Annotated in this window: 55 protein-coding genes and 1 tRNA gene (1 of these 56 cut by a window edge); 32 read left to right on the forward strand and 24 right to left on the reverse strand. The window is 58.6% G+C overall.

What is annotated here, in order from left to right; all coding sequences use genetic code 11:
• On the forward strand, positions 1–1,452 hold a 1,452-nt coding region (locus ASD46_RS16675; RefSeq protein WP_060642533.1), incomplete at its 5' end, for a methyl-accepting chemotaxis protein.
• A gap of 253 nt (positions 1,453–1,705) precedes the next feature.
• Here the strand turns inward: ASD46_RS16675 and ASD46_RS16680 are convergent.
• Complete coding sequence (locus ASD46_RS16680; protein ID WP_025594288.1) at positions 1,706–1,945, reverse strand: hypothetical protein; 240 nt, start codon at positions 1,943–1,945, stop codon at positions 1,706–1,708.
• 287 nt (positions 1,946–2,232) lie between these two features.
• A tRNA-Arg gene (locus ASD46_RS16685) sits at positions 2,233–2,309 on the reverse strand.
• 522 nt (positions 2,310–2,831) lie between these two features.
• Between ASD46_RS16685 and ASD46_RS16690 the strand changes: the two genes are divergently transcribed.
• Together ASD46_RS16690 and ASD46_RS16695 are read left to right on the forward strand one after the other, a co-directional pair.
• Positions 2,832–3,338, forward strand: a complete 507-nt coding sequence (locus ASD46_RS16690; protein WP_003513721.1) for a MarR family winged helix-turn-helix transcriptional regulator — start codon at positions 2,832–2,834, stop codon at positions 3,336–3,338.
• Between the two features lie 193 nt (positions 3,339–3,531).
• Positions 3,532–3,810: a hypothetical protein gene (locus tag ASD46_RS16695; protein WP_019565143.1), complete on the forward strand. Its 279-nt coding sequence runs from the start codon at positions 3,532–3,534 to the stop codon at positions 3,808–3,810.
• Between the two features lie 35 nt (positions 3,811–3,845).
• On the opposite strand, the gene ASD46_RS16700 is transcribed toward ASD46_RS16695, so the two are convergent.
• Both ASD46_RS16700 and ASD46_RS16705 read right to left on the reverse strand, forming a co-directional pair.
• Positions 3,846–4,322, reverse strand: coding sequence for a hypothetical protein (locus tag ASD46_RS16700; RefSeq protein ID WP_019565144.1), 477 nt, complete (start codon positions 4,320–4,322; stop codon positions 3,846–3,848).
• A gap of 74 nt (positions 4,323–4,396) precedes the next feature.
• A complete protein-coding gene (locus ASD46_RS16705; RefSeq protein WP_003513718.1) occupies positions 4,397–5,401 on the reverse strand; it encodes a LysR family transcriptional regulator in 1,005 nt (334 codons plus the stop codon).
• Between the two features lie 254 nt (positions 5,402–5,655).
• On the opposite strand from ASD46_RS16705, the gene chvE reads away from it, so the two are divergent.
• The 4 genes from chvE (at position 5,656) to araD1 (ending at position 10,653) form a co-directional block, all read left to right on the forward strand.
• Positions 5,656–6,720, forward strand: coding sequence for a sugar ABC transporter substrate-binding protein ChvE (gene chvE, locus ASD46_RS16715; protein ID WP_003513717.1), 1,065 nt, complete (start codon positions 5,656–5,658; stop codon positions 6,718–6,720).
• A gap of 90 nt (positions 6,721–6,810) precedes the next feature.
• Entirely contained in the window at positions 6,811–8,349 is a 1,539-nt protein-coding gene (gguA, locus tag ASD46_RS16720; RefSeq protein ID WP_025594250.1) for a sugar ABC transporter ATP-binding protein GguA, read from the forward strand.
• Positions 8,346–9,542, forward strand: a complete 1,197-nt coding sequence (gguB, locus tag ASD46_RS16725) for a sugar ABC transporter permease GguB (RefSeq protein WP_003513714.1) — start codon at positions 8,346–8,348, stop codon at positions 9,540–9,542. The genes gguA and gguB overlap by 4 nt, the downstream gene beginning before the upstream one ends.
• A 115-nt stretch (positions 9,543–9,657) precedes the next feature.
• Positions 9,658–10,653, forward strand: coding sequence for a 2-keto-3-deoxy-L-arabinonate dehydratase AraD1 (araD1, locus tag ASD46_RS16730; protein ID WP_013636674.1), 996 nt, complete (start codon positions 9,658–9,660; stop codon positions 10,651–10,653).
• Positions 10,654–10,715: 62 nt separating this feature from the next.
• Here araD1 and ASD46_RS16735 read toward each other — a convergent pair whose 3' ends face one another.
• The 7 genes from ASD46_RS16735 to ASD46_RS16765 form a co-directional block, all read right to left on the reverse strand.
• Positions 10,716–11,348 (reverse strand): histidine phosphatase family protein, encoded by a 633-nt coding sequence (locus tag ASD46_RS16735; protein WP_025594248.1) that lies wholly within the window; start codon positions 11,346–11,348, stop codon positions 10,716–10,718.
• A 24-nt stretch (positions 11,349–11,372) separates the two neighbouring features.
• A complete protein-coding gene (locus ASD46_RS16740; protein ID WP_025594246.1) occupies positions 11,373–11,783 on the reverse strand; it encodes a VOC family protein in 411 nt (136 codons plus the stop codon).
• A gap of 40 nt (positions 11,784–11,823) precedes the next feature.
• Complete coding sequence (locus ASD46_RS16745) at positions 11,824–12,288, reverse strand: GNAT family N-acetyltransferase (protein ID WP_025594245.1); 465 nt, start codon at positions 12,286–12,288, stop codon at positions 11,824–11,826.
• An 82-nt stretch (positions 12,289–12,370) separates the two neighbouring features.
• On the reverse strand, positions 12,371–12,967 hold the full coding sequence (locus ASD46_RS16750) for a class I SAM-dependent methyltransferase (protein ID WP_025594244.1): 597 nt from the start codon (positions 12,965–12,967) through the stop codon (positions 12,371–12,373).
• A 4-nt stretch (positions 12,968–12,971) separates the two neighbouring features.
• Entirely contained in the window at positions 12,972–13,787 is an 816-nt protein-coding gene (locus ASD46_RS16755) for a transglutaminase family protein (protein WP_003513702.1), read from the reverse strand.
• A 21-nt stretch (positions 13,788–13,808) separates the two neighbouring features.
• Positions 13,809–14,750, reverse strand: coding sequence for an alpha-E domain-containing protein (locus ASD46_RS16760; protein ID WP_003513700.1), 942 nt, complete (start codon positions 14,748–14,750; stop codon positions 13,809–13,811).
• A gap of 3 nt (positions 14,751–14,753) precedes the next feature.
• A complete protein-coding gene (locus ASD46_RS16765; RefSeq protein ID WP_003513699.1) occupies positions 14,754–16,163 on the reverse strand; it encodes a circularly permuted type 2 ATP-grasp protein in 1,410 nt (469 codons plus the stop codon).
• A gap of 483 nt (positions 16,164–16,646) precedes the next feature.
• Between ASD46_RS16765 and ASD46_RS16770 the strand changes: the two genes are divergently transcribed.
• The 4 genes from ASD46_RS16770 (at position 16,647) to ASD46_RS16785 (ending at position 19,942) form a co-directional block, all read left to right on the forward strand.
• The gene (locus tag ASD46_RS16770) at positions 16,647–17,543 is read left to right on the forward strand and encodes a DMT family transporter (RefSeq protein WP_003513697.1); all 897 of its coding nucleotides are present in this window, start codon (positions 16,647–16,649) and stop codon (positions 17,541–17,543) included.
• A 78-nt stretch (positions 17,544–17,621) separates the two neighbouring features.
• Positions 17,622–18,239 carry a L,D-transpeptidase gene (locus tag ASD46_RS16775; RefSeq protein ID WP_003513696.1) on the forward strand — a complete coding sequence of 206 codons (618 nt, stop codon included), beginning with the start codon at positions 17,622–17,624 and terminating at the stop codon, positions 18,237–18,239.
• 241 nt (positions 18,240–18,480) lie between these two features.
• Complete coding sequence (locus ASD46_RS16780; protein ID WP_025594242.1) at positions 18,481–18,870, forward strand: DoxX family protein; 390 nt, start codon at positions 18,481–18,483, stop codon at positions 18,868–18,870.
• A 163-nt stretch (positions 18,871–19,033) separates the two neighbouring features.
• Entirely contained in the window at positions 19,034–19,942 is a 909-nt protein-coding gene (locus ASD46_RS16785; protein ID WP_025594240.1) for a DMT family transporter, read from the forward strand.
• A gap of 91 nt (positions 19,943–20,033) precedes the next feature.
• Here ASD46_RS16785 and ASD46_RS16790 read toward each other — a convergent pair whose 3' ends face one another.
• The gene (locus tag ASD46_RS16790; RefSeq protein WP_003513690.1) at positions 20,034–21,512 is read right to left on the reverse strand and encodes a DEAD/DEAH box helicase; all 1,479 of its coding nucleotides are present in this window, start codon (positions 21,510–21,512) and stop codon (positions 20,034–20,036) included.
• 465 nt (positions 21,513–21,977) lie between these two features.
• Here ASD46_RS16790 and ASD46_RS16795 point away from each other — a divergent pair, with 465 nt between their 5' ends.
• Positions 21,978–25,676 carry a response regulator gene (locus tag ASD46_RS16795; protein ID WP_025594238.1) on the forward strand — a complete coding sequence of 1,233 codons (3,699 nt, stop codon included), beginning with the start codon at positions 21,978–21,980 and terminating at the stop codon, positions 25,674–25,676.
• A gap of 33 nt (positions 25,677–25,709) precedes the next feature.
• Here ASD46_RS16795 and mnmD read toward each other — a convergent pair whose 3' ends face one another.
• The gene (gene mnmD, locus ASD46_RS16800) at positions 25,710–26,453 is read right to left on the reverse strand and encodes a tRNA (5-methylaminomethyl-2-thiouridine)(34)-methyltransferase MnmD (RefSeq protein WP_013636666.1); all 744 of its coding nucleotides are present in this window, start codon (positions 26,451–26,453) and stop codon (positions 25,710–25,712) included.
• Between mnmD and ASD46_RS16805 the strand changes: the two genes are divergently transcribed.
• The 9 genes from ASD46_RS16805 to ASD46_RS16845 all read left to right on the forward strand — a co-directional run bounded on the left by ASD46_RS16805 (position 26,452) and on the right by ASD46_RS16845 (position 32,418).
• Complete coding sequence (locus ASD46_RS16805) at positions 26,452–27,678, forward strand: NAD(P)/FAD-dependent oxidoreductase (protein ID WP_236742454.1); 1,227 nt, start codon at positions 26,452–26,454, stop codon at positions 27,676–27,678. The genes mnmD and ASD46_RS16805 overlap by 2 nt on opposite strands.
• Before the next feature lie 93 nt (positions 27,679–27,771).
• Positions 27,772–28,479 (forward strand): DUF1045 domain-containing protein, encoded by a 708-nt coding sequence (locus ASD46_RS16810; protein ID WP_003513684.1) that lies wholly within the window; start codon positions 27,772–27,774, stop codon positions 28,477–28,479.
• Between the two features lie 209 nt (positions 28,480–28,688).
• Positions 28,689–29,612, forward strand: a complete 924-nt coding sequence (puuE, locus tag ASD46_RS16815) for an allantoinase PuuE (protein ID WP_003513682.1) — start codon at positions 28,689–28,691, stop codon at positions 29,610–29,612.
• Positions 29,612–30,109, forward strand: coding sequence for a 2-oxo-4-hydroxy-4-carboxy-5-ureidoimidazoline decarboxylase (uraD, locus tag ASD46_RS16820; RefSeq protein ID WP_003513681.1), 498 nt, complete (start codon positions 29,612–29,614; stop codon positions 30,107–30,109). Before puuE ends, uraD begins: the two co-directional genes overlap by 1 nt.
• A 53-nt stretch (positions 30,110–30,162) precedes the next feature.
• A complete protein-coding gene (locus tag ASD46_RS16825; RefSeq protein ID WP_003513679.1) occupies positions 30,163–30,453 on the forward strand; it encodes a nucleotidyltransferase family protein in 291 nt (96 codons plus the stop codon).
• Positions 30,450–30,812 carry a DUF86 domain-containing protein gene (locus ASD46_RS16830; RefSeq protein ID WP_003513677.1) on the forward strand — a complete coding sequence of 121 codons (363 nt, stop codon included), beginning with the start codon at positions 30,450–30,452 and terminating at the stop codon, positions 30,810–30,812. The genes ASD46_RS16825 and ASD46_RS16830 overlap by 4 nt, the downstream gene beginning before the upstream one ends.
• A 3-nt stretch (positions 30,813–30,815) precedes the next feature.
• Positions 30,816–31,316: an ureidoglycolate lyase gene (locus ASD46_RS16835; protein WP_025594235.1), complete on the forward strand. Its 501-nt coding sequence runs from the start codon at positions 30,816–30,818 to the stop codon at positions 31,314–31,316.
• A complete protein-coding gene (gene uraH, locus ASD46_RS16840; RefSeq protein ID WP_003513673.1) occupies positions 31,313–31,669 on the forward strand; it encodes a hydroxyisourate hydrolase in 357 nt (118 codons plus the stop codon). The genes ASD46_RS16835 and uraH overlap by 4 nt, the downstream gene beginning before the upstream one ends.
• Positions 31,670–31,674: 5 nt before the next feature.
• Complete coding sequence (locus tag ASD46_RS16845; RefSeq protein ID WP_003513672.1) at positions 31,675–32,418, forward strand: metallophosphoesterase family protein; 744 nt, start codon at positions 31,675–31,677, stop codon at positions 32,416–32,418.
• A 3-nt stretch (positions 32,419–32,421) separates the two neighbouring features.
• Here the strand turns inward: ASD46_RS16845 and ASD46_RS16850 are convergent, their stop codons facing one another.
• A complete protein-coding gene (locus tag ASD46_RS16850) occupies positions 32,422–33,699 on the reverse strand; it encodes a D-alanyl-D-alanine carboxypeptidase (protein WP_025594233.1) in 1,278 nt (425 codons plus the stop codon).
• Positions 33,700–33,889: 190 nt separating this feature from the next.
• Here ASD46_RS16850 and ASD46_RS16855 point away from each other — a divergent pair, with 190 nt between their 5' ends.
• The 3 genes from ASD46_RS16855 to ASD46_RS27135 all read left to right on the forward strand — a co-directional run bounded on the left by ASD46_RS16855 (position 33,890) and on the right by ASD46_RS27135 (position 35,088).
• The gene (locus tag ASD46_RS16855) at positions 33,890–34,474 is read left to right on the forward strand and encodes a TetR/AcrR family transcriptional regulator (protein WP_025594231.1); all 585 of its coding nucleotides are present in this window, start codon (positions 33,890–33,892) and stop codon (positions 34,472–34,474) included.
• Positions 34,471–34,815, forward strand: coding sequence for a DMT family transporter (locus ASD46_RS16860; RefSeq protein WP_025594230.1), 345 nt, complete (start codon positions 34,471–34,473; stop codon positions 34,813–34,815). Before ASD46_RS16855 ends, ASD46_RS16860 begins: the two co-directional genes overlap by 4 nt.
• A gap of 96 nt (positions 34,816–34,911) precedes the next feature.
• Entirely contained in the window at positions 34,912–35,088 is a 177-nt protein-coding gene (locus ASD46_RS27135; RefSeq protein WP_162248395.1) for a hypothetical protein, read from the forward strand.
• Positions 35,089–35,093: 5 nt separating this feature from the next.
• Here the strand turns inward: ASD46_RS27135 and ASD46_RS16865 are convergent, their stop codons facing one another.
• On the reverse strand, positions 35,094–36,227 hold the full coding sequence (locus ASD46_RS16865) for an alpha-hydroxy acid oxidase (RefSeq protein ID WP_025594228.1): 1,134 nt from the start codon (positions 36,225–36,227) through the stop codon (positions 35,094–35,096).
• A 148-nt stretch (positions 36,228–36,375) separates the two neighbouring features.
• Here ASD46_RS16865 and ASD46_RS16870 point away from each other — a divergent pair, with 148 nt between their 5' ends.
• Complete coding sequence (locus ASD46_RS16870) at positions 36,376–36,990, forward strand: hypothetical protein (protein WP_236742453.1); 615 nt, start codon at positions 36,376–36,378, stop codon at positions 36,988–36,990.
• Positions 36,991–37,009: 19 nt separating this feature from the next.
• Here ASD46_RS16870 and ASD46_RS16875 read toward each other — a convergent pair whose 3' ends face one another.
• From ASD46_RS16875 to puuD, 3 genes are all read right to left on the reverse strand, one after another.
• Entirely contained in the window at positions 37,010–37,732 is a 723-nt protein-coding gene (locus ASD46_RS16875; RefSeq protein ID WP_029658795.1) for a sulfite exporter TauE/SafE family protein, read from the reverse strand.
• A gap of 210 nt (positions 37,733–37,942) precedes the next feature.
• Positions 37,943–39,253 (reverse strand): guanine deaminase, encoded by a 1,311-nt coding sequence (guaD, locus tag ASD46_RS16880; protein WP_025594223.1) that lies wholly within the window; start codon positions 39,251–39,253, stop codon positions 37,943–37,945.
• On the reverse strand, positions 39,250–40,512 hold the full coding sequence (gene puuD, locus ASD46_RS16885; protein WP_025594222.1) for a urate hydroxylase PuuD: 1,263 nt from the start codon (positions 40,510–40,512) through the stop codon (positions 39,250–39,252). The genes guaD and puuD overlap by 4 nt, the downstream gene beginning before the upstream one ends.
• A gap of 558 nt (positions 40,513–41,070) precedes the next feature.
• Between puuD and ASD46_RS16890 the strand changes: the two genes are divergently transcribed.
• Positions 41,071–41,409, forward strand: a complete 339-nt coding sequence (locus ASD46_RS16890) for a hypothetical protein (protein WP_003513656.1) — start codon at positions 41,071–41,073, stop codon at positions 41,407–41,409.
• Here the strand turns inward: ASD46_RS16890 and ASD46_RS16895 are convergent.
• The 5 genes from ASD46_RS16895 to ASD46_RS16920 all read right to left on the reverse strand — a co-directional run bounded on the left by ASD46_RS16895 (position 41,385) and on the right by ASD46_RS16920 (position 48,314).
• Positions 41,385–42,311 (reverse strand): LysR substrate-binding domain-containing protein, encoded by a 927-nt coding sequence (locus ASD46_RS16895; protein ID WP_003513655.1) that lies wholly within the window; start codon positions 42,309–42,311, stop codon positions 41,385–41,387. The genes ASD46_RS16890 and ASD46_RS16895 overlap by 25 nt on opposite strands.
• A gap of 238 nt (positions 42,312–42,549) precedes the next feature.
• Positions 42,550–43,398 (reverse strand): xanthine dehydrogenase accessory protein XdhC, encoded by an 849-nt coding sequence (gene xdhC / locus ASD46_RS16900; RefSeq protein ID WP_025594220.1) that lies wholly within the window; start codon positions 43,396–43,398, stop codon positions 42,550–42,552.
• Positions 43,399–43,409: 11 nt separating this feature from the next.
• The gene (xdhB, locus tag ASD46_RS16905; protein ID WP_025594218.1) at positions 43,410–45,749 is read right to left on the reverse strand and encodes a xanthine dehydrogenase molybdopterin binding subunit; all 2,340 of its coding nucleotides are present in this window, start codon (positions 45,747–45,749) and stop codon (positions 43,410–43,412) included.
• Between the two features lie 194 nt (positions 45,750–45,943).
• Positions 45,944–47,413: a xanthine dehydrogenase small subunit gene (gene xdhA, locus ASD46_RS16915; RefSeq protein WP_025594216.1), complete on the reverse strand. Its 1,470-nt coding sequence runs from the start codon at positions 47,411–47,413 to the stop codon at positions 45,944–45,946.
• Between the two features lie 124 nt (positions 47,414–47,537).
• On the reverse strand, positions 47,538–48,314 hold the full coding sequence (locus tag ASD46_RS16920) for a 3-hydroxybutyrate dehydrogenase (protein ID WP_025594214.1): 777 nt from the start codon (positions 48,312–48,314) through the stop codon (positions 47,538–47,540).
• Positions 48,315–48,546: 232 nt separating this feature from the next.
• Between ASD46_RS16920 and ASD46_RS16930 the strand changes: the two genes are divergently transcribed.
• The 4 genes from ASD46_RS16930 (at position 48,547) to sbmA (ending at position 53,391) form a co-directional block, all read left to right on the forward strand.
• Entirely contained in the window at positions 48,547–49,608 is a 1,062-nt protein-coding gene (locus ASD46_RS16930) for an LLM class flavin-dependent oxidoreductase (RefSeq protein ID WP_003513642.1), read from the forward strand.
• Positions 49,609–49,662: 54 nt separating this feature from the next.
• Positions 49,663–50,415: a type I methionyl aminopeptidase gene (gene map / locus ASD46_RS16935; RefSeq protein ID WP_003513640.1), complete on the forward strand. Its 753-nt coding sequence runs from the start codon at positions 49,663–49,665 to the stop codon at positions 50,413–50,415.
• A gap of 324 nt (positions 50,416–50,739) precedes the next feature.
• Positions 50,740–51,930 (forward strand): MFS transporter, encoded by a 1,191-nt coding sequence (locus ASD46_RS16940; RefSeq protein ID WP_025594213.1) that lies wholly within the window; start codon positions 50,740–50,742, stop codon positions 51,928–51,930.
• Between the two features lie 192 nt (positions 51,931–52,122).
• On the forward strand, positions 52,123–53,391 hold the full coding sequence (gene sbmA, locus ASD46_RS16945) for a peptide antibiotic transporter SbmA (RefSeq protein ID WP_003513636.1): 1,269 nt from the start codon (positions 52,123–52,125) through the stop codon (positions 53,389–53,391).
• Positions 53,392–53,446: 55 nt separating this feature from the next.
• On the opposite strand, the gene ASD46_RS16950 is transcribed toward sbmA, so the two are convergent.
• Positions 53,447–54,430, reverse strand: coding sequence for a polysaccharide deacetylase family protein (locus tag ASD46_RS16950; protein ID WP_013636647.1), 984 nt, complete (start codon positions 54,428–54,430; stop codon positions 53,447–53,449).
• A gap of 151 nt (positions 54,431–54,581) precedes the next feature.
• Here ASD46_RS16950 and ASD46_RS16955 point away from each other — a divergent pair, with 151 nt between their 5' ends.
• Together ASD46_RS16955 and ASD46_RS16960 are read left to right on the forward strand one after the other, a co-directional pair.
• The gene (locus ASD46_RS16955; protein ID WP_025594211.1) at positions 54,582–55,166 is read left to right on the forward strand and encodes an NnrU family protein; all 585 of its coding nucleotides are present in this window, start codon (positions 54,582–54,584) and stop codon (positions 55,164–55,166) included.
• A 154-nt stretch (positions 55,167–55,320) separates the two neighbouring features.
• Positions 55,321–55,582 carry the 5' portion of a tetratricopeptide repeat protein gene (locus ASD46_RS16960; RefSeq protein WP_013636645.1) on the forward strand. Its footprint extends 410 nt past the window's final position, so only the first 262 of its 672 coding nucleotides appear in the window; the start codon lies at positions 55,321–55,323; its stop codon lies beyond the right edge, outside the window.

The following is a 55,582-nucleotide window of genomic DNA, read 5'->3' on the forward strand; positions in this document are numbered from 1 at the left end:
GACAAGCTTGCCAAGGGTGTTGCAAAAGGCAGCGACGATCTGACGGATCAGACGAATTCCACGATCCTGACCTCGCTTGTTGTGGTTGGCATCAGCTTTGCAGCCGGCATCATTCTCGCACTTCTCGTGGCCTCGCGTGGCATCACAACGCCGATTGCCCGCCTGCGGGAGCGTATGGTGTCGCTGGCAGGCGGCGATACGGCAGCCGAGATCGATGGCATGGACCGCAAGGATGAAGTCGGCCAGATGGCGGTTGCCGTTCAGGTGTTCCGCGAAAGTGCGATCGAGCGCATTCGTCTCGAACAGGAAACCGAAGCCAATCGCAGCCTTTCGGAAAAGGAACGCATCGCGCGCGAGCAGCAGAAGGCCAAGGAAGCTGCCGACGTCAAATTTGCCGTCGACAATCTTGCAACCGGTCTTTCGAAGCTTTCGGATGGCGATGTGTCCTACCGCATCGGCCAGCCGTTCACGGCGACACTCGACGGCGTTCGTAACGACTTCAACATGTCCGCCGAAAAGCTGCAATCGGCATTGACCCGGGTTGCGCAGAATGCCGGTGGCATCGGCGCGGGCGCAAACGAGATCAAATCGGCCGCCGACGATCTGGCCAAGCGTACCGAACAGCAGGCAGCAGCCGTGGAAGAAACCGCTGCCGCTCTGGAAGAGATCACCACGACCGTGAAGGATTCCACCAAGCGCGCGCAGGAGGCAGGCCTGATCGTCAGCCGCGCCAAGGCAGGCGCCGAACAATCCGGCGAAGTGGTACGCCGCGCCGTGGTCGCCATGGAGCAGATCTCCAAATCCGCCAACGAGATCAGCAACATCATCGGCGTGATCGACGAAATCGCCTTCCAGACCAACCTTCTTGCGCTGAATGCCGGCGTGGAAGCTGCGCGTGCGGGCGAGGCGGGCAAGGGCTTTGCCGTTGTCGCGCAGGAAGTGCGCGAACTGGCGCAACGCTCCGCCAATGCGGCCAAGGAGATCAAGGCGCTGATCACCACCTCGAACGATCAGGTGCAGCAGGGCGTTCAGCTGGTGGGCGACACCGGCAAGGCGCTGGCGACGATCGTATCGGAAGTGCAGGAAATCAACCGGCACGTCGTCTCCATCGTGGAATCCGCGCAGGAGCAATCCTCCGGCCTCCAGCAGATCAATACCGCGGTCAACCAGATGGACCAGGACACGCAAAAAAATGCTGCCATGGTGGAAGAGACCAACGCCGCCAGCCACAATCTGGCCAAGGAGGTAGCTTCGCTCAACCAGCTTCTCGCGCAGTTCAAGCTCGCCGATACCGCCTATCAGCAGAAGAGCCAGCCCGCTCCGGTTCGCAATGCCGGCGGCAACGACAGATACGTGGCATCCCCCGTACGCGCGCTTGGCCGCAAGATTGCATCCGCATTCTCCGGTAACGCTGCTGTCGATACGTCAAAGGACGACTGGCAGGAGTTTTGATCGNGCATCCCCCGTACGCGCGCTTGGCCGCAAGATTGCATCCGCATTCTCCGGTAACGCTGCTGTCGATACGTCAAAGGACGACTGGCAGGAGTTTTGATCGCCATACGATTGGCATCATGCCGATCCACGCCCGGACATGACGCAAGGCTTGCGGGCCTGACATCCGGGCCGTGATTTAAAAACATGCCGCGCAGGGTCCGATTGCTTGCGCGGCATGGCTGAAGGAGGCGCGTGCCGCCGCGCCGGTAAATCAGTCTGGCATCAAATCGGAAATCTGCCCATGTGAGACCAGCAGGCGCGGGTTTGTCATGCTGCCGCTTTCCTCGTCGACGGTAACGGCATAAGCCGCAACGCCGATGTGGCGCGATGCCATGGCGCTCGCTATCTTTTCGGCGGACGCCGCATTGGAAGCCTGCCGCATTTCGCCCGGCACAATGCCCCCGCGTCCCTTTTTGAACTGCACTACAATAATCTTTTCAGCGTCTGACATATCTCGTGCACTCTCGTTTGTTCTTTAAATGTTCTAGTTATATAAGAGATTCAACATGGTGTTACGCCCCGTTTTTGGGGCCGCCAAAGTTCTACAGTACTATTGGAAGCATTGGGTGAATTTTGACGCGAACGGGAGAGTTTTACGCATAACAGGTTGAAGTCGTTACGATGGGCCGAGCTTCCCAATTACATGCTTACGAACTCAACATTTTCTAACGCTGAGCGTCCGTTATATTCGGCTCAGTGTTTTCGAGGTCGTTCTTTATTCCGTACTCTGCAATAAAATGGCGCACCCGACAGGATTCGAACCTGTGACCTTTGGAATCGGAATCCAACACTCTATCCAGCTGAGCTACGGGTGCAGCGGTCACGCTTGAATCGCGTGCAGCGGTTGGTTCATACCCCAGCTTTCTTTCCGCATCAATGTCTAAAAATCAAAGATTTACGAAATGGGGCCTGTTTTCCGGTGTGGGGGAGAGCGTGGGTTGCTGCGAGGGCTGCTGTCTGCATGTTTGCGATAGCAGGGCGGTATGTTGTTTGCGGTATTGCGTTTCTTCCTGATAAGACGTTTCCCTTTTAAGTAGTATTTTACGTCTGCATCCAGCGGCTGTCCTGGCACTTTTGTACACAGGCGGGTTGATTGTCGTATTGCCTTTCAAACAAGGCGGGGGAGGCGGTTTTTGACCCTAAAAATCGGTGGGTAAATAATCATACTTTTCTTTTGTGCCCGATGGTGATTACGAGACAGGGGTTGTCGCAATGGGTATTAACTGTCAAATTATTATACAATATTAGTATCATCTACATTTATTTGGGATACAGTTTAGTCCTGTTGTCGGTTATCATTCCGGCAGGGTTAAGGAACGAATCAGGCGGGGGATCGGATGGCTTTGCAATTGGCACATAGCAACGGGCCACGGGCGGAAAAGGCCGAAAGCGGCGGCACGCAGGCGGAACATTTAAACGCTATCGACTATGGATTGTTGACGACCGCGATCGGTTATCATTTGAGGCACTCGCAACTTGCCGTGGCAAACGGCTTTTCCGACGTGCTGGCGGAGATGGGATTGCGGCCGGCCGATTTTTCCGTTCTCGTCATCGTCGGCGGCAATCCGGGCCTCAAGCAGAGCGATGTGGCCGAGGCGCTTGGCATACAGCGTGCCAATTTCGTCGCGATCGTCGATAGCATGGAAAGCAAGGGATTGCTTGTCCGCCGCAGGTCGGAAGAGGACAGGCGCGTTCATTTCCTCGACATGACGGATGAGGGCAGCAGCCTTCTTGAGCGCCTTTCCGATGCATGGCGTGACCGCGAGGAAAAGCTGATCGACCGGATCGGCGGCAAAAAAGCCCGTGACCAGCTGCTGGCCCTGCTTGGACGCCTGCGGGACTGAGCGGTAGCGGTATCGGTCAAGCCGGTCGGCAATCCCCTGCCTCTCCCTTTCACGAGGGTCTGATTGGTAGGGGGTCGATTTGCGTTGCAATTTTCCTGCGAAACGGCCAAGACGCCTTGGACGTGCCAACGCCTTTGGCGCGCGTCATGCCGCAACTGCGCAATGTTCTGGAGAGGCCCGAAACGGGAACGCCATGCTGATTATCGATACGAGCCATCCGCTTTATCGCCGTTTGTGGGTCAGATTGCTCATCGTCGGCTTTTGCGCCGCCTGGTCCGTCATCGAATTCGTCAATCGCGAATTTTTCTGGGGAACGGTTGTCGGCGGCGTGGCGGTCTATGCGGCCTATGAGTTGTTGCTGAAGTTCAAGCCCGCCAGCGAGGAGAACGCTGGAGGCAAGGCTGACGCGGCCAGGGACGATTCAGACGAGCCAGTGGAAAGTGCACCCACGGATAGAAATGACGCCGGCTGAGGCGAGCTTTCCGGGCGTAAAACCGCTACCTGCCTCTACTGGAAATGTTCACGGGTTCGCAGCATCCGGATCGCCTGGTCAATCAGGAGATTTGCCGCTGTCATGCGCAGCGTCGCATTGTGCCGGAATTCCGGTCTCACTCCGTCGGGATGATTGAGCCTTGCGAAGGCGCGGCGCTTTTCCGCAAGCGTTGCGGCGGTGTCGGTTTCATGGATGGCCAGTTCTGCTGAAACATCCGCGAGCGAGGTCTTTTCGAGATGGGCCGGCATGGGTTCGGGTTGGGGTTCCGGCTGGGGCTCGGCAAGCGCAACGGGCTCCGGCAGAAAGGCCAGATAGGCGTCGAGACTGGCGTTTCCCGGTTGCGGTGCATCCGGATAGGTATCCACGACGAAGCCAGAGCTGAAACCCACAATACGATGACCGGCGGGCGGCGTCGGCTCCGCGCTTTCGTCTTCTTTTTCCTGTCTCAGTCTTTCAACGACCGACTCGAAGACGGATTGTCCGAAAAGCATGCGGCTATTCCCTGGGCAGGTCCTGATAAATCCGGCCTCTATATACAATGAAGTTGGCGTCTGGCTTGCCTTCCTCAAAAGCCCGTCAGTTTGCGGCTTTCATCCAGAACCAGATCGTAGAGCAGCCGGGCGCTGGGCGGCAAAACGCGGCCTTTGGTGGTGATGATGCTGTAGGGCTTGACGACAAGCTCGAAATCCGTCGGCAGGATGCGGGTGCGGCCGATATCGGCCTGCTGGCCGGCCACGAACTCGGCCATGTCCTGCGCGATTGGCGCAATTGCATCCGTGTTGCAGATAAGGGCAAGCGTCAGCACCACGGATGGCGTGTTGATGACGTTGCGCGGCATGGCGACGCCGTGAGTGAGGAACACGTCTTCCATCGTTCTGCGCAAAAGCGCGCCGGGCGGCTGGAAGACCCAGTCGTAACCGGACAGATCCTGCAATGTCACGGGCTCGCCGTGGAGCAGGGGGTGGCCCTCGCGAACCACCAGACAGGCGCGCTCGATGCCAATTTCATGGATGGAGAACAGGCCGGGGTCGAAATCATCGGGGATGCGGCCGATGATGAAATCGTGACGTGCGGCCAGAAGTTCCCGCGCCAGTACGTTGCTACTTTCCACCTGCACGTTGATCTCGATACCGGGATAGGTGTCCATCGCCCGTCTTATGGCGGGCACGACCAGGCTGATGGCCGGTGCGGTGACGGCGCCGATATAAACCGATCCGCCGCTGCCAGATTTCATCTGGTTGAGTTCGCGGCTCGCCTCACGCAGCTCCAGCAATATGGTGCGGGCGCGCCGCGCCAGCGCCTCGCCGAACTTGGTCAGCACCACACCACGCGACGCTCTCTGACAGAGCGGGCTTTTGACGATTGCTTCCATTTCCGAAAGCATGCGCGATGCCGCCGGCTGCGTCATGTTCATGGCGGCGGCGGCGGCGCTGACCTGCCCGTGCTCCTCGATCATGACCAGCATGCGCAGGTGGCTCATCTTCAAGCCGGCGCGCAGCAAAGGGTTGTCTTCGAAGACGAAGAGCGCATCCGCTGTTTGCGTCTGCTCATACACTTTTTGGTTGCTCATTCGCCGGTTTATACCCCTCAATGGTTATTGTATCGATTTAATATATCATAATTGATATACGTAAACTGATTTATTCTATTTGACAGTTATATGGATTCAGAACAATTTGCGGAATGCCGGGGAGGAGCGGCATCTGTTCCATTTCGCAGTTGCGAGATCGGAACGGGCGCAATGCGGCTTCTTCCTCTGATGGCATGAATTTTATGGTGCAACGCAACAAGCGGGTACCAAAGAGGGTTCAAGGGAGAGAGTTAATGAAGTCCATTATTTCGCTGATGGCGGCTTGTGCCATCGGTGCTGCTTCCTTTGCAGCGCCGGCTTTCGCGCAGGACAAGGGTTCTGTCGGTATCGCCATGCCGACAAAGTCTTCCGCGCGCTGGATCGATGACGGCAACAATATCGTCAAGCAGCTGCAGGAAGCCGGTTACACGACCGATCTGCAATACGCCGACGACGATATTCCGAATCAGCTTTCCCAGATCGAAAACATGGTCACCAAGGGCGTTAAGGTCCTCGTGATTGCTTCGATCGACGGCACGACCCTGTCGGACGTTCTGAAGCAGGCTGGTCAGCAGGGCATCAAGGTCATCGCTTATGACCGTCTCATCCGCAACAGCGGCGACGTCAGCTACTACGCCACTTTCGACAACTTCCAGGTTGGCGTTCTGCAGGCAACTTCGATCGTTGACAAGCTTGGCCTGAAGGACGGCAAGGGCCCGTTCAACATCGAGCTGTTCGGCGGTTCTCCTGACGATAACAACGCCTTCTTCTTCTACGATGGCGCGATGTCGGTTCTGAAGCCTTACATCGACAGCGGCAAGCTGGTCGTAAAGTCGGGCCAGATGGGCATGGACAAGGTCGGTACGCTGCGTTGGGATCCGGCAACGGCCCAGGCTCGCATGGATAACCTCCTGTCGGCTTATTACACGGACGCAAAGGTTGACGCTGTTCTGTCGCCCTATGACGGTCTGTCCATCGGCATCATCTCCTCGCTGAAGGGCGTTGGTTATGGCACGAAGGACCAGCCGCTGCCGGTCGTTTCCGGTCAGGACGCTGAAGTTCCGTCGGTCAAGTCGATCATTGCTGGCGAACAGTATTCGACCATCTTCAAGGACACTCGCGAACTCGCGAAGGTTACTGTTGGCATGGTCAACGCCGTTCTGCAGGGCAAGGAGCCTGAGGTGAACGACACCAAGACCTATGAAAATGGCGTCAAGGTTGTTCCGTCCTACCTGCTCAAGCCGGTTGCCGTGACCAAGGACAACTACAAGCAGGTTCTCGTCGACGGTGGTTACTACACCGCAGATCAGCTGAAATAAGCCTGCAACACATGCGGGGATGGCTTGGCGCCGTCCCCGTTTTTCCATAAAAATAAAAACGCCTGAATTAATCGGGCGCTGGATTGCGATATGGCCAATACCATTCTCGAAATGCGGAACATCACCAAGACGTTTCCGGGCGTAAAAGCGCTTGAGAACGTCAACCTTAAGGTAAAGGAAGGTGAGATCCACGCGCTCGTTGGCGAGAACGGCGCTGGAAAGTCGACCTTGATGAAGGTCCTTTCTGGTGTTTATCCCGCTGGCACCTATGAGGGCGAGATCCACTATGAAGGTGCTGTGCGAAATTTTCGCGCCATCAACGACAGCGAAGATATTGGTATCATCATCATTCACCAGGAGCTTGCGCTTGTGCCGCTCCTGTCGATTGCCGAAAATATTTTCCTTGGCAACGAGGTCGCTTCGGGCGGCGTCATCAACTGGCAGCAGACCTTCAACCGTACCCGCGAACTTCTGAAGAAGGTGGGCCTGAAGGAATCGCCGGAGACGCTGATTACGGATATCGGCGTCGGCAAGCAGCAGCTGGTCGAAATCGCCAAGGCGTTGTCGAAGAGCGTGAAGCTTCTCATCCTTGATGAGCCGACCGCCTCGCTCAACGAGAGCGATTCCGAGGCTCTGCTCAACCTTTTGATCGAGTTCCGCAAGCAGGGCATGACGTCGATCATCATCACCCACAAGCTCAACGAAGTGCGCAAGGTGGCCGACCAGATCACCGTGCTGCGCGACGGCATGACGGTGAAGACGCTCGACTGTCATCAGGAAGAAATCAGCGAGGACGTCATCATTCGCAACATGGTGGGACGCGATCTAGAAGATCGTTATCCGCCGCGCGACGTGCCGATCGGCGAGACCATTCTCGAAGTGAAGAACTGGAACGCCTATCACCAGCAGCACCGCGACCGGAAGGTCCTGCACGACATCAACGTCACCGTGCGCAAGGGCGAAGTCGTCGGCATTGCCGGGCTGATGGGGGCAGGGCGCACGGAATTCGCCATGAGCGTGTTCGGCAAGTCCTACGGTCACAAGATCACCGGTGACGTTCTGATCGACGGCAGGCCCGTGGATGTCAGCACCGTGCGCAAGGCAATCGATGCCGGTCTTGCCTATGTGACCGAAGACCGCAAACATCTCGGTCTGGTGCTCAACGACAACATTCTGCACAACACCACGCTTGCCAATCTGGCAGGCGTGTCGAAGGCCAGCGTCATCGACGACATCAAGGAAATGAAGGTGGCGAGCGATTTCCGCACACGCCTTCGCATCCGCTCTTCGGGCATCTTTCAGGAAACGGTCAATCTTTCGGGCGGCAACCAGCAGAAGGTCGTGCTTTCCAAGTGGCTCTTCTCCAATCCTGATGTCCTGATCCTCGACGAGCCGACACGCGGTATCGACGTTGGCGCGAAATACGAAATCTACACCATCATCAACCAGCTCGCTGCCGACGGCAAAGGCGTTCTGATGATCTCATCGGAAATGCCTGAATTGCTCGGCAATTGCGACCGCATCTACGTCATGAACGAAGGCCGCATCGTCGCTGAATTGCCGAAGGGAGAGGCGAGCCAGGAAAGCATCATGCGCGCTATCATGCGCTCAGGGGAGAAGAACTCATGAGTTCGGCAAACACCACAAACGAAGAAAGCAACGTCATCTCGGTCGGGTCGTATATTCGCTCCAATATCCGCGAATACGGCATGCTGATCGCGCTCGTCGCTATCATGGTTTTCTTCCAGTTCTATACCGGCGGCATTCTGTTCCGGCCCGTGAACCTGACCAACCTCATCCTGCAGAACTCGTTCATCGTCATCATGGCGCTTGGCATGCTGCTGGTCATCGTGGCCGGACATATCGACCTTTCTGTCGGTTCCATCGTCGCCTTCGTCGGCGCGATTGCGGCCATATTGACCGTGCAGTGGGGCATGAACCCGTTTCTCGCGGCGCTGATTTGTCTTGTCATCGGCGGTATCATCGGTGCTGCCCAGGGTTACTGGATCGCCTATCATCGCATCCCGTCGTTCATCGTGACGCTGGCGGGCATGCTTGTGTTCCGCGGCCTCACGCTTTTTGTGCTCGGCGGCAAGAACATCGGCCCGTTCCCGACGGATTTCCAGATCATCAGCACCGGCTTCCTGCCTGATATCGGTGGCATCGAAGGTCTGAACACGACGTCGATGATCCTGACATTGGTGATTACTGTCGTGCTGTTCTATCTGGCGTGGCGCCGTCGCGTGGTGAACGTGAAGCACGGCATCGACGTGGAGCCGTTCGGTTTCTTCATTGTGCAGAACCTGCTCATCTCAGGCGCTATTCTGTTCCTTGGCTACCAGCTGTCCACCTATCGTGGCCTGCCGAACGTCCTGATCGTGATGCTGGTTCTGATTGCGCTTTACAGCTTCGTGACGCGCCGCACGACCATTGGCCGCCGCGTTTACGCCATGGGTGGCAACGAGAAGGCGACCAAGCTTTCCGGTATCAACACCGAACGCCTGAGCTTCCTAACCTTCGTCAACATGGGCGTACTGGCCGGTCTGGCCGGCATGATCATCGCGACACGCCTCAACTCGGCAACGCCGAAGGCAGGCGTTGGCTTCGAGCTTGATGTGATCGCGGCCTGCTTCATTGGCGGTGCTTCGGCCTCCGGCGGCGTTGGCAAGATCACCGGTGCTGTTATCGGTGCCTTCATCATGGGCGTCATGAACAACGGCATGTCGATCGTCGGCCTCGGTATCGACTTCCAGCAGATGGTCAAGGGCCTCGTGCTGCTCGCTGCCGTGTTCTTCGACGTCTACAACAAGAACAAGGGCTGATTGCCCAGCCAATATAGCAAGTCAAAAAAGTGGCCGGTTTCCGGCCACTTTCATAAGGTGAAGGCGCAACGCGCCGAAGAAGATAAGGCGCGTTGCGCCGCAGGAAGGAAATCCCGTGCTCATTTCACAGATCAAGGATGCCAGTGGCAAAATCACCGTCGCCGTTCGCGAAGAAGGCGGACAGGCGCACGCCGTCAACGGCGCTCAATCGGTTTACGCGCTCGCCATGGAAGCTGCCAATGGTGGCAAGAGCCTTGCCGATGTTGTGTCCGCCCATGGTCTCGGCGATGCCGTCGATCTTGAAAAGGCTTATGCTGAAGGTCGCTTTCTGCCGCCGATCACCCATCCCGATCCGGCGCATCTGCATCTGACAGGCACGGGCCTGACCCATCTCGGCTCTGCTGCTACCCGCGACAGCATGCACAAGAAGACCACGGAAGCCGCCGAGGAAAGCCTGACGGATTCCATGAAGATGTTCCGCATGGGTCTGGAAAATGGCAAGCCGAAGGCTGGCGAAAAGGGTGTTCAACCCGAGTGGTTCTACAAGGGCAACGGCTATGTCGCAGCGGCACCCGGTGCTGCTCTCACCTCTCCGTCCTTCGCGCTTGATGGCGGCGAAGAGCCGGAAATGGCCGGCATCTACGTGATCTCCGACAAGGGCGAACCCGTGCGCATCGGCTTTGCCGTGTCGAACGAATTTTCCGATCACGTCACCGAGCGGATCAACTATCTCTACCTCGCCCATTCGAAGTTGCGCCCGGCAAGCTTCGGCCCGGAAATCCGCGTCGGCGTTGCGCCGTCGGATATTCGCGGCACCTCGCGCATCCGTCGTGGCGACAAGGTCATTTTCGAAAAGCCGTTTGTTTCGGGTGAGGACAACATGTCCCACACCTTCGCGAACCTCGAATATCACCACTTCAAATACGGCCTGTTCCGCGCACCTGGTGACGTCCATGTGCACATGTTCGGTACCGCAACGCTCTCTTTTGCGGAGGGCATCAAGCCGGAAGCGGGTGACGTGTTCGAGATCGAGGCCGCTGGTTTCGGCCTGCCGCTGAGGAACCCGCTTGCGGTTAATGCGGAAGAAGAAATCACGGTTCGGCAGATCTGATCTACCGGGGCTGCACGTTAAACGGTTGAGGGAGGGGGTCGCTCAGCGTCCCCCTCTCGACGTCATCCCCGGCTTGTCTTCAGGTGGGACACATCCGCCAAAGCGATAACGCCGCGGTTTTGCCAGTAATCGTCTTGTCTTAGGTGCGTAATGCTGCCGGAAGACGCGGGAAAGCTGACATAACCGACGCTGTCGATCGGCATTTTGATCCATGCCGCGATGACGAAGGTAAGAGCGAAGCCATGGGTAACGATGATCTGCGTGGGGCAAGGACGCGATATAATCGTGTCCACGGCGCGGTACACTCTTTCGGCCAACTCTCGTCTCGTTTCGCCATCAGCAATTCCGCCACGATGATCCATCCGGTCGTGATGGGGGGCCGGTATCTGACGGGCGTCGAGCCATTCCTGCGGCATACCACCCGCCGAACCGTAGCTGATTTCCCGCAGGCCATCCGTGGTTTCAAAAGGGGACTTGAGGTGTTCAGCAATGATTGCCGCAGTCTGGGAGGCCCGCAGAAGATCGGAACTGAAGATTTCGACTGATGTGTTGCCGATCAAGGCCACAAGTTTCTCGGCCGTCGCCTGCGCATCGGCTTTTCCCTTGGGTGTCAGTTCGGTATCATACCAGCCTCCAACCTTGTTCTCGACATGATGGACGGACTGGGTGTGCGTGACGACAAAAATGTTCTTCATAGTGTTCTTCCGGGTATCTGGGGCTTACTCGAACCCCCACAGCCTGCCTTCGCCCACCTCCACGGAATTGCCGGCCGGGTCGCGGATGTAGACGGAATAGCTGTCATTCGGCCAGCGGTGATAGTGTTCGATGGGAATTCCAAGCTCCTCGAAGCGGGCTTTCCAGTCGTCCACTTCCGACTTGTCTTTCGCATAAAAACAGAAATGGCCTTGTCCGGTGGCGCCGTGGCGCGGGATCGGATTGTCGGGGGTGGCCGTGCGTGATTGTTGCGGATCGAAGACCAGCAGCATCTGCCGGCCACATTTGAAGAACACGAACTGGCCCGGCAGCCTGCGCACCACCTCCAGCCCGAAGACATAGCGATAAAAGGCCTCGGCGGCGTCGAGATCGTTGGCGTAGATCGCCGTCTCCATAAGGGCGGCTGGCGGTTTCATGGTTCCTCCCCGATGTCTGGCAACGGATATAGCGGACAGTCTATGTTTTCGTGCTGTAGGTCAGCACCGTCAGGTCGTGCTTGCCAACACCACGTTCCAGAACGGTCCAGCCGCAGTTCGTATAATAGGTTTCGAGACGGCGCCGGCAGCACAGGTAGCTGGTGTCGTGACCAAGTTCGGCGGCCCGTTGTGTTGCGGCCTGCATGAGCGCCCGGGCGACACCTGAACGTCTGCTGTTTTCCTCCACCCAGAGTGCGGCAACCCATGGCAGATATTGTGGCCGCTCCTCCAGATCGCAATGGATAAGAAAGGCGGAGCCGACGTAACCCTTGTCGTCATGGGCGACGAAGCCGGTCGGCAGGGCATGGGGGTTCACCATGTCTTTCAGATGTTCAGCCACATCGCCGACCTGGAGGCCACTATCCTGCCACCATGCCGTCCAGACCCGTTCCGCAATGATGGGTCCATGGGACTGGCAGTCGCGATAGTCGGAAATACTGTACAAAAAGCCCTCTCCCTGATCGGTTGCTGCGGCGATTTAACCGGTCACGGCGGGCTTTCGCAACCCACAGGTTGTTGAAAGCGGATCAGGGTTTCGTTGCCGTCACATGCAGCCAGTCGGTTGGCAGCTTGTCGTAACCGCTGCCGTGCCGTGCTTCTATCTCCACGCCTGCCCAGGCGAAATGCCCGTACAGGTCCTCAAGCCAGGTTTTCGAAGGATAGTTGTAATAGCGGCCGAACGTGTCGCGGCCTTCCGCTTCCCCGGCCTTGAAGCTGGCGTAAAAAACACCGCCCTGTTTCAGCGCCGTACGGATGCGGCGGATGATACCGGAAAGAGCGGGGCGGGGGACATGCAACAGGCAGGCATTGGCCCACACGCCGTCATAAGTCTCCACGTCGCCGATATCTTCGAACAGCAATGTCGCGACGGGAATGCCGAGCCGCGTTTCGGCCGCCTTGGCGATTTCGGGTGTGCCGTCCGTCGGGCGCACGTCGAAGCCTGCAGCGAGCATGAATTCACTGTCCTGCCCGCCACCGCACCCCAGTTCGAGGATGGTCGCGCCTTTGGGCAGGCGCGACAGGAATTTTTCCAAATGGGGAAGGTCCGCCGTTTGCCCTCTCGACGTATAGGCTCCGGCATTATGCGTATAAAAGCCGATCGTTTCGTCGTCTCTGCCGGCCATTGTCTCAGCTTTGCGATTGGCTCTGCGATTGCTGCACGGTCACCGAAACGTTCAGTGTTTCGCCGGCCGGGCCGATCCGCATGCCCGATATCGGCGCGCAGTCGCGGTAGCAGAGGCCAAGGGCAATGCGCACGTAGCGATCGTCAGGGCAGATATTATTGGCGGCGTCAAAGCCAACCCAGCCGAGCCCCTGCAGATGCACCTCGGCCCAGGCATGGGTTGCCGTCTGCTCCGCCACGTCTTCCATCATCAGATAACCGGAAACATAGCGGGCGGGCAGGCCCATCAGCCGGGCGGCGGAAATGAGGATATGGGCATGGTCCTGGCAGACGCCCTTGCCGGCTTCGAGTGCGAGTTCGGCGGTGGTTTCGGTGTCGGTCGAACCCGGCACATATTCCACCTTGCTGTTGATCTTCTCCATCAGGTCGTGCAGGCGCTCGAGCTCGCTGTTGCCGGTGCTGGCCTTCGCCAGTTCGCGCACGAGTTTGCCAGGCTTCGTCAGCGGCGTCTCGCGCAGGAAGAGCCATAGCGGCGCACTGCCGGTGTGGGGGCCGACCATGCCGGCCCTGTCTTCGGTTATGACGAGGCCACCAGCCACGACCTTGACCCTGCGTTGCGGGCCTTCGGTCTCGACCAGTGCGACACGGTTGCCGAAATGGTCGTCATAGCTTACTTCGACGGTGGCGCCGTCGACCGATACATCCCAGTCCTCCACCGTCTGGCACGGGCCGGTCTGTGGCGTCAGGCGCAGCCGCTGCAATGCATAGGGCATCGGCTCGTCATAGACATATTCGGTCGTATGGGTGATTTTCAGACGCATAAGCTGTCCCCGTCCACGCGCTTACAGATAAAAGCGGTAGCCTTCCATGATTTCCTGCCCCAGCTGCCCGTTCCGGTTGACAAATCTCTCCAGAAACTCGTGCAGGCCTTCATCCATGACGCGATCGATCGTCGTCTTGCGCAGACTGTCGCGAATGCTTTCCGCCGTTTCATGCGCCTTGTGCTTTTCACCGTAATCCTCAGCTATGTAATTGAGGTTGCTGGTTATCTTCTCGTAGCAATAGGCGAGCGAGCGCGGCATGCGGCCGTTGAGAATGAGGAAGTCGGCAATGTTGGCGGGCTTGTATTCCGCATCATAGACCCAGCCATAGGAGCGGTGCGCCGAGACCGAGCGCAGGATGGATTCCCATTGGGCATTGTCGAGCGAGGAGCCGACATGCGCCACGGCCGGCAGCAGCACGTAATATTTTACGTCGAGAATGCGGGCGGTGTTGTCGGCGCGCTCGATGAAGGTGCCGATGCGGGAGAAATTATAGAGATCGTTGCGCAGCATCGAGCCGTGGAAGGCGCCGCGCACCAGACCGGCGCGATGCTTGATGACATCGATGGTCTGCGGCAGTTCGGCATGGCTGAGCTTGCGGCCGAGGATGTTCTTCAACTCGATCCAGAATTCGTTGGTGGCTTCCCATGTCTCGCGCGTCAGCGCGGTGCGCACCATGCGGGCATTGTTGCGGCCTGCCTCGATGCAGGACATGACGCTCGAAGGGTTTGCCTTGTCCCGCAGGAGATAATCGATCGCATTGGCCGCCGTCACCTTCTCGCGCGTTTCGAGAAAGGCTTCGTGCACGCCGGCACTCTGCAACACGCCGTCCCAGTCCTCATCGCCGCTGCCGCTGCGCGTCAGGGAAACGCGCAGGCCCGCATCGATAAGCCGGGCGATATTTTCAGCGCGCTCAATATACCGGAACATCCAGTAGAGCCCGTTTGCCGTTCTGCCCAGCATGGCTTAGTCCTCCAGTACCCATGTATCCTTGGTGCCGCCGCCCTGGCTGGAATTGACCACCAGCGAGCCCTGCTTGAGGGCAACACGGGTCAGTCCGCCGGGAATGATCTTCACCTTGTCTGAAACCAGCACATAAGGACGCAGATCGACATGGCGCGGCGCTATGCCGTTTTTCACCATGATCGGCACGGTGGAAAGCGACAGCGTGGGCTGCGCGATGTAATTGGAGGGGCGGGCTTTCAGCTTTTCGGCAAAAAGCGCCCGTTCCTTTTTCGACGCGGTGGGGCCGACCAGCATGCCGTAACCGCCCGAACCGTGAACTTCCTTGACAACCAGTTCGGCAAGGTTGTCGAGAACGTATTTCAGGCTGTCCGGCTCCGAACAGCGCCATGTCGGCACGTTTTCCAGAAGCGGCTTGCGGCCGGTGTAGAACTCGACGATCTCGGGCATGTAGGAATAGATTGCCTTGTCGTCGGAAATGCCGGTGCCCGGCGCATTGGCGATGGTGATGTTGCCGGCGCGGTAGACATCCATGATGCCGGGTACGCCGAGCGCCGAATCCGGCCGGAAGGTGAGCGGATCAAGGAAGTCGTCGTCGACGCGGCGGTAAAGCACGTCGATGGCCTCGTAGCCACGTGTAGTGCGCATCTTGACCTTGCCGTCCATGACGCGCAGGTCGGACCCTTCCACCAGCTCCACGCCCATCATGTCGGCCAGGAAGGAATGTTCGTAATAGGCGGAATTGTAGATGCCAGGGGTCAGCACCGCGACGCGCGGCTTGCCGGTGCAGCCGGGGGGTGCAAGCGAGGCGAGCGATTGGCGCAGCTGATAGGGGTAATCCTCCACCCGCTGTACCCGGTTTTCATGGAAGAGTTCCGGGAACATCTGCATCATCGTTTCACGGTTTTCCAGCATGTAGCTGACACCTGAAGGCGTTCGGGCGTTGTCTTCCAGAACATAGAACTGGTCTTCGCCGGTGCGGACGATATCCGTGCCGACAATGTGGGTATAAACGCCGCCGGGTGGCGTGAAACCGATCATTTCCGGGAGGAATGCGACGTTCTTCTCAATGATTTCGCGGGGAATGCGCCCGGCGCGAATGATTTCCTGCTTGTGGTAGATATCGTCGAGGAAAGCGTTGAGAGCGAGAACGCGCTGTTCGATACCCTGGGCCAGTTTGCGCCACTCGCGCCCGGAAATGATGCGCGGAATGATATCGAAGGGGATCAGTTTTTCTGAACTGTCGGCGTGGCCGTAGACTGCGAAAGTAATGCCGGTTTTTCGAAAGATGTTTTCCGCGTCTTTAGACTTCTGGATCAGGTGTGCCCTGTCCTGCCGGCTGTACCACTCGTTATAGTTTTCATATGGGCTTCGCGGCGCGTTGTCCGCATTTATCATTTCGTCAAATGCCAACTTCGATGTCCCCTTTTTTGCCATATGAATACAACGACAAATGCAATGCAAGAACTATGCGGAGGCCTCCGTGAAGATTTTTTACCGCCCTAGAGTTTTAAAAAAGAAGCGTTTTTTCGCTTTCAGCCTATAAATGCGGCATTGGCAAATTGGTTGCAGGGCAAGGTGGGGCGGAACGGGGTGGTGGCACTGTGTGCGCCGTGGGCGAATGCACAAATTTTATTCGTTCGCTTTCGGTTGATGGGTTTTGGGTGTGGCATCAGAAAATCTGAAAGATGCGATCACCAAAACACTTTTGACCTTTTGCGGGGATGGGGATCCCGGCTAGCTTGGACGGCTGTGTTTCGCCAAGGGGTGCGCGCCGAGATCCGGCCGGGTCATTGACCGGTTGCTTCAAGTCGTAAAAATGTCAATTCGCCGCATGCCTTATGTCCCGGGCCCATGTCCGGTTGCGGGGCATCACGCGGCACAGGGGAAGTTCCCATGTCGCTCGACCGTCTGGCTCCGGCCATCTTCGTCTTTCTCTGGTCGACCGGCTGGGTCACCGCGAAATATGCCGTTTATTATACTGGTCCGCTGACCTTCCTCTGTCTGCGTTACCTGTTGGCGGGTGCGATATTGTGGGCGATCTGCCGGTTTTCCTCCATTCAATGGCCTGAACGGCGCATCGATGTTTTCCGGGCAATCTTGTCCGGCGTGTTCCTGCACGGCCTTTACCTTGGCATGATCTGGTGGGCGATAGGGCAGGGCGTGCCGGCGGCGATCGGCGGCATTATTGCCGGTTTGCAGCCGTTGATGACGGCGGTTGCCGCCCGTTACATGATCGGCGAAAAGATCTCTCCGGTGCAGCGTGCCGGCTTGCTTCTCGGCTTTGTCGGCATTGCCATCGCCGTGCTGCCGAAGGTCATGGCATCAGGCGCGCTCGGCCTTTCCGTGCCGCTTTATGCCGTGGCGGTGAATGTGCTGGGCATGACGTCGGTGACCTATGGCACCCTCTACCAGAAGAAATACGTCCATGGCGGAAACATCATGGCGGTCGCCACGCTGCAATATGTCGGCGCCCTCATCGTCACCGTTCCCTTCGCGCTGTTGCTGGAGGATGGTCATGTGGACTGGAGCCTCGGGCTTGCCGCCACGCTCGTCTGGTCGGTGGGCGCGATCTCCATCGGTGCGGTGGCCCTGCTACTCTATCTCATCCGGCGCGGGCAGGTCTCGCGCGCTGCCTCGCTGATCTATCTCGTGCCGCCGCTTGCCGCCGTGGAAGCGGCCCTGCTTTTCGGGGAAACGCTGACGCCGGCCATGATTGCCGGCACGGTCCTGGCGGTAACGGGGGTGTATCTGGCCAACCGCCGGCCCGCAGCGCCAGTTGAGGCGCGTTAATTCCTACAACCTCATATTAGAGATTTGTTAACCATAAAATTATACCTCTCGTTAATCTAGAGATTTGGCGGGGGTTACATGTCTATTTCACGTCGTGGTGTTCTGTTCGGATTGCCGCTGTTGCTGGCCGGCTGCGCAAGTTCCGGCATCGGGCAGCAGAGGCTTAATTATGCGGCGAAGCCGGACGAGAAGTTTCCGCTTCCGGAAATGCATCTCGACAAGGTGAAGCCCGAGCTGCGCCGGCAGGAAGTGGCATACGATACCGCGCATCCGGCCGGAACGGTGATTGTGGATACGCCCGCGCGGCGTCTTTACTACGTACTGGGCGATGGACGGGCAATGCGTTACGGCGTCGGCGTCGGTCGCCAGGGGCTTGCGCTGAAGGGCGACGCCTATATCGGCCGGAAGTCGGAATGGCCTTCCTGGACGCCGACCGCAAACATGATGCGCCGTGATCCGCGCAATCTGAAATACGCCGGCGGCATGGAGGGGGGCCCGAACAACCCGCTCGGCGCACGGGCGCTCTACCTCTATCGCGGCGGCAACGACACCATGTTCCGTCTGCACGGCACCAACCAGCCGCAATCCATCGGCCACGCCATGTCAAGCGGCTGTATCCGGATGCTGAACCACGACATCATCGATCTTTACAGCCGCGTGCCGGTTGGCTCCAGGGTCGTGGTGTTGCAGGCCTGACGGAGAGGCGGATTTTTCCGCCTTTGCCACTCGAAAAAATGCCTGTATCCTTGGGTTGATTTTTTCCACATGAGTCCAGTTTTATGGTGGAAAATCAACCATGTGTAGAATGACTCCCTTTATGTATTTAAGGGAGTTCTGCTATATCGGAAATGTGATTTTCGGTGTTCGAGACGTGTATCCATAAAGGCATGATTGCGCTGTATCGAGCGTCGCACCACTTCAACGGGGACACATGAACATGGCAATTTTCGACAATCTCTCCCGCTACCGCCCGCAGGCACTCGGGGCGCTGCGCATCATGACGGCGCTGCTTTTCATTTCGCATGGAACACAGAAGCTGTTCGGTTTTCCGGCATCGCAGATGGACGGCTCCCTGCCGACGATGCTGCTGGTGGCGGCGCTTCTGGAAGCCGTTGGCGGCATTCTCGTGCTGGTCGGCCTTTTCACGCGTCCGGTTGCCTTCATCCTGTCCGGCCAGATGGCTGTTGCCTATTTCATTGCGCACGGGCCTAAGAGCTTCTTCCCCGCTCTCAATGGGGGCGACGCCGCGATCCTGTTCTGCTTCATCTTCCTTTATCTCGTGTTTGCCGGTCCGGGTGCTTTCTCGGTGGATGAACGCCGGGCCTGATCGGCCGCTGCAATCTCCGGTCTGTCATTGAAGCCCCGCATGGCTGGTACCGTGCGGGGCTTCATGCTTTTGAAACGGTGGAAACTTCGGCCGTCACCGAAGCATAGATGCTTGTTTTCGGGTTAGGAACGGTTCATCCTGAACGCAGTTGGAAAATTGATCCGTGACCAGTCAAAACCCTATCGCCCGCGAATTGCTGCTACTTGCCCTGTTGTCCACTCTGTGGGCCGCATCCTATACTTTCATCAAGATCGGGGTGGAGACCATACCACCGCTGACCTTCATTGCCGCAAGAACCCTGATTGCCGGTCTGTTGCTGCTGGCGGTCATTCGCCTGCGCGGGCTGCGGTTGCCGCGGGATTTCGCCACATGGCGGCTCTTCTTCGTTCAGGCCTGCATCAACAGCGTGTTGCCTTTCACGCTGATCGCGTGGGCGGAGCAGAGCATCGATGCCGGTCTCGCCGTCATCCTCAATGCGACGACGCCGATCTTCACCTTTCTTCTCACCGCGCTGATCATCCGGCATGAGCAGGTCAGCGGGCGCAAGCTGTTCGGCACTGTTGCGGGCATGACAGGTGTCTGTCTCATCATCGGTCTGGATGCGTTGAACGGGGCGGGTGAGGCGCTGTGGAGCCAGATTGCCGTGCTGACTGCAGCCTTTTCCTACGCCTGTGCCGCCATCTTCAGCAAAAACTTCAGGGGTCTCGATCCCGTCATGCCTGCCGCCGGCTCGCTGATCTGCGGCGCCGTGCTTCTGTTGCCGGTTAGCGTGATCGTTGACCGGCCCTGGACATTGTCGCCATCTTCGGCGTCGCTCACCGCACTTGTGTGCCTCAGCGTCTTTTCAACGGCGCTCGCCTTCATGGTCTATTTCCGGCTGATGCAGACGCTCGGTTCGGTCGGTACCACGTCGCAGGCGTATCTGCGGGTTCCGATCGGTGTCGCCATTGGCATGGTGTTTCTTGGAGAAGTGCCGACGCCTGCCATGTGGGTGGGTCTTGTCTGCGTGATTGCCGGAGTGCTGGCCATGACCCTGCCGTCGCGGCGCCGGTCGTTGGCGCAGGGCGGCTGAGAGCAAAAAGAAAACCCCGCAAGCCTGCGCTTGCGGGGTTTGAAGGTAGACACGCGATACCGAGGAATCGGCTCGCGCAGAGTTAAGTTACTTAGCGGTTACGGCCGCGATTGCCGTTTCCGTTGCCGGAAGCGCGCTTTTCCTGGCCGTTGCCGCCAGCAGGTGCGTGACGGTTGCCCCCGCTGCCGCCGGGCTTGCGGGCAGGGCGGCGCTGCTTGCGAGGGCCGGCCGGGCGACCTGCGTCACCTTCCGCCGTCTTCACGCGCTTGAAGTCTGACGTGACTTCCAGATCGTTGTCCGCATCACGCGGGGCGTGGTGACGCGAGGGACGGGGCTCGCCATTGTGGCGTCCGCCTTCGCGGGGTCCACGCGGCTGGCCGCCATTGTTGTTGCGACCACGGTTGTTGTTGTTCGGGCGCGTCGGGCTGGCAAGACCGGCCGGACGTTCACCGGATGCAACCGGGATATCGATCTTCATCAGCTTTTCGATATCGTGCAGCAGACGTGTTTCGTCCGGTGCGCAGAACGCGATGGCAATGCCGTCGCGGCCGGCACGGGCGGTACGGCCGATGCGGTGGACATAGGCGTCGGGCACTTCCGGCAGGTCATAGTTGAAGACGTGCGTCACGGCCGGAATATCGATGCCGCGGGCAGCGACGTCGGTTGCGACCAGAACCTTGATCTCACCGTCCTTGAAGCCCTTCAGTGCCCGCTCGCGCTGTCCCTGGCTCTTGTTGCCGTGGATGGAAGCGACCTTGAAGCCGATATGTTCCAGATGCTTGTAGAGCTTTTCCGCGCCGTGCTTGGTGCGCAGGAAAACGATCGATCGGCCATCCGGGTTTTCGTTGAGCGACTTCTTCAGAAGGTCGGTCTTGTCATTCTTGCCGGCGACGAAATGCACGTACTGCTCGACCTTGTCGGCGGCCTTGCCCGGAGGTGTTACCTCGACCTTGATCGGGTCCGTCAGGAAGTTGCTGGCAAGCTCGGAAATCGCCTTCGGCATCGTTGCCGAAAACAGCAGGGTCTGGCGCTTGGCCGGAACCATCTTGGAAATCTTGCGCAGATCGTGAATGAAGCCCAGATCGAGCATCTGGTCGGCTTCATCAAGCACCAGATAGGTGACCTTGGAAAGCGAGATCGCGTTGCGGGCGATGAGGTCCAGCAGGCGGCCGGGTGTCGCCACCAGGACGTCCGTGCCTTTTTCGAGCTGAAGCTGCTGCTTGTTGATCGACGCGCCGCCGACAACCTGGTTAATGCGCAGCGGCGTCTTCTTCACGAAGGAGCGCAGGTTTTCGCCGATCTGGTTAACCAGTTCGCGGGTCGGTGCAAGGATGAGGGTGCGGGTGGTGCGGTTTGCCGGGCGGTCGGCTTGCTTCATCAGCATTTCGATGATGGGCAGGCCGAATGCTGCCGTCTTGCCCGTGCCGGTCTGTGCGAGGCCGATGAGATCACGGCCTTCAAGCAGCAGCGGAATGGCCTTTGCCTGAATGGGGGTGGGGGTTGTGTAGCCGAGCTGGGTAACGCTGGCCACAATCTTTTCAGAGAGGCCGAGTTCGCTAAAACTGGTCAATAGTAATGCCTTTCGGGGCGCCAAAAACCAATCGTCCGGAGCAGTTGCTGCTGTCCGGCGGTTTCGGCGTCAAGAACCCCGCGTGAATTGGGAACTTGTGGGTTGGAATAACTTTCTGCGCATCAGTGCGGCAAAACGCCGTCTTCTGTATTCGTTGCGCTTTTCCTTCATGCGGGCCAAGTCATCTTGGTCATGTGCTGCAGCTCACGCGGCTGCCGAAGGTGAAAGCTTGACCGGCATGTGGGCGTTTTATGGCGTAAAGTCAAGCAATAGTTTTGTAACGCTGCCGTCTCGCGGCGCATGGCTGCCATGCAGAAGGCAGGCTAGCGATTGCCGGCGAGGCGCGGAGGCTTGCGAATAATTATGGTTAAAAAAGGGTAAAGCGACCATTCCGCACATAGCAAATAGCGGTTTTCTCACATAACGTTTTTGCAACGACGTCTGGAAATATTTGATTCGACAAGGATGGAACTGCACGGTGTGGAGTATCGCTTGACCCAAGGATGCGGGTTGCTGGAAAAAGCTTACGGGGCAATCGCCGCCCTGGATTTGCCCGCGTGCATCAAGGACAGCGAGCTTCGCTACCTCATGGTCAATGCAGCCTATGGCCGGGTCATGGGGCGTCCGCCCGCCGCGTTCACGGGCCACACCAGCCTTGCTCTTTCCGCCGATATTCGCGATGCCGAGCGCGAGGACAGGGAGCGCCGCTCGCTGGTCTTTGCCACGGACGAAGTGATTTCATGCCATGGTGCAGCGTCTTCAGGGCCTTACAAGCTGCGTTGCGAACGTTTCACCGGCGATGACGGCAGTCTGTTCCTGTTTGAGGTGTTCGAAGAAGTGCCCTCTGTCGTGAAGGGTGTTTCGGACGGCGGCAGCGCCGACCTGCTGTTCGACAGCGGCGTTATCGACCTCATCGATGCCGGTATCGTAATTTATGACCGTGAAAACCGGCTCGTCTATTGCAATGCGCGTTTCGTGGAATTCTACAGCGATTTCAACCTCCAGCTAAAGCCCGGCACCCGGCTTGAGACGCTGATGGAGGCGGTCTATTTCTCGAGCGGCTACCGCAGCGTGAAATCGGACGATCCGGATTACCAGGCATGGCTGCAGAAGCAGTTGCGGGATTTTTCCCTGCCCTATCTCGAAAGGGTGGAGCAGTTTGCCGATGGCCGGTGGGTGCGTATGGTCAACAAGCGGCTGGAAAACGGCATGCTGGTGGGGCTTCGCGTCGATGTGACGGAGTTCAAGGCGCATGAGACCCTGCTTAGCAAGCAGATCCGCGAGACCTGGCTGCTGCGCGCCGCGCTTGAGCAATTGCCCGTGGGCGTGTTCCTGCGGGATCAGGACAGGCGGCTGACCTTTGCCAATGCGGCCTTTGAGAAATTCCGGGGCGGCAGCCTCGCCGACTATTTGGGCAAGACCGAATGCGAGATGTTTCCGGAGGAGGGCGCAGAGTTCCAGCGGGAAAACGAGCATATCCTGCAAACCGGAGAGGCGATTGAAAAGACGGGAACCATTCCGCTTTCGGATGGCGGCGCCGTTCCGGTCATAACCCGGCTCGGCCGGGTCACGACGCCCGATGACGAATATTATCTGGTGGGTTCAGTCACAGATGTCAGCCTGCTGAAGGAGCGGGAAAATGCGCTGATCGCGGCGCAGGCGCAGGCCGAAGCGCTGCATCGCCAGTTCGAAACGGTTCTTCATGCCCTGCCGGTTGGCGTACTACTCCTCAACGCGGATCTCGTCATCGAATATGTCAATCCGTGCTTCGACACGTTATGGGGCGAAATCGGCGGCGAGAAGTCGCTTGTCGGTAAAAGCTATCGCGAATTCATGGAGGCGAATTTCGAAAGCGGCCTTTATGACTATGGCGATATACCCTTCGAGGAGCTCTACAACCAGCGCGCAGAACGGCTGCTCAACGACAAGGTCTTCACGCCGCGCGAGGTGCGCAGCAAAAGCGGCAAGGTCACCGTCATTTCCAAGACCCGCCTCGACGGCGGAAAAATCCTCAGCACCTATGCCGATGTGACCGACGTGCGCATGCGCGACGCCGAGATCAGTGAGGCAAAGGCCGAACTTGAGCGTGTCGGCGAATATATGCAGGGCGCCACGCGCGCCATGGCGCAGGGGCTGGTGCTGGTCGAGCAGGGAACCATCATCATGTCCAACGAGGCTGTGGCGCGAATGTTCGATGTGCCGCCGCAGCTGCTGGAAAAGGGCTGCAACTGGTCGGGGTTCTTTGCCCATTGTGCCGGGCGCGGAGATTTTGGCACCAAAGAGGAGGCGGCCGCGACGCTGACCGCCTGGAGAGAGCACATAGCCGCCAACAGGCCGTTCTCCTGGCTGATCCATATTGCCGGAAAGACGTGGCTCAATCTGGAAGCGACCAACAGTTCCGGCAATTACTGGCTCATCATCGTCACCGACGTCACCGAGATGAAGATGCGCGAGGAGGAGTTGCAGCGGCTGCTTTCCCGCGCGGAAGCGGCAGATCGCGCCAAATCTGAATTCCTTGCCAATATGAGCCATGAAATCCGCACGCCGATGAATGGCGTGCTCGGCATGGCGGAACTTCTGGCCAAATCCAATCTGGATACACGCCAGAAAACCTTCACCGATATCATCGTCAAATCCGGCAATGCGCTCCTGACGATCATCAACGACATTCTCGACTTCTCCAAGATCGAGGCCGGGCAGATGAAGCTGCGCAGCGTGCCTTTCGATCCGGCGGAAGCGGTGGAGGATGTGGTTTCCCTCCTGTCCTCAGCGGCGCTGGAAAAGAACATAGAACTTGTCGTCCGGATCGATCCGTCGGTTTTCGGCAAGGTCATGGGGGACGCCGGGCGGTTCCGCCAGGTCGTCACCAATCTTGTTGGAAACGCCGTCAAGTTCACGGAAATGGGGCATGTACTGATCGAACTTTCGGCGCAGTCGGCAGAAGCGTCGGAGACCATTCTGTCGCTGCGCGTCGAAGATAGCGGCATTGGCATTCCCGCAGACAAGCTCGAAACCATCTTCGACAAATTCAGCCAGGTCGACGGCTCAGCGACACGGCGGCACGAGGGAACGGGATTGGGACTGGCGATCACGGTCGGTCTTGTCGGTCTTTTCGACGGTACGATCAATGTGGTGAGCGAAGTCGGCAAGGGATCGACCTTCGAGGTCAATATTCCGTTTCACGTTACGGAAAAGCGGCGCGACGCTCCGCTTCTTGCCATGGCGATCGAGGATATACGCGTACTCGTCATCGACGATAACGACGTCAATCGCCGCATATTGGCGGAGCAACTGAAGACTTGGGGTATCGACGGCCATGCTGTGCAGGACGGGCCATCAGGCATTGCCGTGCTGCAGGAGGCTGCATCCCTCGGTTTTGCCATCGACGCCATCATTCTCGATTATCACATGCCTGTTATGAACGGGCTGGATGTGGTCGAGCGGATCAGGGCGGATAGCCGTTTCGACGATATCGCCATCGTGTTCCTGACGTCTATGGATGTCGTGGGTGACGAGAGCCTTTTCACCGATCTCAGCGTGCAGGCGCATCTGATGAAGCCGGCGCGGGCGCGTCTGTTGCGTTCCACCCTGTTCGATGTGGTGCGGGATGTGCGGCAGAAGCGCGCCCGGCAGGATCCGCAGGGGCTGGCGTCAGGCGGCAGCGATGCGCCGGTGCAGCCAGACAATGGCCCCACGGACAAGAAGCGGCGGGTTGTGTCACCTCCGACGACGGTTCCAGACCGGCGCCGACCCTGCCTTGTCGATGTGCTGGTGGCCGAGGACAACGACGTCAATCAGATCGTCTTCACCCAGATATTGCAGCAGGCGGGTTTGCGGTTCCTGATCGTCGGCAATGGCAAGAAGGCCGTTCAGGCGTGGGAGGAGCACAATCCCGCCGTCATCCTTATGGATGTGTCGATGCCGGTGATGAACGGGCATCAGGCGACACTGGCAATCCGCGCCGCCGAACAGGCGGCTGCCGACGGCCGGCATGTTCCGATCATCGGCGTTACCGCGCATACACAGGACGCGGACCGCGAGCTCTGCATCGCAGCAGGCATGGATGATTATCTGTCGAAGCCCATCAGCCCCGAAATTCTCGAGGACAAGATCGCGCAATGGCTGGGAGACGCGATGCCACGTCGCGACGTGCCGACCGCCTGACAGTGAAGGCCGGTTGCTGCTGTGGGAGCCGTCTCAGCGGGATGGCTTGGTGCCGCACAGCATCTCACGCTTTCCGGCAAACCCTTTGCGGCGCTCCAGTTCAAAACCGGCGGCTATGAGGTTGCGGCGGACGAAGCCAGCGGCGGCATAGGTGGCGAATGTGCCCCCCGGTACCGTTTTGCCGAACAGCGTCTGCATGATTTCCAGCGACCACATGTCGGGATTGCGGGCAGGGGCGAAACCGTCCAGAAACCAGGCGTCGAAGCCTTCGCTTCTGCCGGAAATGCCGGTGAGCGCTTCGCCGCACACCACTGTCAGGCGCGTCTGGTCGTCCAGTTCGATATCGACCTCGCCTTTCGGGTCCGCCGGCCAGCGGGCGACCAGTGCCTTGCGTTCGGTATCAACTTCCGGCCAGCGGGAAAGCGCCCGGTCAATCTCGTCCGCCTTCATCGGGTAGAGTTCGAAGGACATGAAATGCAGCTTGGAGTGGCCGTTGCGCACCTCTTTCCATTGACGCCAGGTCTCGCAGAGATTGAGACCGGTGCCGAAGCCAAGTTCGCCGATGCGGAAGATGCTCTCTCGCTCAAGCCAGCGCTGCGGCAGGCCGTTTCCGGACAAAAAGACATGGCCGCATTCCAGCCTGCCATCCGTCTGGCAATAAAAATGATCGTCAAAGGCTAGCGAATAGGGCATATCCCCCTCACGCCAGTCGAGCGCGGCGGGCGGATTGTCGGCTGCCGAACCGATATCTGCGGTGTTTTCCTTGGAATGTGTCATGACTAATGCCGATAGTCCCGCTTTCGAATCTGGTCAATCACCAAGATTGCGGGCACCAAGATTGCCTGGCTCGGTGCCGCTCCTCATCGTCGGTGGCGGCATTATGGGGCTGTGGGCTGCCGTCAAGGCAGAGAGGATGGGCATAAACGCCCTGCTGCTGGAAGCGGGCCGTCTTGGAGATGGTGCAAGCGGCGGGCTGTTGGGCGCACTGATGCCGCATATGCCGGACCGCTGGTCGGACAAGAAGCAATTCCAGTTCGACGCTCTCGTTGCGCTGGAAAAACAGATCGCCGAGTTGGAAGCCGAGACCGGGCTTTCCGCCGGTTATCGGCGCTGCGGCCGGATCATTCCCCTGCCGAAACCACATTTGCGCAGCATTGCCGAACGGCACGAGCGGGATGCCGGGGAAAACTGGGTTTCAGACGGGCGCCGGTTCCACTGGCATGTCGGTGACAGCCCTTCCGTTGCCGGATGGGTGGACGATGCGGCGGGACAAGCGGGCTTCGTGCTGGATACGCTGGCTGCACGGGTTTCTCCCCGGGCGATGATCGCCCTTCTGTCGGCTTTCCTCCGCAACGCCCGGCATGTGCGGGTGGCGGAACAGTGCCGCGTCGTCTCGCTCGATCCGGATAAAGGGCGGGCGGTGCTGTCGTCGGGCGACGAGGTCGCCTTTGATCATGTGATCGTCGCGAACGGCCATGGTTCCTTCGCGCTGATCCGCGATGCCATCGGTCTGGAACCCGGCATTGTGCTTGGACAGGCGGTGAAGGGGCAGGCCGCCCTTCTGGATGCTGCGGCCGATCCGGCCATGCCGGTCGTTTTTCTGAACGGCCTCTACATCGTGCCGCATGAGGATGGCACCGTCGCCATCGGCAGTACCAGCGAAGATTGTTTTTCCGCTCCATTCAGCACCGACGAAAAGCTGGAAAAATTGCTCGCGGATGCATGCGCCGTGGTGCCGTCGCTTGGCCGTGCGCCGGTGATCGAACGCTGGGCCGGGTTGCGGCCGAAGGCGGTTGGACGGGACCCGATGGTGGGGGCACTTTCCGAATATCCGCGGCTCGTGGCGTTATCGGGCGGCTTCAAGGTCAGCTTCGGCCTTGCCCACTGTCTTGCAGATGCTGCGTTGCAGGCCGTGTGTGGCCACACGCCGGACGTGCCTTCCGGTTTTCACCTTCAAGAACACGTGAGTATTGCCGTCCGGACTTTAGAAACTTCTGATTAGTTTGGTCCACGTCGTTAATCTGTCACGCAAATCGCTTACTTGCTGGCCTGCAAAGAGCCCCGTTTGGCCGCATTTGCGGCGAGGTGATAGCGCATGCGATACGCCATCCATTTCACGCCTTCCCCCAACGACCCGCTGACGCAGGCGGCTGCCGCGTGGCTGGGACGCGATGCCTATTCAGGCCATGCGGTGGAGCCGCCGGGCACGATCGATCTCGGCATGCAGGAGATTTCCTACCACACCGCCCTGCCGCGCCGTTATGGTTTCCACGGCACCATAAAGGCCCCGTTCCGTCTTGCCGAAGGTCATTCCGAGGCCGCTTTGTTGCGCGACCTGATGTATTTTTCCGGCAGGCAAGACCCCTTCACGCTGCCGCAACTTATAGTAGCGCGGCATGACAATGTCTTCAGCCTCGTTCCCGAGCGCCCCTGCGAAGTGCTGAATTTTTTCGCAGCCCGTGTGGTGCAGGAATTCGACCGCTACCGCGCGCCGCTCTCCGAGGCGGAAATCGAGCGGGCGGATCCCGACCGGCTTTCGGCTTCGCAGCTGACCAATCTGCATCGCTGGGGCAGTCCGCATGTGATGGACGAGTTCCGTTTTCAGATGTCGCTGACGGGCGGTGTCGAGCCTTCCAGCAGCCAGAGGATCGAGCGTGCCGTGCGCAAGGTTTTCGAGCCGCTGCTCACCCGGCCTCTGTCATTTTCCAGCCTTGCGCTTTTCATCGAGGATGAACCCGGTGCGCCTTTCCGGGTGCACTCGCTGCACCCCATGGGTCGTGTTTCCGCCCGAAAGATCGCCTGAGAAGCGCCCCGCAGAAATCGTACACAAAAAAGCATCGGAATGTCGGCAAAATTGCTCTCGACATTCCGAATGCGGATGCTACCGTCCGTGCATCGCATGTCTGAAGCGTGTCGTGTTTACCCGTATCGGGCAGACACCTTCGGATGGTTGTTTTGCTCATGTCTTCCAGAAGCGGGTTCCGCGTCGGGAGAGGTGTTTTGGGTGGCTGAATGATTTCCGAGAATTACTCCCGCAATCTGGTGGGCTACGGCCGCAATAGTCCCGATCCGAAATGGCCGGGCGGCGCACGCATCGCCGTGCAATTCGTCATCAACTACGAAGAGGGCGGCGAAAGCTGCATTCTCGACAATGACAAGGCGTCGGAATCGCTGCTGTCGGAAATCGTCGGCGCGCAGCCGTGGCCCGGCCAGCGCAACCTGAACATGGAATCGATCTACGAATATGGCTCACGCGCCGGTTTCTGGCGGCTGTGGCGCATGTTCACCGATCTCGGCGTCACCACAACTGTTTATGGCGTGACCGCTGCCATGGCGCGCAACCCGCAAGCCGTTGCGGCAATGAAGGAAGCGGGTTGGGAAATCGCCAGCCACGGTTATCGCTGGCTGGAATACAAGGATTTTTCCGAGGAGGAAGAGCGCAAGCATATTGCCGAAGCCGTGCGCCTGCATACGGAGCTGACGGGCGAGCGCCCCTTTGGCATGTATCAGGGTAAGCCTTCCGACAATACGTTGCGTCTCGTCATGGAAGAGGGCGGTTTTCTCTATTCGTCCGATTCCTATGCCGACGATCTGCCCTATTGGGTGAAGGGATTGCAGGATGAACCGTTCCTGATCATTCCCTACACGCTCGACACCAATGATATGCGTTTCGCCACGCCGCAGGGTTTCAATTCCGGCGACCAGTTCTTCGCCTATCTGAAAGACGCTTTCGACGTTCTTTATCAGGAAGGGCTTGAAGGCGCGCCGAAGATGATGAGCGTCGGCCTGCATTGCCGTCTTGTCGGCCGTCCCGGCCGCGCCGCAGCCCTTCGCCGTTTCATCGAATATGTGCTGGGCCATGAAAAGGTGTGGATCCCGCAACGTATCGAGATCGCTCGTCACTGGCATGAAAACCACAAGCCGGGAACGCTCTGATGCTGACGCGGGATGAATTTGTCAGCCGTTTCGGCGGTGTGTTCGAACATTCGCCTTTTATCGCCGAACGGGCCTATGATGTCGGAGGCGCAGGTCTGGAGTTAACAGCGAAGGCGGTTCATGGCGGATTATGTGCGCAGTTTCGTGCCGCCTCCGAAGCGGAACGGCTGGGTGTTTTGCGCGCGCATCCTGATCTTGCCGGCAAGCTCGCAATAGCAGGTGAGTTGACCGCCGATAGCCGCAATGAACAGGCGGGCGCAGGGCTTGACCGGCTTTCGCCCGAGGAGCATGCGCGCTTCACCGAGCTGAACTCCGCCTATACGCAAAAATTCGGCTTTCCATTCATCATTGCAGTCAAGGGGCTGAACAGGCACGATATTCTCTCCGCCTTCGAGACGCGTATCGGCAATGATGCGGCGACAGAATTTGCGACGGCGACGGCGCAGGTGGAAAAGATCGCCTGGCTACGCCTTTCCTCGATGCTGCCCGAGGGCTGAATTGGCGAGCGGCGGTCGTTCCGCTATACTCGTGCTATCTGGAGATTGAGGCCATGAGACCCTCCGAGGTGCTGGAAAAGAACAGGGAAGCGATCCGCGAAGCAACGAAGCGCTTCAACGCGGCAAACCCGCGCGTGTTCGGTTCCGTCGCCCGTGGCGAAGACAGGCCGGACAGCGATCTGGATATTCTGGTGGATGCGTTGCCGGGCACGACGCTGTTCGATCTTGGCGGATTGCTGGAGGAACTGAAGACTATCCTCGGTGTCGAGGTTGACGTCGTCACCTCAGGCGGCCTGCACTCGGATATCCGGGCGCGTGTTCTGATGGAAGCCAAGGCAGTATGAGTACGGATCGACTTCTGCTCTACCTGAAGGAGATGGATGTTGCCGCCTCCCGAATACGGGATTTCATTCAGGATATGGATGAGGCCACTTTTTCTTCCGATACGCGAACCCAGATGGCGGTGATGATGTGCCTTGCCCTGATTGGCGAGGCGGTCGCAAAACTGGACAAACATTACCCCGCGTTTTTACAGCAGCACCCGGAAATCCCCTGGATAAAGATGAAGGGTATGCGCAATTTGATCGTGCATGATTATTTCCGGGCGGAACTCTCGGTGGTCTGGAAAACGATAACGCAGAGCATTCCGGATTTGCAGGCGCGTCTCTCACTCCTCCGAAACTGGCATGCCCAAGGTGAATGACATTTGACTGATTTTCTCGAGATCAAGCCTCTCACCAAAGAGGCGTTCGCATCCTTCGGTGATGTGATCGAAATTACACCCTCTTCCATGCGCCACATCAATGGCGGCCAGACCGAGCGGCATCATGCGCTTGCGGCACCCGAGGCAGCGGGCGAGGGTGGGCGCATCATCCTCAATATTTTCCGCGGACAGCCGCGTACCTTTCCCCATACAATCGAGATGATGGAGCGGCATCCGCTCGGCAGCCAGAGTTTCTCGCCGCTGTCCGGCAGGCATTTCCTTGTCGTCGTTGCCGAGGACGAGGGCGGCAAGCCTGGTCGACCGCAGGCTTTTCTGGCGCGCGGGGATCAGGGCGTGAATTACCGCCGCAATGTCTGGCATTATCCGTTGATGCCGCTGCAGGCGATTTCTGATTTTCTCGTTGCCGATCGCGATGGGCCGGGCAACAATCTGGAAGAGCATTTTTTCGATGCGCCCTACATGATCGCGGAGCCTAGCCTATGACCGGTTTGACCACCCACGTCCTCGATGCCGCCCATGGCACGCCCGCCGAGGGGCTGACGATCGAGCTTTACCGGCTCTCGGGTGATCGTCGCGAGAAGATTAAGACGGTTAAGACCAATAGCGATGGCCGCGTTGATGGCGGGCCGCTACTTGTGGGCGACAGTTTCAAGGCCGGGGAATACGAGCTGGTTTTCCATGCGGGCGATTATCTGCGTGGCAAGGGCGTCACCCTGGCGGAACCCGCCTTTCTCGACATCATCCCCATCCGTTTCGGCATTGCCGACGAGAGCGGCCATTACCATGTGCCGCTTCTGCTTTCGCCCTATAGTTACTCCACCTATCGAGGAAGCTGACCGCCATGATCTTTGCCGCCATTGCCGATATTCATGGAAACTGCGCCGCACTGGAGGCCGTGCTTGAGGATATCGCGAGGCTGGGCATCAAGGACATCGTCAATCTCGGCGATTGCTTCAGTGGTCCGCTGGAAGCGGGTTTTACCGGCGATGTGCTGGTTGGCAACTGGATACCCAGCGTTCTCGGCAATCATGATCGCGAATTGATCGAGCGCGCGCCGGAAGAGATGGGCAGCTGGGAGAGGCCGGCGCATGCGCAGCTAACCGCCGCGCATCTGGACTGGCTGCACACCCTGCCGTTCAGCATGGTGTTCAAGGACGTCGCCTATTGCTGCCACGGCTCGCCGCGCGGTGATCTGGAGTACTGGCTGGAAACGCTTTCGACGGAAGGGGTGCTGAAATTGCGACCGCTTTCCGAAATCGAGGCCATGGCTGATGGCATCACCCAACCGCTAATGTTGTGCGGCCACACACATATCGCCCGCACCGTGCAGCTCTCCGATGGCCGCCTGATCGTCAATCCCGGCAGCGTCGGCTGCCCCGGCTGGAAGGATGGCACGCCGTTCGACCATCATGTCGAAGTCGGTCATCCGCTTGCCAGCTATGCCGTGCTGGAAGAAACCGCACGCGGCTGGCAGGTCTATTTCCGGCAGATACGCTACGATAATCTTGCCATGGCCGAGATGGCGAAGGTCAACGGCATTCCGTATCTGGCCGATGCGTTGGAAAACGGTTGGCTCAAGCGGTAGAACTCACCCTTCGCTGTTCATGACAACGCAGGCATAAGACTGCGCCTTCAACTCCTTACAGGCGGAAACCGCCGAAGACTGGTCTTCAAAGCCGGTAAAGCGGGCGCGGTAGAGCGTTGCCGATCCGCTTTGCACCGCTTCGGTATAGGGCGCGATGCCGGAGTAGCTGCCGGCGATGTTGGAGCGGGCATTGGCGAGCAGCGAGCGGGCGGCAGCTTCGCTGTCAGTGGCGGCGATCTGTACTTCCCAGCGGCTGCGCTGGCCGGTCATTTGTGCAGCGGGTGCGGGTTTCGGAATGGCAGAGACCTGGATCATATCCGCCATCTGGCTGTTCGCCGTGGCGATCTGCATGGCGATCGGATCGGCGCGACGCTCGGCAAACATCGGCAATGGTACGGCTGCCGGAGGGACGGCTGCGGGCGGCACATCGAAGGTGCGGCTGACATTGGCGCTTGCCACCAGCTGTTCGGTATTACGGCTTCTCGAGGCCTGCGGCATCGCCTTGTCCAGCAGAGCAGCCATCTGCGCATCGCGGCTGCGCGCGGTCTTGCCCCCCAGCACGACGCCAACGACACGGCGGCCATTGTGATTGATGGCGCTGACGAGGTTAAAGCCCGACGCATTGGTGTAACCGGTCTTGATGCCGTCCATGCCCTGATAGCGATACATCAGATTATTGTGGCCACGGATGCGCTTGCCCCGGAAGCTGAAGGATTCCATGGCAAAGAGGCCGTATTCTTTCGGAAAGTCGCGCTGCAGCGCAAGTCCGAGTTTCGCCATGTCGCGCGCAGTCGTCACCTGCGATTTGCTGGGCAGGCCGGAGGCGTTGCGGAAAACCGTCTTGGTCATGCCAAGCTGGCGGGCCTTACGGGTCATCATCTGCGCAAATTGTGCCTCGGACCCACCGAGATGGTCACCCATGCCTTCCGCCATGTCATTGGCGGATTTGACGATCATGCCGTAGACGGCTTCGCGCACCGTAAACGTCTGGCCCTCACGCACATAAAGCTTCGAGGGGATGACGGCTGCGCCGTTCCTGGACATCCTTATCTTCTGGTCCCAGCGAATTCGGCCGGCGTGCAACGCCTCGAAGGTCATATAGAGCGTCATCATCTTGGTCAGCGATGCCGGGTGGTTCAGCACATCGGCGTTCTGCGCGGCGAGGACCTTGCCGGTATTGGCATCCATGATGAAATGGGCATAACCGGCCTGCGCAGGCGATGCCTGCAATGAGAGGATCGCGCAAAAGAAGGCGAGTGCGAATACCCATGCGCCCGCCATTCCCCGTTTGATCGTTCCCGACATGGTCCACCCCTTTTTGTTCGATCGCCGCGATGGGCGAAGTTTTACTGACACTTTCCGGCAACAAAACCGCTAAAACTTTAGAGATCGCTTTCATGCTTAATTAAGTATGAAATTCAAGTCGGCCGTCGCCCTCACAATTTCCTTGCAAAGAAACCAACCATCCGGTATGTTTGCGACCATGACAAATGCACATGAACGCAAAAAGCAGCCTGAGATCGTGCGCCGCAATCTTCTCGATTGCGCGGCGAAACTCGCTGCCGAGCAGGGGGTTGCGGCGCTTTCCGTGCAGGCAGTGGCCGATGCCGCCGGGGTGACGAAGGGTGGGTTGTTTCATCATTTTCCCTCCAAGCAGGCGCTGCTGGAAGCGGTGATGACTGACCTTCTGGCGGCTCTGGACGCTGAGATCGACGACCTCATCTCACAGGATTGTGAAGCTTTTGGGAGCTTCACAAGGGCCTATGTGAACGCGGTTTTCTCGGATCGGGGCAGGGATTCGGGCAGGCAATGGGCAGCGATCTCGGTTTCCATGGTCGGTGAACCGTCGCTTCGGCGCATGTGGAACAGCTGGATTGAGGGGCGCCTTGCCCGTCATAAAGAAACGGATGACGGGGTGGTCCTGGAGATGGTGCGGCTTGCGGCTGACGGCATCTGGTTTGCCGATCTACTGGCCGACGACGGTAAAGCGGGTGGCGACAGGGCGGCTCTGAGGGCCCGGATGATCGCCCAGACGAAAAAGGAAGTGGAACGATGAACGCGGCTGTTTTGACTTATGGGGCGCTTGTCGCGGCTATCGTCTGCGAGGTCATCGCAACTTCCTTTCTGCAGCAATCGCAGCAATTCACCAAGCTGTTGCCGACGGTGCTGATGGCGCTTTTTTACGGTGCGGCCTTTTATCTCCTGTCGTTCACGCTCCGGGCGCTGCCGGTCGGCGTTGCCTATGCGATCTGGAGCGGGCTTGGCATCGTGCTGATTTCCGGCATTGGCTATTTCGTGTTCCGCCAGACGCTCGATATTGCTGCGGTGGTTGGTCTTGGGTTCATCGTGACCGGGGTGGTGATCGTCAATGTGTTTTCGAAGACGGTGGGGCATTGAGCTAAAATTTTTTAATGCTAAATAGATTCACTTGCGTTCCCTATATGTTCTGGTATTGGTTGGCCATATGCGCATGAGTGCTACCATTGAAAAGGGATGGCACTCATGCGCTCATTGCGTAAAAAACGTCAGAAATCTGGAAAAGCGCCAAAGCCAGCATCTTCGCATGCAATGAATTTTGCGAAACTCGTTCTGCTTGAGTTAATAAGAGTTGCGATGAAAGAAGAAATCTGGCCTTTTATAAAAATACTCTTTGACATACACGGCAGCTGAGAAAGTTAAGCGAGAATACTGCGATTCACATCCGTAATCAGCCGCTTCCCGCAAAGCGCCATGCTGATATCCATTTCCTTGCGGATGATCTCGAGCGCTGTCGTCACGCCCTGCTTGCCATCTGCGCCGAGGCCGTAGAGGAACGGGCGGCCGATGTAGGTGCCCTTGGCGCCGAGTGCTACCGCCTTCAGCACGTCCTGGCCGGAGCGAATGCCGCCGTCCATATGCACCTCCACCCTGTCGCCAACGGCATCGACGATCCTCGGCAGCATGGCGATCGAGGAATGCGCGCCGTCGAGCTGGCGACCGCCGTGGTTGGAGACGATGATGGCGTCCGCGCCGGTATCGAGCGAGGCGCGCGCATCTTCCTCGTCAAGGATACCCTTGAGTATGAGCTTGCCGCCCCAACGCTCCTTGATCCATTCGACATCCTTCCACGACAGGCGCGGATCGAATTGCTCGGCCGTCCAGGAGGAGAGCGACGAGAGGTCGGAGACGTTCTTGGCGTGGCCGACGATATTGCCGAAGCTGCGGCGCTGGGTGCGCAGCATGTCGAGGCACCATTTCGGCCGTGTGGCCATCTGCCAGATGTGTTTCGGGGTGAATTTCGGCGGGGCGGAGAGGCCGTTGCGCAGGTCCTTGTGGCGCTGGCCGAGAATTTGCAGGTCGAGCGTCAGCACCAGCGCCGAGCATCCGGCGGCTTTGGCGCGATCGATGAGATTATTGACGAAGTCGCGGTCCTTCATCACGTAAAGCTGGAACCAGAAAGGTTTGGAGGTGACGGAGGCGACATCCTCGATGGAGCAAATGCTCATGGTGGAAAGCGTGAAAGGCACGCCGAATTCTTCCGCCGCTTTTGCCGCCAGCATCTCGCCATCGGCATGCTGCATGCCGGTGAGGCCAGTGGGGGAGAGCGCCACCGGCATCGAAACCTTCTGGCCGATCATTTCGGTGGCGAGCGACCGGTCGGTCATATCCACCAGCACACGCTGGCGTAGCTTTATCTTGGAAAAATCCTCCTCATTGGCGCGGTAGGTGCCTTCCGTCCAGGCGCCGCTATCGGCATAGTCGAAAAACATCTTCGGCACACGGCACTGGGCCTGTTTCTTCAGGTCCGCTATGGTGAGGATTTTGCCCATGGATAAAGCCTTCACATTTGAATGATGGCTTCACATAACATGGTAATCGCGTTTACGCGATGGCAATCGTCTTTGCAGCAGTGCTTTTTGCACTCGCAAATGGCTAGGAATTATGCTTGAAATATACTGTATTTCGATAATAATTCAGATGGTTTCTCAAATAATAGCGTATTTTAATATGTTAAATTATTTACTCAGATTATTTATCGCAGTTCTTATTTCGCCCGCGATTGTTTTCGCCGCCGAGTGCCCCTCCGGTAAAAATGATGGAGATGAGTTTGTTCTTGCCCACGGTCAGGTGCGCAGCGAATTCAGGCGATCCGGACCGATCGTCTTGGTGGAGAATGATTTTCAAGGCGCAGGCAAACAGAGGCTTTTTCTCTTTCGGGGGTTAATCGAGCTGGCGCGTTCGGGCGATGACGGCAATTACAGCCAGCACTTTACGTCAAATCTGGAAGCATTCTGGCCTCTGAAAGTTGGCGCTCGACGCACTTTTGAATTTCTGCCCCTCGAAACTACCAAAATCGAGGATAAGTGGTCACTGACCCTTGCAGTTACGAAGCGGCGCGCCTTTCCGATTAAATTCTGCAATTACGAGGTGTTTTATGTGACCTACGACATTCGTAAAAACGGCAAAGAGGGAGAACGATGGACAGCGGTTTATTCGCCGGATCTGCGCGCCACGGTGGCGAAGATTTACGATGAGGGGACGGAAGACGAAGAAATTGTCGCCTATAATCTGATTGCGCCTCTGAAGCGGTGACGGTTCGATTGCGCTTGAATCAACTCCAGAAAGCCCGCAGGAACAATTCACCACCTAGCATAAGCAGGCAGATGAGGAACCAGCGCCTGAATGTCGCGGGAGTGACGATGCGGCGGATATTCTGGCCAAGCCACATGCCGAGAAGCGCTGGCAGGACGGCGAGTGCGGAAAGCGACATGTGCTCGACGCGGAAGGCGTCCTGAGAGGCAAGGCCGGCGGCAAGCGCAACGGTGGAAACGGTGAAGGACAGGCCAAGCGCCTGCACGAGATCATCGCGGCTGAAGCCAAGCGACTGGATATAGGGCACGGCGGGGACCACGAAAATTCCGGTGCCGCCGGTCAGAAGGCCGGTCGCCAGCCCGACGGCCGGGGAGAGTTTCGGTTCCAGCCTTGCGGGAACGGCGAAGGGCTTTGCAAGAAGGCTGTAGGCTGCGTAAGCCGCGAGGCACAATCCGAGCGCCGAGGTGGTCCAGACGCCGGTGCCTGATGTCATCAGCCGGATGCCGAGAAGCGTGCCGACGGCAATGGCGATCATCATCGGCCATAGTCGCGAGACGACCGCCTTGAAATCGGGTCCGGCCAGCAATTGCCAGATATTGGTAATGAAGGAGGGCAGAATGAGCAGGCCAGCTGCAACGACCGGCGGCATGAAAAGGCCGAGAACGCCCATGGCAACGGTCGGCAGGCCCATGCCGGTGACGCCCTTGACGACGCCCGCGACGATGAATGTCGCGACAATCATGAGCGTTGTGGTTGTCTCAAAATCCGGCACGGCGCACTCCAGAGGTCATTCGCATTTCGGCTGACTTGGGCTGTCAGGCAATCTTATGAAACGGGCGAGTGCGGCCTGTTTCTTCTCCCCGGCGTGGAGAGAAAAACAGGCGACGCCCGCTCGTTTCAATATGTACTGATATAGATGAGGCGACGACCTGATGTTTCGGCCTAAACCGAACTATGCAAGCGCGCTTTTCATCGCCTTGCCGGCGACGTAGGTCTCGACGACTGTGCGGTCGTCACCCATGGTCAGCATCAGGAACAGTTCTTCGGTCAGGCTTTTCACCACTTCCATCTTCAGCGCCATGGCGGGCGTGGAAGAGGCGTTGAGAACCGTGATGTCGGCATCCGTGCCGGCGTCCAGCGTGCCGATGCGGTCGACCATGGAAAGCGCTTCGGCGTTGCCGCGCGTCATCAGATACCAGCTTTCCAGCGGGTTCAGTCGTTCGCCCAGCAATTGCTGGATCTTGTAGGCCTCATCCATGGTGCGCAGCATGGAATAGCTCGATCCGCCGCCGATATCGGTCGCGACTGCGATGCGCACCGGCTTTTCGCGCCGTTGCAGCTTTTTCATCGGGAAGAGGCCGGAACCGATGAAGAGGTTCGATGTGGGGCAATGCACGGCGACTGCACCGGTTTCCGACAGCACGTCCGCCTCACGTTCCGAGAGGTGGATGGCGTGGCCGAGCAGGGTCTTGTTGCCCATCAGGCCGTAACGCACATAGATGTCGGTGTAATCGGTCGCTTCCGGGTAGAGCTCGCAGGTATATTTGATCTCGTCCAGATTTTCGGAAAGATGCGTCTGGATGAAGAGATCGGGAAATTCCTGCGCCAGCGCCTGGGCTGCTTCCATTTGTTTAGGCGTAGAGGTGATGGCGAAGCGGGGCGTGATGGCGACGTGGTTGCGGCCCTTGCCGTGCCAGTCGGCGATGACGGCCCGGGTCTCGTCATAGGAGGTTTCCGGCGTGTCCAGCAGGCCCTGCGGGGCGTTGCGGTCCATCATCACCTTGCCGCCCACCATCAGCATGCCGCGCTTCAGGGCCTCAGTGAAAAACGCATCGGCTGACGTCTTGTGCACGGAGCAATAGGCGACAGCCGTGGTGGTGCCGTGGCGCAGAAGCTCATCGTAAAAATGTGTGGCGATGCGCTGGGCATGCGCGCTTTCGACGAAACGGCATTCTTCCGGGAAAGTATAGGTATTCAGCCATTCCAGAAGGTTGGCGGCATAGGAGCCGATGACCTGCATCTGCGGGAAATGCAGGTGCATGTCGATCAAGCCCGGCACGATGAGATGAGGGCGGTGGTCCTTCTCCTCAATGTCATCAGGTGCCTGCTTGCGAATATCGGCATAGTCGCCAATGGCGGCGATCTTGCCGTTTTCGATAAGCAGGCCGCCATCCTCGATGTAGAGATAGCTTTGCGTATCGTCGATTGCGAGCGGCGCGCGGCGGAAGCTTAACAGGCGGCCACGCAGCAGAACCATGCTCATTCGGTTTTTTCCTTGGCGTCTTTGCCCGCGGAAACAGCGCTTTCGTACCATGCGGTCAGCACTTTGCGCTCCTGCGGGGTGATGGCGGTGATGTTGCCGGGAGGCATGGCATGGCTGCGGCCGGCTTGCAAATAGATTTCGCGGGCGTGTGCGGCGATCTGCGCGTCGGTTTCGAGCTTCACAGATTTCGGCGTGAAGGGCACGCCTTCCCACACCGGCTCGGCGGCGTGGCACATGGAACAGCGGCCCTGAACGACATCACGGGCGCTCGCGAAATGGGCGTCGCTGACGAATTGCTGTTGCATCGGCGAAAGCGTTGCCGCCTTCTGTTCTTCTTCGCCGGTCAGCACCTTCGGCACGGTGGAAAGCCACATGATGACGATGAAGATGAGCGCGGTCAGCAGCCAGGTCCATGTCGGCTTGCCCTTGCGGGCATGGGTGGTGTTGAACCAGTGGCGGATGGTGACGCCCATCAGGAAGACGAGTGCTGCGATGATCCAGTTGAACTCGGTCGCAAAGGCCAGCGGATAATGGTTCGACAGCATGAAGAAGATGACGGGCAGCGTCAGGTAGTTGTTGTGCAATGAGCGCTGTTTGGCGATGCGGCCATATTTCGGGTCCGGCGTGCGCCCGGCGATCAGGTCGGCAACGACGATCTTCTGATTGGGAATGATGATGAAGAACACATTCGCCGACATGATGGTGGCGGTAAAAGCGCCGAGATGCAGGAAGGCGGCGCGGCCGGTGAAGACTTGCGTATAGCCCCACGCCATCGCCACCAGCGCGACGTAAAGCACCACCATCAGGCCCCAGGTATTGTTGCCAAGCGGCGATTTGCAGAGGAAATCGTAAAACAGCCAGCCGACAGCAAGCGATGCCAGCGACAGACAGATGGCCTGGAACTGGGTGAGCGCCAGCACCGAATGGTCGATGAGGAAAAGGTCGGCGCCGCCGTAATAAACGATGCACAGCATGGCGAAGCCGGACAGCCAGGTGACGTAGCTTTCCCATTTGAACCATGTCAGGTGTTCGGGCATCTGGGCCGGGGCGACCAGATATTTCTGGATGTGGTAGAAACCGCCGCCATGCACCTGCCACTCCTCGCCATAGGCCCCCGGCGGCAGATGCGGCCGTTTGACCAGCCCAAGATCGAGCGCGATGAAATAGAAGGACGAGCCGATCCAGGCGATGGCGGTGATGACGTGGAGCCAGCGGACGGCAAAGGCCATCCATTCCCACGCAATGGCATATTCGTACATTCGGTTCCCCTGATCCTTGTGCAGCGCACCTTGCGAGAAATTTGACCGTTAGGAAAGGGAAAAGCAAACACCGCACGATGATTGTTCACAATCCCGTACGCTCGTGTCCACAACTTTGGCGCAGGCGCTGCGACGCCCCGCTTCCGGCCCCGCCCAATCGTCAAGGAGCCGTCCTGCCGCTGAGTTTGTGCTTAGCTGGCTAACGCGACTCAGCTATTATCCGTTGAGCAGTCTGCTGATGTGCAAAACGATTGGGCTGCGGGGCCTTGGAGCGACCTGCGTCCGAAAGGACGCTTCGAAGGGCACTCTGACACATTTATGTTGCGCATGTTCTTTCCGGTTTTCGGTCAGAGGCGCAGGGCTTCAATGACATGTTTTCGCTGGCGGTTCATTCCGAAAGCGGGTGCTGCGAACCCTGGGGGCGGGGGGGCAGATCAGGGGCAGGTGTTGCAGTTCCCGGTGCCGTTGCGTCCGGGTATGCGTTGATGCTTGGATTTTGAATGAAGTGACGCAATGACCTTCCGGCAGCCGCCGTTGTTTTCAACGGAGACCGTGCCGATGCGCCTTGTTCTGACAGTTCTTTTCCTGCTGATGGCGTTCAACGCCACGGCGCTTGCGCATGAATCCCACAAGGGGTTCAAATATGAAAGCTACTGCTGCAATGGCGACGCCGAAACCGGCGATTGCCAGATGATCCCTACGCGAAGTGTTCGTGTCACGCAGGATGGTTACGAGGTCTCGCTTGCGCCCGGCGATCATCGTCTGGTGACGCGGCGCCATGTCTTCAGCTGGTCGCAGCGTGAGGCAAGACGATCCGAGGACGGAGAATATCATCTCTGTCTGTTCCCGGACGAGGACACGCCGCGCTGCTTTTATGCGCCTGATATGGGGTATTGAGATGTTTGCGGCCGGTTTTCGTCGATCCGCTTCAGTATCCAGTCGCGAAACAGCCTTATCTTGCGAATGTTCCTGCGGTTTTCAGGGTAGACGAGCCAGTAGTTCTTACCTTCGTTGCTAAGGTGCTCGAAGGGCTGATAAAGGCGGCCGAGGGCAATCTCGTCCGCATAAAGTTCAGGGGTGAGCATGGCTACCCCCTGGCTGGCAATTGCCGCTGCGGCTTCGAAAGCCTGCACGCTGAGGCGGCTGCGCGGATAACGGTCGAGTCCCGGATTTTCGATGCCGACTTCCCGGAACCATTGGCTCCACCAGATGTCACCCGGATCGATGATGCGCAGGCGCAGAAGATCCTCCGGCTTTTTCAATCCACCGATGCTTTCGGCAAGGTTCGGATGCAGCATCGGCGTGTAAACGCCCCGCAGCAACTGATGATAGATCAGTCCTTTGCCATCGTCGCTGCTCCAGCGGATGGCGACATCGCAATCGGACTGCGTAAAATCAATCAATGCGCTTGATGTGTCGAGCCGCACGGCGATCGAGGGATGTTCAAGCTGGAAAGCTCCCAGATGCCGCGAAAGCCAGCGCGATGCGAAAGTCGCGGTGGAGTGAATGGTCAGGGTGGTGTCAGAGGTGTCACGGACATTGTCGACGGCCTCCCGTAAAGTGTTGAAGGCTTCCGCAACTTTCGGCGCCAGTTTCTGCCCGGCCTCGGTCAGCACAACCTGCCGCGCCTTTCTGATGAAAAGCGGCTCGCCAACATTCTCTTCCAGCAGTTTCACCTGATAGCTGACCGCCGTCTGCGTCATGCCCAGTTCCTCACCGGCCTTGGTGAAGCTGAGATGCCGGGCAGCGGCTTCGAACACGCGCAGGGCGTTCAGGGGGAACTGGCGGGACATTTTCATGGATAAGTTCTCTTTATGCCAACTGCCAAAGGTTTCATTGGTTTTTATCCGGAAAACAGAGCATTTTTAGCTCAATTCATCAACTGAGCTTCTGACATTTTTTAAATGGAGACGAACATGCGCACAGCACTCTTGCGCGCGTGGTCCCGCCTGCGCGCGGGTCTGCGGACCGCGGAACGGTTTTCCCTTGAAAGCCTTCGACCGGATAATCTGGTAGATGAAAGCCTGCCCGACGGGATCAGGCGTGATCTTGGTCTTGAGGATGGCCGCGCTGATTTTCGGTGCGACGGGTTTCGGCAGCGGAAAATGCTTGCAGCAACTCGGCTGCCACAAGGGCCGCTATGACGGCGGGGCGCTTGTCCTTGACGCTACTTCCACCGATCGGCAGGATGAGTTTTTGAAGGCGGGAAGGGGGTTCTCCCTCTCGCTCCAGCCAATGGGCGAAGGTGGCGCGTTTGGTTTTCGAGCCGATCATGCCGACATAAGCGAGATCGTCGCGGGCAAGCGCTTCCTTTGCAATCAGGAAATCGAGTGCGTGATCGTGGGTGACGATGATCGCAGCGCCGTTTGCGGGAATTTTCGCGATCAGCGCTTCCGGCATGGGGGTCAGCACGGATACGACACCGGCTGAAAGATCGCGCAACTCGTTTTCACGGGTTTCCACCACGGTCAGTGTCAAAGGCAGAAGCAACAGAGCATCTGTCAGCGCCTTGCCGACATGGCCCGCCCCGAAAATGAAAACGGCCTGCTGCTGCTCGGTTTCAGCCTTAAGCCTTGCCTCGAGTGCTGCCGCGATGTCCGGCGTTACCAGCCGGAAGCGGAGCAGGGTGCGGCCGCCGCAGCACTGGCCGATTTCGGGGCCGAGCGGAATATCCATGCCGTCTTCGGTCGTACCGTTCTTCAACATGGCACGGGCATGGTCTATCGCCATATATTCGAACTGCCCGCCGCCGATGGTCTCCCACAGCGCCTTCCGGCTTACCAGCATGAAGGTTCCCGCCTCGCGCGGCGATGACCCTTTCACGGCCTCGATTTCCACGAGGATTGCAGGTCCGGAGCTGGCGAGGAAGCGGGAGAGGGACGTCATTATGTCTCCCCTCACACCTTCTTCAACCGTTCCACCGCCATCAGCACCCGCTCGGGCGTTGCCGGCGCATCGAGGCGTGGGCAGACCTTGTAGTCGGCGATGGACGCGACGGCCATGGAGAGTGCTTCGAGAACCGAGATCGCCAGCATGAAAGGCGGTTCGCCCACGGCCTTGGAGCGGCCGATGGTGGGCTCGGCGTTTTCCGACCATTCCGCCAGTTGAACGTTGAAAATCTTCGGCCGGTCGGAGGCAAGCGGGATCTTGTAGGTGGAGGGAGCGTGGGTGCGCAGCCGCCCCTTGCCGTCCCACCATAATTCCTCCGTCGTCAGCCAGCCCATGCCCTGCACGAAGGCGCCTTCCACCTGGCCGATATCGATGGCCGGGTTCAGCGACTTGCCGACATCGTGGAGAATATCGGTGCGTTCCATCATGTATTCGCCGGTCAGTGTATCGATCGACACTTCCGAACAGGCCGCGCCATAGGCGAAATAATAAAACGGCGTGCCGCGGCCTGCGGCACGATCCCAATGGATTTTCGGCGTCTTGTAAAAACCGGCGGCGGAAAGCTGGACGCGGGCGAAATAGGCTCGTTTGATGAAATCGTTGAAGGCGATTTCCTCAAGCCCGATGCGCACCCGGTTTGGCAGGAAGACAACCTCTTCTTCCGGCACGTTCCAGTTCTCGGCGGCGAATTTGATGAGCCTTTCCCGGATCTGGCGGGCGGCGTCATAGGCGGCCATGCCATTAAGGTCCGTACCGGACGAGGCGGCCGTGGCCGACGTATTGGGCACCTTGCCCGTGGTCGTGGCGGTGATTTTCACCCGGCCAATATCCACCTGGAAGGCATCGGCCACCACCTGCGCCACCTTGGTGTAGAGGCCCTGGCCCATTTCGGTGCCGCCATGGTTCAGGTGGATCGAACCGTCATTATAGATATGCACCAGCGCGCCCGCCTGATTGAAGGCGGTCATGGTGAAGGAGATGCCGAATTTGACAGGTGTGAGCGCAATGCCCTTGCGGATGATCGGGCTGGTCTTGTTGAACTCGACAATTGCCTGCCTGCGCGCGCGGTATTCGCTGGATGCTTCCAGTTCCTCGACGACGCGGGCGATGATGTTGTCCTCGACCTCCTGATGATAGGGGGTCGTGGTGCGGCCCGAACCGGTCTCGCCGTAGAAATTGAGCTTGCGGACATCGAGCGGGTCCTTGCCGACGGCATAGGCGATCTCCTCGATGAACCGCTCAGCCCCGAGCATGCCCTGCGGGCCGCCGAAACCGCGAAAGGCGGTGTTGGAGACGGTATGGGTTTTGAGCGGCCGGGAGGTCAGATGCACATGCGGATAGAAATAGCTGGAATCGGCGTGAAACAGCGCGCGGTCGGTTACCGGGCCGGACAGGTCGGAGGAAAAGCCGCAGCGGGCCGCATAGGTGGCGTCGACGGCGTGGATGCGGCCTTCCTCATCGAAGCCTAGCTCGTAATCGACGCGGAAATCGTGGCGTTTGCCAGTGGCGGTCATGTCTTCGTCGCGGTCGGGGCGGATTTTCACGGCCCGGTTCAGCTTCTTGGCGGCAATGGCGCAAAGGGCTGCGAACTGGTTGCCTTGCGTTTCCTTGCCGCCGAAACCGCCGCCCATGCGCCGCACCTGCACCGTGACGGCATTGGATGGCACCTGAAGGATGTGGCTGACAATGTGCTGGATTTCGCTCGGATGCTGGGTGGAGCTCCACAGCGTCACCTCATCGTCCTCGCCCGGCACGGCCATGGCGATGTGGCTTTCGAGATAAAAATGCTCCTGCCCGCCGATCCGCATTGTGCCGGTCAGGCGGCGGGGTGCCACGTCCATTTCGAGCTTCGCATCGCCACGCTTCAGCGTCATCGGATCGATGACGAGCGCACCGCCATTTTCAATCGCCGTGTCGATATCGGTGAAATGCGGCAGGTCCTTGTAGACGATTTTCGCCTTGCGGGCGGCCTTGCGAGCAATATCGCGGCTTTCAGCGAAGACCGCGAAGATCGGCTGGCCGTGAAATTCAACCTTCGTTTCGGCCAGCAGCGGCTCGTCATGACGCCCGCCGGAGGAGACGTCGTTTTCGCCGGGCACGTCTTTGCCTGTCATCACCCATAACACGCCCGGCGTAGCTTCCACTTCGGAAAGGTCCATCGAGACGATTTCGGCATGGGCCCGGTCGGAAAGGCCAAGCGCGCCGTGGACGAGGCCGGCGGGTTCGGGAATATCGTCGATATATTCGGCGCTGCCCGTCACATGTTTATGGGCAGAATCGTGCCTGAGCGAGGCGTGTACAGGGCCGTCGATTTCGGTCTTGGTCTTATCGAAGCTTGTCGTGTCCATGGTTCAAGCCTCTCCTTCATCAATTGCGGCATATGACAGCGACAATAAACCCTCATTCCTGTGCTTGTCACAGGAATCCGGCCAGCCCAAATCGTCGGGCTGAAAGGGTTGTCTCGCCGCGCGGACGCGCGTCGGCTGGATTCCTGTGACAAGCACAGGAATGAGGGAGGTGGGGAGGCTTGCTCTTTCCATGATCACGCCTCCGCCAGCGAGAAACGCGTGAGTTCCTGCTTTTCGCCCGAAGTCTCAAGCAAGAACCGCGTCAGCAGGTTCTTGGCCGTCAGTTGCCGATATTCGGCGGTGGCGCGCCAGTCGGTTAGCGGGGTGAAATCATCGTCCAGCGCATCGCGTGCCGCATCGATCGTTTCTTGAGACCAGGGCTTGCCGAGAAGTGCCGCCTCAAGATGCGCGGCGCGTTTCGGCGTGCCGGCCATACCGCCAAAGGCGATGCGGATGTTTTCGACTGCGCCATCGGCATCGAGCGTCAGATTGAAGGCGGCGCAGAGAGCGGAGATATCCTCGTCGCGCCGCTTTGAAATCTTGTAGACGGCATAGTGGCTTTCGGGTTTCTGGAACGGAATGAAAAGCTTTTCGACGAATTCGCCGCTCAGCCGGTCCTGTTTGCCATAATCGATGAAATAGCTTTCCAGCGGCAAGGTGCGGCTGCCGGAAGACGAGCGCAAGGTGAGCGTGGCGCCGAGCGCGATCAGGGCCGGGGGCGTGTCGCCGATGGGCGAACCGTTGGCGATGTTGCCGCCGATGGTTCCCATATTGCGCACCTGTTCGCCGCCAAGACGATCGAACAGCCGGGCAAGCGGCGGGAAATGTTCTGCAATGGTCTTGAAGGCCTGGCTGTAGGTGACACCGGCACCGAGCGTCACGCCGTTCTCATCCACGGCAATACCCTGCAGATCGCCGAGGTTGTTGATGAAGATGACAGGGTTAAGCGCCCGCATCTGCTTTGTCACCCACAGGCCGACATCGGTGGAACCGGCAACGATGGTAGCCTTCGGCTCGGCGGCATAGATATCGGTCAATTCAGCAAGCGTTGCCGGGATGATGGTCCGATCCTCGCCGCGGGTGACCGTAATGGTCTCATTGGCGCGGATCGCCCAGAGCCTTGCCATGATATCGGTGCGGTCGCGTTGCAGCGGGTCGAACAGCGCACTCGGGCGGGCGGCTGCAATCTTTTCGGCAGCCCGCACAATCGGCTCGTAACCCGTGCATCGACAGAGATTGCCTTGCAGCGCCTTTTCAATATCGGCGCGGGACGGGTTTTCGCTGGCAAGCCACAGGCCGTAGAGCGACATGATGAAGCCCGGCGTGCAGAAACCGCATTGGGAACCGTGGAAATCCACCATTGCCTGCTGCACGGGGTGAAGCGTGCCATCGCGGCCGGCCAGATGCTCTACCGTCACGATATGGGTTGCATGCAGCGAGCCCAAAAAGCGGATGCAGGCATTGACGCTTTCATAACGCAGCGAGCCATCAACAAGCCGCCCGACCAACACCGTGCAGGCGCCGCAGTCACCTTCAGCACAGCCTTCTTTCGTCCCGGTCAGCCGTCTTTGAAGGCGGAGATAATCGAGAAGCGTGTCTGTCGGTCCGAAACCCTTAAGCGAAATGGTTTCGCTGTTGAGGATGAAGCTGATCGCGTCGTTCATGCACTGCCTTGCTTTTTGTCCGGTTGAGCCGGTTCCCAATCTGCTATCTATGCACGCCCGCGCGCGCATATCGATTTCCGTTTTGGCAATTCATTGTTTCCAAAACGGAAAGAGATGTCGTCGATTATTGCGCTGTCCAGCCGCCATCGACGGAAATATGCGTGCCGGTAATGTTGCTGGCGGCATCGCTTGCCAGAAACAGCGCCGCTGCTGCCACGTCATCGATGGTGACGAATTGCTTTGTCGCCTGCAATTCCAGCATCACGTCGTTCTTCACCGCCTCTTCGCTGATGCCGCGCACCTTGGCCATTTCCGGTATCTGCTTTTCGACGAGCGGCGTCAGCACATAACCGGGACAGATGGCGTTGACGGTGACGCCCGTCTGCGCAAGCTCGAGCGCCGCCGTCTTCGTCAGGCCCATGATGCCGTGCTTGGCTGCCACATAGGCCGATTTGAACGGCGAGGCGACGAGACCGTGGGCAGAGGCAATGTTGATGATACGGCCTTTGCCGGCCTTCTTCATCAGGGGTATCGCAACGCGCATCGTATGGAAGGAACTGGTCAGATTGATGGCGATGATCCAATCCCACTTTTCCGTCGGAAATTCCTCGATCGGAGCGATGTGCTGAATGCCGGCATTGTTGACGAGCACATCGACCGAACCAAGCTTTTCATGCGCGGAATTGATGAGGTCGGCAATCTCGTCCGGTTTCGTCATATCTGCCGGGTGGTAGAGCACACGCCCGCCACTTTCGGCTTCCAGCAAGAGGCGGAGTTTTTCAATTTCGTCTTCGTCGCCGAAGCCATTCAGCACGATATTCGCGCCCTCCCTCGCAAATCTCTGTGCGATGCCAAGGCCGATGCCACTTGTGGAGCCTGTCACGATAACTGTCCGATGCATGCTTTCCCCTTTTTGCATTACTTCGCACATATTTAAGCAGGTTATGCCCAAAGGGGGCGGGCTGGCAATCGCGATTTCGGGCGCGATTTCGGGGGAGGCCGGCATGGGGCATAATGCGCCGGCGTCCATCCACTTTTTCGAAGCTAAGCATCCAGATTTTACGCCAGATTTTGCATTTGTCTGAAGGGCCGTCCGTGCCTATCTCTCAGACAATCAAACAGAGGTATCGTCTATGGAACTCGGTCTTTACACTTTTGCGGATGTCAATCCCAACCCCGCCGATGGCCGTGGGCCGGAAGGTGCGCGCCGGCTGCGCGAGTTGCTTGAGGAAATCGAGCTTGCCGATCAGGTCGGACTGGATGTGTTTGGGCTGGGTGAACATCACCGCCCGGACTATGTCGCGTCCTCACCCTCCACCGTGCTTGCGGCGGCGGCGGTGAAGACGAAGAATATCCGCCTGACGAGCGCTGTCTCGGTTCTGAGTTCGGATGATCCGGTCCGGGTCTTCCAGCAATTCTCCACCGTCGATCTCCTGTCGAACGGCCGTGCCGAAATCATGGCCGGGCGCGGTTCCTTCATCGAATCCTATCCGCTGTTCGGTTACGACCTCGAAGACTATGACGTGCTGTTTGCGGAAAAGCTCGATCTGCTCTTGGCGCTGCGCGAGAACGAAATCGTCACCTGGTCCGGCACCAAACACCCCGCCATCAATGGGCGCGGGGTCTATCCGCGTCCTCTTCAGGAGCGTCTGCCGGTCTGGATCGCGGTTGGCGGCACACCGCAATCGGTGGCGCGGGCCGGCGCCATGGGGCTGCCGGTGGCGCTTGCCATCATCGGCGGCGAATATCGCCGTTTCGCGCCGCTGTTCGATCTCTATCACGAAGCTGCACGCCGGGCGGGGCAGGAAAAGACCAGGCTGCGCACCAGCATCAACGTGCACGGCTTCATTGCCGACACCACCGACAAGGCGGCGGACCAGTTTTACGGACCGCAGGCAGAGGTGATGAACCGCATCGGCCGCGAGCGCGGCTGGGGTCCGACAAACCGCGCGCATTTCGATGCGGCGCGTGGGCCGGAGGGCAACCTCTTCCTTGGAGAACCTGAGCTGGTGGCGGAAAAGATCATCAAGGCGCACGGCGTTTTCAAGAACGACCGTTTCCTGTTGCAGATGGCAATCGGCCTGATGCCGCATGACCAGATCATGCGCGGCATCGAGCTTTATGGTACGAAAGTCGCGCCTGTTGTCAGAAAAGAATTGACGGGGAGTGCCGATCCGGTGAAAGCCACGGCCTGATTATTACCAAGGCGGGCGTCTTCAGACCCGCCATTTAGAACGACGGACAGAAACATGGTCATCTCCACCGACGAAGAACTGGTTTTGCTAAAGGATATCGGTCGCATCTGCGCCGTGGCCATGCAGACCATGGCGGATGCGCTGGAACCCGGTATCACCACGGCCGAACTGGATGCGATCGGCCGAAAGGTACTGGAGGATAACGACGCGCAATCGGCGCCGGAGTTCTGCTACCAGTTTCCCGGCGCGACCTGCATCAGCGTCAACGAAGAGGTTGCGCATGGCATTCCCGGCCCGCGCATCATCAAGGCGGGCGATCTCGTCAATATCGATGTTTCGGCGGTGAAGAGCGGTTTCTTCGGCGATACGGGTTCGTCTTTCGCCGTGCCGCCGGTGAAAAAGGAGATCGAGCGGCTGTGCCGCGATGGCAAGCGCGCCATGTGGACGGGCTTGCAGCAGGTGAAAACCGGTCGGCCCTTTGCCGATATCGGCAATGCCATCGGCTCCTTTGCAAAAAAGAACCGCTACACGCTAATCACCAATCTGGCGAGCCACGGCATCGGCCGCTCCCTGCATGAGGAGCCAAAGGAACTGGCGACCTGGCCGGACAAGGGTGAGCGGCGCATCATGCAGGAGGGCATGGTCTTCACCGTTGAGCCCTTCCTGTCAACGGGTGCCTATTGGGCTGAAGATGGCGACGACGATCCGTGGACGCTCTATAGCGATCCGAGCGCGCCGACCGTGCAGTATGAACATACCGTGGTTGCTACGAAGAACGGCCCGCTGGTGCTGACGCTGGTTGAGTGAGTGGTGAAGACCGCCACTTTACGAGACACCAAGTTTCGTAGCTGAGTGCGCCAATTACAACGTTTGCCGCATTCGTTGACCTTTCTCCTCCCTCATCCCTGTGCCTGTCACAGGGATCCAGCCAGCCCAAGTCCTTGGGCTGAAAGGACTTCTCTCGCCGCGCGGACGCGCGTCGGCTGGATTCCTGTGACAAGCACAGGAATGAGGGTGGATAAGGATGCGCAGGCAACAAGGTCCTTGCATCTCGTACCAACAAAGACGGCTTATGCTGCCGATCAAAATAACTCGCTTGTTCCGTGGCAGTGCGGTTGCGATAAGCCGTACATGAGCATCGACAAGCCACTTTCCCCCAAACATCTGACTGCACTCGGTTTCGCCGGCGCCTTGATGATGGCGTCCGCCATGGGCTTCGGCCGTTTTTCCTTTACCCCCATTCTTCCCGGCATGATGGCTGATGTTCCGCTATCGGCGGGGGATGCGGGGATTGTTGCGGCTGGAAATTTCGCCGGTTATCTCGCGGGGGCGGTTCTCGCCGCATATTCATGGGGCTCGGGGCGCGAACGGCTGGTCGCCCTTTGCGGCTTGTTTTCCACGGGCGCGTTGCTGCTTGCCATGGCAGCCTTCAACTCCGTTGCGGCCTTCACCCTGATCCGGTTTTTCGCCGGCGTTGCCAGTGCGATGACCATGATCTTCACGTCGCAGATCGTCATCGGCCACGCCATGAAAGCCGGCAAGGACCATATTCAGGCGCTGCATTATGGCGGCGTCGGTGCCGGCATCGCGATTTCCTCGCTCGTGGTCTATCTCATCGGCGTCGTTTTTGATGGCGGCGGTGCCTCCTGGCGGGAGGAGTGGATTGCCGGTGCCGTCTTTTCCTTCGCTACGTTTCTTCTCGTCTGGCGGGTGCTGCCCGCCGGGCCACCCCGGCATGCCTCTGCGCTGTCGGAGCCGACGCTCAAATGGACGAAGCCGCTCTTTCTGACGACGCTCGCCTATGGGCTGTTCGGCTTCGGTTACGTCATCACCGCCACCTTCATTGTTGCGATTGCACGCATGGCTGCTGCTGGCGCTTTCGTGGAATTTCTGGCCTGGTTCGTGACGGGATGTGCCGCCGCCATTTCGCTTTTCCTCTGGAAGCCAGTCTTGAAATCGCAGGGTCTGAAGCGCGCTTTCGTGATCGTTCTTGCTGTGGAAGCCGTCGGCGTCTTCGCTTCCGTCATGCTGCCACCCGTTCCGGGCGTGCTTGCCGGCGGTCTGCTTCTTGGGCTGACCTTCATGGTCATCACCGCCTATGGCCTTCAGCTCGGCCGGGAATTTGCAGGCCCAAGCCCACGCCGCGCCTTTGCCCTGATGACGGCAGCCTTCGGTACTGGACAGATCGTCGGACCACTCGCCGCCGGCTGGATTGCCGAGGTGACGGGAAGTTTTACTGCACCAAGTATTCTCGCCTCTGGCGTGCTTGTCGCCAGCATTCTCCTGATGCTGCCGGTTCTCGCCACGGAGCGGCGGCGCTAAATTCGCCCGGGCATATTGCGCCTCACAAGGGGCGATTTCAGGGGTTCCTTGCGGGATCGATCCGCCGTTTGCGCCTTACATCTTGTTAAGGTCGTCGCTTCTTCGTTGCTGTGCACAAATTTCTGCCCTAGGTTCGGGCCATCTAGTGCTTCGCCAATAATGGCTGACTTCAAACGCGCGTGAGTTCTAAACGTGTTTCATTCTTTCTTTCCCAAACCGAAATTGTTCTTCACCTCCGCCATCGTCTGGGCCTTTGTCGCCATTCTTGGATGGTACTTCATCGTTGAAGGGCTAGGCAGGTCTTGGGGCTACGTGATGCCCGAGCAAGAACCTTACGATCTCAGCTATTTTCTGGTTCCCGCCAATCTGTTCTTCTACGCCTATCTGGCATTGTGCCTGGTGTTGTTCGGGGCTGTCTGGACCGTTCTCGCCAAGGATCACCCCTGGAAGTTCTGGTCCATATGGGGATCGCTGCTGATTATCGCGGTGACCTATTTCGGCGTTCAGATTTCCGTCGTCATCAACAATTTCCGGCGGCCTTTCGGCGATCTCCTGCAAAATGCGCTGTCAAAACAGCCGGGTATCGAAGTCTGGGATTTTTACAGTCTTCAGATTGTTTTCGCCAAGATCGCCTTTCTCAGCATGGCTGTGTCGATCCTCACGGATTTCTTCACCAGCCATTATATCTTCCGCTGGCGCACCGCGATGAACGACTTCTACATGTCAAAATGGGAAAAGCTGCGCCACATCGAAGGTGCCTCGCAGCGCGTTCAGGAAGATACGATGCGGTTCTCCTCCACGCTGGAGGGATTGGGTATTACCCTGATCAATTCGGTCATGACGCTTGTTGTGTTTCTGCCGATCCTGTTTGCGCTGTCGTCCTACGTCTCCGAATTGCCGATCCTTGGCGAAGTGCCGCACGCGCTGTTCTGGCTGGCGATTGTCTGGTCCGTGTTCGGCACCGTGCTTCTGGCGACGGTCGGCATCAAGCTGCCCGGCCTGAATTTCCGCAACCAGCGTGTGGAAGCGGCTTATCGCAAGGAACTGGTCTACGGTGAGGATCACGCCGACCGCGCCCAGCCGCCGACTGTCAAGGAGCTTTACTCCAATGTGCGGAAAAACTATTTCCGCATGTATTGGCACTACCTCTACTTCAACGTCGCGCGGTATTTCTACATTCAGGCCGATGCCGTGTTCTTGCTCCTGATGCTTGTTCCCACCATCGTGGCGGGCAAGATCACCTATGGTATCTACCAGCAGATCGCCACGGCCTTCGGTCAGGTCAGTAATTCGTTCCAGTATCTGGTCAATTCCTGGACCACGATCATCGAGCTGCTGTCCATCCACAAACGTCTTGTGGCTTTCGAGGCCGCGATCGATGACAAGCCCCTGCCTGAAATCGACGAGCGTTATCTTCAGCGGGAAGCGGAAGCCGGAGAGCTGGCGGCCAACAAGCCCTGACGGAAAACAAAAAGGGCGGCCGACTGGCCGCCCTTTTGCATTGTATCCGGGGACCTTAGCCCTCTGTCTTCTGCTTCCTGCGCGCCTTGATGATCGGCATGGCCTCGGCGTAACTCACGCAGGCGACATCGTCGCTGCGGCAGACTTCGCGCAGCAGCCGCTCATAGGCGTTCCAATAGGCGCCGCCATTCATCTTCACGAAATGGAAGCCCATCTGCAGAGGGATGCGTTCGCCATTATACTGCTTGTCGAAAGCGGTGCGGAACGCCGCATAGGCGCGGTCCTCGAATTCCTGCGCGCGGTCCGGCGTCTCGATGCCGATGGAGTGGCGGATGAAGAGGTTGTAGTCCATGGCGATGATCGGGCGATTGCCGGGGCCTTCCGGAACCAGCGGCAGACCGAAATGTTCGATGCCGTCGCGCTCCACCGGCCATTCCGGTCCCTTGGTGATGCTGGTGGCGTCATAAACGAAGCCGTGTTTCTTCTGAGCCGCGGTCAGCGCCGGCCCCTGCGAAAGATAGGGCGCGCGGAAACCGTTGATGTTTTTCACCATGTCGCGCCAGCCTTCGGGTTCTTCACCCTTCTTGCCAATCATCTGCCAGGCATTTTCCAGCGTGCTGGTGAAGGTGGTAAACTCGCCGTCCCATTGCTCGGCGGTCCATTGGCCGCCATCGAAATGCCCGCAGGTGTGATTGCCGATTTCGTGGCCTTCGCGATAGGCCGACCAGATGTTGCGCAGCCGCGTCTCCACCTCTTCCGGCGACTGGCCGAAGCCGACATTGGAGCGCCCGGCCTTCTGGCCGGGGCCCTGATAGGTCTTGGCGCTGGTCTTGCGGTCCATCACCAGCGTGCAGGCAAGGAAATAGGTGAAATGCGCGCCGACCTCCTTCGCCGTCGCACGACTTCTTTCCCACAGCGAATTGTCGCCCGCACCGTCGAAAGAAACGATGACGAGTTGCTTCGGCTTCTCCGCATTTTCAGCAAAAGCGGGAAGGGCAAGGCAGAGCGACAGGGAAAAAGCAGTCAATGGGCGAAACATCAGGCATCCGTCATGTGAAACACCGCTGCCTTTTGCGGGTGGAATAAGGCGAAGCTTTGAATAAACTGGCTTTTTTACGTCTTTCAGCCTAATTCCTTTTCTGCGTCGCGGTAATGAGGCCGCATTCCGTTCCACCGGGGGACCGTGTTCCATGCTTTTTCTCGTACTCTGTCTTGCCTTGTTTTTCCTGACGCATCTTTTGAAGGTGTTTGCGCCGCGATTTCGCGCGCAGATGATCGCGAAGATGGGAGAAGGACCGTTCAAGGGCGTCTATTCTCTCGCAAGCCTCATAACGCTCGGTCTCGTCATCTATGCGTTTGGCGAGGCGCGACAGGAAACCGGCTTTCTGTGGAACCCGCCGGTCTGGACGAGCCACCTCGCCGTGACCCTGATGCTGCCCGCGATGATCTGTCTTATCGCCAGCCTCATCCCGGCTGGCCACATCGCAACCAGAACAAAACATCCGCTCATTCTGGCGGTCAAGATCTGGGCGCTCGCCCATCTTCTGGCGAATGGAGAGACCTCTTCGATTCTTCTCTTTGCATCGTTCCTCGCCTGGGGTGTGGTGATGCGGATTTCGCTGAAGCGCCGGGAAAGAGCGGGTGAAAAAGTGGTCCGTCCCTTCGTCTCGGGCCGTTACGATCTGGTGGCTATCGTCGGCGGCATCGTTCTCTGGGGCGCTTTCATCCTGAAACTGCACGAATGGTTGATCGGCGTTCAGCCCATCGCCATGTAGGAAATCAACGTTTCCCCCTTACATATCAGGCAAAATAGGCTAGAAGGCCGACCATGACCCGTCGGCCGGACTTTTGCTGACCCGGGTAAGCGGCTTGGTATGTCTGCGAACGGATGGATCGGCGACGATCTCCGCGCGGGTAACGGAGAATTTGATGGCAAACGAAAATGATACCTTTATCCGCGAAGTGAACGAGCAGATCCGTTCCGAGCAGCTTTCCCGTTTCTGGGGCCGCTACGGTATCGTGGTCGTTGGCGCCGCCGTTCTCGTGGTTGTGGGCGCCGCCGGTGCCGGCATCTACGAATACTGGAACACTAGCCGCGCTTCCAATTCCGGCGACCAGTTCATTGCGGCGCTGAAGCTTGCTTCCGACAACAAGACGGACGAAGCGCTGAAGGCCTTTGCCGATCTTGAAA

It is taken from the genome of Rhizobium sp. Root491 (genome assembly GCF_001427205.1).
In the GTDB taxonomy this organism is placed as follows: domain Bacteria; phylum Pseudomonadota; class Alphaproteobacteria; order Rhizobiales; family Rhizobiaceae; genus Agrobacterium; species Agrobacterium tumefaciens.

What these genes read in the sequence shown, in the direction of transcription:
- ASD46_RS16680 (WP_025594288.1), bottom strand. Translation starts at nt 1,945, where the DNA reads ATGTCAGACGCTGAAAAGATTATTGTAGTGCAGTTCAAAAAGGGACGC.
- ASD46_RS16690 (WP_003513721.1), top strand. Translation starts at nt 2,832, where the DNA reads ATGGCTTTGCAATTGGCACATAGCAACGGGCCACGGGCGGAAAAGGCC.
- ASD46_RS16695 (WP_019565143.1), top strand. Translation starts at nt 3,532, where the DNA reads ATGCTGATTATCGATACGAGCCATCCGCTTTATCGCCGTTTGTGGGTC.
- ASD46_RS16700 (WP_019565144.1), bottom strand. Translation starts at nt 4,322, where the DNA reads ATGCTTTTCGGACAATCCGTCTTCGAGTCGGTCGTTGAAAGACTGAGA.
- ASD46_RS16705 (WP_003513718.1), bottom strand. Translation starts at nt 5,401, where the DNA reads ATGAGCAACCAAAAAGTGTATGAGCAGACGCAAACAGCGGATGCGCTC.
- chvE (WP_003513717.1), top strand. Translation starts at nt 5,656, where the DNA reads ATGAAGTCCATTATTTCGCTGATGGCGGCTTGTGCCATCGGTGCTGCT.
- gguA (WP_025594250.1), top strand. Translation starts at nt 6,811, where the DNA reads ATGGCCAATACCATTCTCGAAATGCGGAACATCACCAAGACGTTTCCG.
- gguB (WP_003513714.1), top strand. Translation starts at nt 8,346, where the DNA reads ATGAGTTCGGCAAACACCACAAACGAAGAAAGCAACGTCATCTCGGTC.
- ASD46_RS16735 (WP_025594248.1), bottom strand. Translation starts at nt 11,348, where the DNA reads ATGAAGAACATTTTTGTCGTCACGCACACCCAGTCCGTCCATCATGTC.
- ASD46_RS16740 (WP_025594246.1), bottom strand. Translation starts at nt 11,783, where the DNA reads ATGAAACCGCCAGCCGCCCTTATGGAGACGGCGATCTACGCCAACGAT.
- ASD46_RS16750 (WP_025594244.1), bottom strand. Translation starts at nt 12,967, where the DNA reads ATGGCCGGCAGAGACGACGAAACGATCGGCTTTTATACGCATAATGCC.
- ASD46_RS16755 (WP_003513702.1), bottom strand. Translation starts at nt 13,787, where the DNA reads ATGCGTCTGAAAATCACCCATACGACCGAATATGTCTATGACGAGCCG.
- ASD46_RS16760 (WP_003513700.1), bottom strand. Translation starts at nt 14,750, where the DNA reads ATGCTGGGCAGAACGGCAAACGGGCTCTACTGGATGTTCCGGTATATT.
- ASD46_RS16770 (WP_003513697.1), top strand. Translation starts at nt 16,647, where the DNA reads ATGTCGCTCGACCGTCTGGCTCCGGCCATCTTCGTCTTTCTCTGGTCG.
- ASD46_RS16775 (WP_003513696.1), top strand. Translation starts at nt 17,622, where the DNA reads ATGTCTATTTCACGTCGTGGTGTTCTGTTCGGATTGCCGCTGTTGCTG.
- ASD46_RS16780 (WP_025594242.1), top strand. Translation starts at nt 18,481, where the DNA reads ATGGCAATTTTCGACAATCTCTCCCGCTACCGCCCGCAGGCACTCGGG.
- ASD46_RS16795 (WP_025594238.1), top strand. Translation starts at nt 21,978, where the DNA reads ATGGAACTGCACGGTGTGGAGTATCGCTTGACCCAAGGATGCGGGTTG.
- ASD46_RS16805 (WP_236742454.1), top strand. Translation starts at nt 26,452, where the DNA reads ATGACTAATGCCGATAGTCCCGCTTTCGAATCTGGTCAATCACCAAGA.
- mnmD (WP_013636666.1), bottom strand. Translation starts at nt 26,453, where the DNA reads ATGACACATTCCAAGGAAAACACCGCAGATATCGGTTCGGCAGCCGAC.
- ASD46_RS16810 (WP_003513684.1), top strand. Translation starts at nt 27,772, where the DNA reads ATGCGATACGCCATCCATTTCACGCCTTCCCCCAACGACCCGCTGACG.
- puuE (WP_003513682.1), top strand. Translation starts at nt 28,689, where the DNA reads ATGATTTCCGAGAATTACTCCCGCAATCTGGTGGGCTACGGCCGCAAT.
- uraD (WP_003513681.1), top strand. Translation starts at nt 29,612, where the DNA reads ATGCTGACGCGGGATGAATTTGTCAGCCGTTTCGGCGGTGTGTTCGAA.
- ASD46_RS16825 (WP_003513679.1), top strand. Translation starts at nt 30,163, where the DNA reads ATGAGACCCTCCGAGGTGCTGGAAAAGAACAGGGAAGCGATCCGCGAA.
- ASD46_RS16830 (WP_003513677.1), top strand. Translation starts at nt 30,450, where the DNA reads ATGAGTACGGATCGACTTCTGCTCTACCTGAAGGAGATGGATGTTGCC.
- uraH (WP_003513673.1), top strand. Translation starts at nt 31,313, where the DNA reads ATGACCGGTTTGACCACCCACGTCCTCGATGCCGCCCATGGCACGCCC.
- ASD46_RS16845 (WP_003513672.1), top strand. Translation starts at nt 31,675, where the DNA reads ATGATCTTTGCCGCCATTGCCGATATTCATGGAAACTGCGCCGCACTG.
- ASD46_RS16850 (WP_025594233.1), bottom strand. Translation starts at nt 33,699, where the DNA reads ATGGCGGGCGCATGGGTATTCGCACTCGCCTTCTTTTGCGCGATCCTC.
- ASD46_RS16855 (WP_025594231.1), top strand. Translation starts at nt 33,890, where the DNA reads ATGTTTGCGACCATGACAAATGCACATGAACGCAAAAAGCAGCCTGAG.
- ASD46_RS16860 (WP_025594230.1), top strand. Translation starts at nt 34,471, where the DNA reads ATGAACGCGGCTGTTTTGACTTATGGGGCGCTTGTCGCGGCTATCGTC.
- ASD46_RS27135 (WP_162248395.1), top strand. Translation starts at nt 34,912, where the DNA reads ATGGCACTCATGCGCTCATTGCGTAAAAAACGTCAGAAATCTGGAAAA.
- ASD46_RS16865 (WP_025594228.1), bottom strand. Translation starts at nt 36,227, where the DNA reads ATGGGCAAAATCCTCACCATAGCGGACCTGAAGAAACAGGCCCAGTGC.
- ASD46_RS16870 (WP_236742453.1), top strand. Translation starts at nt 36,376, where the DNA reads ATGGTTTCTCAAATAATAGCGTATTTTAATATGTTAAATTATTTACTC.
- ASD46_RS16875 (WP_029658795.1), bottom strand. Translation starts at nt 37,732, where the DNA reads ATGATTGTCGCGACATTCATCGTCGCGGGCGTCGTCAAGGGCGTCACC.
- guaD (WP_025594223.1), bottom strand. Translation starts at nt 39,253, where the DNA reads ATGAGCATGGTTCTGCTGCGTGGCCGCCTGTTAAGCTTCCGCCGCGCG.
- puuD (WP_025594222.1), bottom strand. Translation starts at nt 40,512, where the DNA reads ATGTACGAATATGCCATTGCGTGGGAATGGATGGCCTTTGCCGTCCGC.
- ASD46_RS16890 (WP_003513656.1), top strand. Translation starts at nt 41,071, where the DNA reads ATGCGCCTTGTTCTGACAGTTCTTTTCCTGCTGATGGCGTTCAACGCC.
- ASD46_RS16895 (WP_003513655.1), bottom strand. Translation starts at nt 42,311, where the DNA reads ATGAAAATGTCCCGCCAGTTCCCCCTGAACGCCCTGCGCGTGTTCGAA.
- xdhC (WP_025594220.1), bottom strand. Translation starts at nt 43,398, where the DNA reads ATGACGTCCCTCTCCCGCTTCCTCGCCAGCTCCGGACCTGCAATCCTC.
- xdhB (WP_025594218.1), bottom strand. Translation starts at nt 45,749, where the DNA reads ATGGACACGACAAGCTTCGATAAGACCAAGACCGAAATCGACGGCCCT.
- xdhA (WP_025594216.1), bottom strand. Translation starts at nt 47,413, where the DNA reads ATGAACGACGCGATCAGCTTCATCCTCAACAGCGAAACCATTTCGCTT.
- ASD46_RS16920 (WP_025594214.1), bottom strand. Translation starts at nt 48,314, where the DNA reads ATGCATCGGACAGTTATCGTGACAGGCTCCACAAGTGGCATCGGCCTT.
- ASD46_RS16930 (WP_003513642.1), top strand. Translation starts at nt 48,547, where the DNA reads ATGGAACTCGGTCTTTACACTTTTGCGGATGTCAATCCCAACCCCGCC.
- map (WP_003513640.1), top strand. Translation starts at nt 49,663, where the DNA reads ATGGTCATCTCCACCGACGAAGAACTGGTTTTGCTAAAGGATATCGGT.
- ASD46_RS16940 (WP_025594213.1), top strand. Translation starts at nt 50,740, where the DNA reads ATGAGCATCGACAAGCCACTTTCCCCCAAACATCTGACTGCACTCGGT.
- ASD46_RS16950 (WP_013636647.1), bottom strand. Translation starts at nt 54,430, where the DNA reads ATGTTTCGCCCATTGACTGCTTTTTCCCTGTCGCTCTGCCTTGCCCTT.
- ASD46_RS16955 (WP_025594211.1), top strand. Translation starts at nt 54,582, where the DNA reads ATGCTTTTTCTCGTACTCTGTCTTGCCTTGTTTTTCCTGACGCATCTT.